This is a genomic window from Stenotrophomonas sp. YJH_SMC_91 (genome assembly GCF_059368495.1).
The window spans coordinates 1-57157 of the sequence record NZ_JCAFRT010000010.1 but is presented as its reverse complement, the minus strand read 5'-3'; the positions used below and the strand labels follow the sequence as shown (position 1 = coordinate 57157).

Annotated in this window: 48 protein-coding genes and 1 pseudogene (1 of these 49 cut by a window edge); 28 read left to right on the top strand and 21 right to left on the bottom strand. The window is 67.2% G+C overall.

The window, feature by feature from the left end:
* From bamA to AC5P5X_RS13150, 9 genes are all read left to right on the top strand, one after another.
* Window positions 1–2170 carry the 3' portion of an outer membrane protein assembly factor BamA gene (bamA, locus tag AC5P5X_RS13190; RefSeq protein ID WP_024956313.1) on the top strand. It extends 194 nt beyond the left edge of the window, so the window shows 2170 of its 2364 coding nt (coding positions 195–2364); its start codon lies off the left edge, out of view; its stop codon occupies window positions 2168–2170.
* Between the two features lie 440 nt (window positions 2171–2610).
* The gene (lpxD, locus tag AC5P5X_RS13185; protein WP_005408738.1) at window positions 2611–3633 is read left to right on the top strand and encodes a UDP-3-O-(3-hydroxymyristoyl)glucosamine N-acyltransferase; all 1023 of its coding nucleotides are present in this window, start codon (window positions 2611–2613) and stop codon (window positions 3631–3633) included.
* Window positions 3630–4088, top strand: a complete 459-nt coding sequence (gene fabZ / locus AC5P5X_RS13180; protein WP_005408737.1) for a 3-hydroxyacyl-ACP dehydratase FabZ — start codon at window positions 3630–3632, stop codon at window positions 4086–4088. Before lpxD ends, fabZ begins: the two co-directional genes overlap by 4 nt.
* Before the next feature lie 16 nt (window positions 4089–4104).
* Window positions 4105–4896 (top strand): acyl-ACP--UDP-N-acetylglucosamine O-acyltransferase, encoded by a 792-nt coding sequence (gene lpxA, locus AC5P5X_RS13175; protein ID WP_005412736.1) that lies wholly within the window; start codon window positions 4105–4107, stop codon window positions 4894–4896.
* Between the two features lie 53 nt (window positions 4897–4949).
* Window positions 4950–6152, top strand: coding sequence for a lipid-A-disaccharide synthase (lpxB, locus tag AC5P5X_RS13170; protein ID WP_043034888.1), 1203 nt, complete (start codon window positions 4950–4952; stop codon window positions 6150–6152).
* The gene (rnhB, locus tag AC5P5X_RS13165) at window positions 6149–6820 is read left to right on the top strand and encodes a ribonuclease HII (RefSeq protein WP_005412735.1); all 672 of its coding nucleotides are present in this window, start codon (window positions 6149–6151) and stop codon (window positions 6818–6820) included. Before lpxB ends, rnhB begins: the two co-directional genes overlap by 4 nt.
* A gap of 228 nt (window positions 6821–7048) precedes the next feature.
* Complete coding sequence (dnaE, locus tag AC5P5X_RS13160; protein WP_043034852.1) at window positions 7049–10639, top strand: DNA polymerase III subunit alpha; 3591 nt, start codon at window positions 7049–7051, stop codon at window positions 10637–10639.
* 56 nt (window positions 10640–10695) lie between these two features.
* Window positions 10696–11565, top strand: a complete 870-nt coding sequence (locus tag AC5P5X_RS13155; RefSeq protein ID WP_059033803.1) for a hypothetical protein — start codon at window positions 10696–10698, stop codon at window positions 11563–11565.
* A 113-nt stretch (window positions 11566–11678) separates the two neighbouring features.
* Window positions 11679–12638 carry an acetyl-CoA carboxylase carboxyltransferase subunit alpha gene (locus AC5P5X_RS13150; protein ID WP_099485258.1) on the top strand — a complete coding sequence of 320 codons (960 nt, stop codon included), beginning with the start codon at window positions 11679–11681 and terminating at the stop codon, window positions 12636–12638.
* Between the two features lie 154 nt (window positions 12639–12792).
* Here AC5P5X_RS13150 and AC5P5X_RS13145 read toward each other — a convergent pair whose 3' ends face one another.
* The gene (locus tag AC5P5X_RS13145) at window positions 12793–13248 is read right to left on the bottom strand and encodes a CopD family protein (RefSeq protein WP_043034848.1); all 456 of its coding nucleotides are present in this window, start codon (window positions 13246–13248) and stop codon (window positions 12793–12795) included.
* 150 nt (window positions 13249–13398) lie between these two features.
* On the opposite strand from AC5P5X_RS13145, the gene AC5P5X_RS13140 reads away from it, so the two are divergent.
* Window positions 13399–13989: a class I SAM-dependent DNA methyltransferase gene (locus AC5P5X_RS13140; protein WP_099485259.1), complete on the top strand. Its 591-nt coding sequence runs from the start codon at window positions 13399–13401 to the stop codon at window positions 13987–13989.
* Window positions 13990–14082: 93 nt separating this feature from the next.
* Window positions 14083–15390: a polyhydroxyalkanoate depolymerase gene (locus AC5P5X_RS13135; RefSeq protein ID WP_099485260.1), complete on the top strand. Its 1308-nt coding sequence runs from the start codon at window positions 14083–14085 to the stop codon at window positions 15388–15390.
* A gap of 109 nt (window positions 15391–15499) precedes the next feature.
* Here the strand turns inward: AC5P5X_RS13135 and AC5P5X_RS13130 are convergent, their stop codons facing one another.
* Window positions 15500–16489 (bottom strand): sensor domain-containing protein, encoded by a 990-nt coding sequence (locus AC5P5X_RS13130; protein WP_111189016.1) that lies wholly within the window; start codon window positions 16487–16489, stop codon window positions 15500–15502.
* A complete protein-coding gene (locus AC5P5X_RS13125; protein WP_005408726.1) occupies window positions 16486–16851 on the bottom strand; it encodes a PadR family transcriptional regulator in 366 nt (121 codons plus the stop codon). Before AC5P5X_RS13125 ends, AC5P5X_RS13130 begins: the two co-directional genes overlap by 4 nt.
* 136 nt (window positions 16852–16987) lie before the next feature.
* Here AC5P5X_RS13125 and AC5P5X_RS13120 point away from each other — a divergent pair, with 136 nt between their 5' ends.
* Complete coding sequence (locus tag AC5P5X_RS13120) at window positions 16988–17890, top strand: peptidylprolyl isomerase (protein WP_111117848.1); 903 nt, start codon at window positions 16988–16990, stop codon at window positions 17888–17890.
* A gap of 576 nt (window positions 17891–18466) precedes the next feature.
* Here AC5P5X_RS13120 and AC5P5X_RS13115 read toward each other — a convergent pair.
* Window positions 18467–19339, bottom strand: coding sequence for a DMT family transporter (locus tag AC5P5X_RS13115; protein ID WP_099490393.1), 873 nt, complete (start codon window positions 19337–19339; stop codon window positions 18467–18469).
* 115 nt (window positions 19340–19454) lie between these two features.
* Between AC5P5X_RS13115 and AC5P5X_RS13110 the strand changes: the two genes are divergently transcribed.
* A complete protein-coding gene (locus AC5P5X_RS13110; protein ID WP_005408722.1) occupies window positions 19455–20399 on the top strand; it encodes a LysR substrate-binding domain-containing protein in 945 nt (314 codons plus the stop codon).
* Between the two features lie 68 nt (window positions 20400–20467).
* Window positions 20468–20761, top strand: a complete 294-nt coding sequence (locus AC5P5X_RS13105; protein WP_005408721.1) for a hypothetical protein — start codon at window positions 20468–20470, stop codon at window positions 20759–20761.
* A gap of 31 nt (window positions 20762–20792) precedes the next feature.
* Here the strand turns inward: AC5P5X_RS13105 and AC5P5X_RS13100 are convergent, their stop codons facing one another.
* Both AC5P5X_RS13100 and AC5P5X_RS13095 read right to left on the bottom strand, forming a co-directional pair.
* A complete protein-coding gene (locus AC5P5X_RS13100; protein ID WP_005412726.1) occupies window positions 20793–21581 on the bottom strand; it encodes a DUF4349 domain-containing protein in 789 nt (262 codons plus the stop codon).
* A gap of 23 nt (window positions 21582–21604) precedes the next feature.
* Window positions 21605–21961, bottom strand: a complete 357-nt coding sequence (locus tag AC5P5X_RS13095) for a GFA family protein (RefSeq protein WP_012479600.1) — start codon at window positions 21959–21961, stop codon at window positions 21605–21607.
* Between the two features lie 112 nt (window positions 21962–22073).
* Here AC5P5X_RS13095 and AC5P5X_RS13090 point away from each other — a divergent pair, with 112 nt between their 5' ends.
* Together AC5P5X_RS13090 and AC5P5X_RS13085 are read left to right on the top strand one after the other, a co-directional pair.
* Window positions 22074–23882, top strand: coding sequence for a DUF885 domain-containing protein (locus AC5P5X_RS13090; RefSeq protein WP_005408718.1), 1809 nt, complete (start codon window positions 22074–22076; stop codon window positions 23880–23882).
* 145 nt (window positions 23883–24027) lie between these two features.
* Window positions 24028–25023 (top strand): polysaccharide lyase, encoded by a 996-nt coding sequence (locus tag AC5P5X_RS13085; protein ID WP_495215995.1) that lies wholly within the window; start codon window positions 24028–24030, stop codon window positions 25021–25023.
* A 9-nt stretch (window positions 25024–25032) separates the two neighbouring features.
* Here the strand turns inward: AC5P5X_RS13085 and agp are convergent, their stop codons facing one another.
* The 3 genes from agp to AC5P5X_RS13070 form a co-directional block, all read right to left on the bottom strand.
* Entirely contained in the window at window positions 25033–26256 is a 1224-nt protein-coding gene (gene agp, locus AC5P5X_RS13080) for a bifunctional glucose-1-phosphatase/inositol phosphatase (protein WP_111117849.1), read from the bottom strand.
* Between the two features lie 67 nt (window positions 26257–26323).
* The gene (gene smrA / locus AC5P5X_RS13075; protein ID WP_099485266.1) at window positions 26324–28156 is read right to left on the bottom strand and encodes a multidrug efflux ABC transporter SmrA; all 1833 of its coding nucleotides are present in this window, start codon (window positions 28154–28156) and stop codon (window positions 26324–26326) included.
* Between the two features lie 199 nt (window positions 28157–28355).
* Complete coding sequence (locus AC5P5X_RS13070; RefSeq protein ID WP_099485267.1) at window positions 28356–29915, bottom strand: serine hydrolase; 1560 nt, start codon at window positions 29913–29915, stop codon at window positions 28356–28358.
* Between the two features lie 110 nt (window positions 29916–30025).
* Between AC5P5X_RS13070 and AC5P5X_RS13065 the strand changes: the two genes are divergently transcribed.
* Genes AC5P5X_RS13065 through AC5P5X_RS13055 form a run of 3 tightly spaced genes read left to right on the top strand, consistent with a single transcriptional unit; the run spans window position 30026 to window position 32266 of the window.
* A complete protein-coding gene (locus tag AC5P5X_RS13065; RefSeq protein WP_099485268.1) occupies window positions 30026–30469 on the top strand; it encodes a VOC family protein in 444 nt (147 codons plus the stop codon).
* Window positions 30466–31284, top strand: a complete 819-nt coding sequence (locus tag AC5P5X_RS13060; RefSeq protein ID WP_099485269.1) for a DUF72 domain-containing protein — start codon at window positions 30466–30468, stop codon at window positions 31282–31284. The genes AC5P5X_RS13065 and AC5P5X_RS13060 overlap by 4 nt, the downstream gene beginning before the upstream one ends.
* 34 nt (window positions 31285–31318) lie before the next feature.
* A complete protein-coding gene (locus tag AC5P5X_RS13055) occupies window positions 31319–32266 on the top strand; it encodes a DMT family transporter (RefSeq protein WP_012479593.1) in 948 nt (315 codons plus the stop codon).
* Window positions 32267–32311: 45 nt separating this feature from the next.
* Here the strand turns inward: AC5P5X_RS13055 and AC5P5X_RS13050 are convergent, their stop codons facing one another.
* The 6 genes from AC5P5X_RS13050 to AC5P5X_RS13025 all read right to left on the bottom strand — a co-directional run bounded on the left by AC5P5X_RS13050 (window position 32312) and on the right by AC5P5X_RS13025 (window position 41970).
* Window positions 32312–33472, bottom strand: a complete 1161-nt coding sequence (locus tag AC5P5X_RS13050; RefSeq protein WP_024956273.1) for an AAA family ATPase — start codon at window positions 33470–33472, stop codon at window positions 32312–32314.
* Window positions 33473–33635: 163 nt separating this feature from the next.
* Window positions 33636–34706, bottom strand: a complete 1071-nt coding sequence (locus tag AC5P5X_RS13045; RefSeq protein ID WP_012479591.1) for a sensor domain-containing diguanylate cyclase — start codon at window positions 34704–34706, stop codon at window positions 33636–33638.
* Between the two features lie 144 nt (window positions 34707–34850).
* Window positions 34851–35573, bottom strand: coding sequence for a pseudouridine synthase (locus tag AC5P5X_RS13040; RefSeq protein ID WP_005408708.1), 723 nt, complete (start codon window positions 35571–35573; stop codon window positions 34851–34853).
* Window positions 35574–35607: 34 nt separating this feature from the next.
* Window positions 35608–37272, bottom strand: coding sequence for a sensor domain-containing diguanylate cyclase (locus AC5P5X_RS13035; RefSeq protein WP_111189829.1), 1665 nt, complete (start codon window positions 37270–37272; stop codon window positions 35608–35610).
* Window positions 37273–37381: 109 nt separating this feature from the next.
* The gene (locus AC5P5X_RS13030) at window positions 37382–39805 is read right to left on the bottom strand and encodes a putative bifunctional diguanylate cyclase/phosphodiesterase (protein WP_111189827.1); all 2424 of its coding nucleotides are present in this window, start codon (window positions 39803–39805) and stop codon (window positions 37382–37384) included.
* 218 nt (window positions 39806–40023) lie between these two features.
* Entirely contained in the window at window positions 40024–41970 is a 1947-nt protein-coding gene (locus tag AC5P5X_RS13025) for a DEAD/DEAH box helicase (RefSeq protein WP_024956275.1), read from the bottom strand.
* A gap of 267 nt (window positions 41971–42237) precedes the next feature.
* On the opposite strand from AC5P5X_RS13025, the gene AC5P5X_RS13020 reads away from it, so the two are divergent.
* A complete protein-coding gene (locus AC5P5X_RS13020; RefSeq protein WP_005408703.1) occupies window positions 42238–42459 on the top strand; it encodes an RNA-binding S4 domain-containing protein in 222 nt (73 codons plus the stop codon).
* A gap of 11 nt (window positions 42460–42470) precedes the next feature.
* Here the strand turns inward: AC5P5X_RS13020 and ubiM are convergent, their stop codons facing one another.
* The 4 genes from ubiM to AC5P5X_RS13000 all read right to left on the bottom strand — a co-directional run bounded on the left by ubiM (window position 42471) and on the right by AC5P5X_RS13000 (window position 45912).
* Window positions 42471–43649: a 5-demethoxyubiquinol-8 5-hydroxylase UbiM gene (gene ubiM / locus AC5P5X_RS13015; protein ID WP_043034836.1), complete on the bottom strand. Its 1179-nt coding sequence runs from the start codon at window positions 43647–43649 to the stop codon at window positions 42471–42473.
* Between the two features lie 79 nt (window positions 43650–43728).
* Window positions 43729–44118: an MAPEG family protein gene (locus tag AC5P5X_RS13010; protein ID WP_005412709.1), complete on the bottom strand. Its 390-nt coding sequence runs from the start codon at window positions 44116–44118 to the stop codon at window positions 43729–43731.
* A gap of 11 nt (window positions 44119–44129) precedes the next feature.
* On the bottom strand, window positions 44130–44690 hold the full coding sequence (locus AC5P5X_RS13005; protein WP_043034835.1) for a DUF4019 domain-containing protein: 561 nt from the start codon (window positions 44688–44690) through the stop codon (window positions 44130–44132).
* A gap of 58 nt (window positions 44691–44748) precedes the next feature.
* Window positions 44749–45912, bottom strand: a complete 1164-nt coding sequence (locus AC5P5X_RS13000) for a COG3904 family protein (protein WP_005408698.1) — start codon at window positions 45910–45912, stop codon at window positions 44749–44751.
* 581 nt (window positions 45913–46493) lie between these two features.
* Between AC5P5X_RS13000 and AC5P5X_RS12995 the strand changes: the two genes are divergently transcribed.
* From AC5P5X_RS12995 to AC5P5X_RS12985, 3 genes are all read left to right on the top strand, one after another.
* Window positions 46494–47972: a DNA-3-methyladenine glycosylase 2 gene (locus AC5P5X_RS12995; protein ID WP_111188914.1), complete on the top strand. Its 1479-nt coding sequence runs from the start codon at window positions 46494–46496 to the stop codon at window positions 47970–47972.
* Window positions 47969–48460, top strand: a complete 492-nt coding sequence (locus AC5P5X_RS12990; protein WP_010483106.1) for a methylated-DNA--[protein]-cysteine S-methyltransferase — start codon at window positions 47969–47971, stop codon at window positions 48458–48460. The genes AC5P5X_RS12995 and AC5P5X_RS12990 overlap by 4 nt, the downstream gene beginning before the upstream one ends.
* A 427-nt stretch (window positions 48461–48887) precedes the next feature.
* Window positions 48888–50138 (top strand): alkaline phosphatase family protein, encoded by a 1251-nt coding sequence (locus tag AC5P5X_RS12985; RefSeq protein WP_111188913.1) that lies wholly within the window; start codon window positions 48888–48890, stop codon window positions 50136–50138.
* A gap of 129 nt (window positions 50139–50267) precedes the next feature.
* On the opposite strand, the gene AC5P5X_RS12980 is transcribed toward AC5P5X_RS12985, so the two are convergent.
* Entirely contained in the window at window positions 50268–50447 is a 180-nt protein-coding gene (locus AC5P5X_RS12980; protein WP_010483110.1) for a 30S ribosomal protein THX, read from the bottom strand.
* A 110-nt stretch (window positions 50448–50557) separates the two neighbouring features.
* Window positions 50558–50971 (bottom strand): MerC domain-containing protein, encoded by a 414-nt coding sequence (locus tag AC5P5X_RS12975; protein WP_019338435.1) that lies wholly within the window; start codon window positions 50969–50971, stop codon window positions 50558–50560.
* Window positions 50972–51106: 135 nt separating this feature from the next.
* Between AC5P5X_RS12975 and AC5P5X_RS12970 the strand changes: the two genes are divergently transcribed.
* The 5 genes and pseudogenes from AC5P5X_RS12970 to AC5P5X_RS12950 all read left to right on the top strand — a co-directional run.
* Entirely contained in the window at window positions 51107–53311 is a 2205-nt protein-coding gene (locus AC5P5X_RS12970; RefSeq protein WP_111188912.1) for a TonB-dependent receptor, read from the top strand.
* A 200-nt stretch (window positions 53312–53511) separates the two neighbouring features.
* Entirely contained in the window at window positions 53512–54078 is a 567-nt protein-coding gene (locus tag AC5P5X_RS12965; RefSeq protein ID WP_019659167.1) for a TetR/AcrR family transcriptional regulator, read from the top strand.
* Window positions 54078–55751 carry an MFS transporter gene (locus AC5P5X_RS12960; RefSeq protein ID WP_033835536.1) on the top strand — a complete coding sequence of 558 codons (1674 nt, stop codon included), beginning with the start codon at window positions 54078–54080 and terminating at the stop codon, window positions 55749–55751. Before AC5P5X_RS12965 ends, AC5P5X_RS12960 begins: the two co-directional genes overlap by 1 nt.
* Before the next feature lie 10 nt (window positions 55752–55761).
* Window positions 55762–56916 (top strand): HlyD family secretion protein, encoded by a 1155-nt coding sequence (locus AC5P5X_RS12955; RefSeq protein ID WP_111188911.1) that lies wholly within the window; start codon window positions 55762–55764, stop codon window positions 56914–56916.
* Window positions 56917–57057: 141 nt separating this feature from the next.
* Window positions 57058–57157, top strand: a pseudogene (locus AC5P5X_RS12950) (IS481 family transposase); the annotation flags it as partial.

Here is a 57157-nt window from a genome sequence, read left to right as displayed (position 1 = left end):
CGGCGAGACCATCCGCGCGCTGTACAAGACCGGCTTCTTCGAAGACGTGCAGCTGGACCGCCAGGGCAGCATCCTGGTGGTGACCGTCAAGGAACGCCCGGCGATCAACAAGCTGACCGTGACCGGCAACAAGGACATCAAGTCCGAGCAGCTGCTCAAGGGCCTGTCCGACATCGGCCTGACCGAGGGTGGCACCTTCGACCGCCTGAGCCTGGACCGCGTGACCCAGGAACTGCGCCGCCAGTACAACGACCGCGGCAAGTACACCGTCGAGATCACCCCGACCGTGAGCCCGCTGGACCGCAACCGCGTGGACATCGCGATCGCCATCAAGGAAGGCAAGGCGGCCAAGATCCGCCACGTCAACCTGGTCGGCACCGAGAAGTTCGAGAGCAAGGACATCCTGGAGACCTGGGAGTCCAAGGAGCACAACTGGGCGTCGTGGTACCGCCGTGACGACCAGTACTCCAAGGAAAAGCTGTCCGGCGACCTGGAAAAGCTCAACTCGTGGTACCTGGACCGCGGCTACGTCGACTTCAGCATCGATTCCACCCAGGTTTCGATCAGCCCCGACAAGCGCGACATGTTCCTCACCGCGGGCGTGACCGAGGGTGCGCAGTACAAGATCTCCGAGATCAAGGTCAGCGGCGACACCATCCTTCCGCAGGAGGACGTCGAGCGCATGGTGATCCAGAAGCCGGGCGACACGTTCTCGCGTGCCCTGCTGGAATTCAGCTCGGACACCATCACCAACTCGCTGTCCAACATCGGCTACGCGTTCGCCAAGGTGAACCCGATCCCGACCACCAACCGTGCCGAACAGACGGTAGGGATCAACATGCAGGTCGTGCCCGGCCCGCGCGTGTCGGTGCGCCGCATCCTGTTCCGTGGCAACACCCGCACCTCCGACGAAGTGATGCGTCGCGAAATGCGCCAGTTCGAGAACAGCTGGTACTCGCAGGCCGCGATCGACCGCTCCAAGATCCGCCTGCAGCGCTTGGGCTACTTCGAGTCGGTGGACGTCGAGACCCCGGCCGTCAGCGGCAGCAACGACCAGGTCGACGTCGTCTACAACGTCAAGGAAACCACCTCCGGCAGCTTCGTGTTCGGCCTGGGCTATTCGCAGTCCTACGGCATGACCACCTCGGTGCAGCTGTCGCAGAACAACTTCCTCGGCGGCGGCAACCGCGTGTCGGTCGAAGCCTCGCGCAGCAGCTACCTGCAGCGCTACGGCTTCAGCTACACCAACCCGTACTTCACCGACGACGGCGTTTCGCTGGGCTACAACCTGTCCTGGCGTGAACTGGACTACTCCGACTTCAACACCGCGCAGTACAACAGCACCAATGGTTCTGCGCAGGTGGTATTCGGCGTGCCGCTGACCGAGACCGACACCGTCTCGCTGATGTTCGGCATCGACAGCAACCAGATCACGACCTACCGTGGCTCGACCCCGGCCTCGATCATCGATTACATCGATGCGGTCGGTTCGCGCACCTTCCATGCCTGGCGTACCGAGCTGGGCTGGGCGCGCGACTCGCGCAACGATTACTTCATGCCGACCCGCGGTACCTACCAGCGCGTCGGTCTGGAAACCACGCTGCCGGGCTCGACCATCGAGTACTACAAGCTGAACTACCAGATCAGCAAGTACTGGCCGATCATGCCGTCGCTGGTGATCAACACCCGCGCCGAAGTGGGCTACGGCGATGCCTACGGCAAGGACTACACCCGTACGATCACCGACGCCGACGGCAAAACCCGTACCGTCACCGCCAGCGGCCTGCCGTTCTTCGAGAACTTCTACGCCGGTGGTACCAACTCGGTACGTGGCTTCGAGGACAACACCCTCGGTCCGCGCGAAGTAACCCAGGGTTATCCGGAAGGCCAGCCGCTGGGTGGTTCGCTGAAGACCGTCGGTTCGGTCGAAGCCTACTTCCCGCGCCTGTTCGACAGCCCATCGGCCCGCGTGTCGGCCTTTGTCGACTTCGGTAACGTCTACAACGGCACCAAGAACTTCAAGGCCAACGAACTGCGCGTCTCCACCGGTGTGGCCCTGCTGTGGCGCGCCCCGGTCGGCCCGATCTCGATCAGCTACGCGTTCCCGCTGAAGAAGGAAGACGGCGACAAGATCGAACGCCTGCAATTTACCTTCGGCGGTCAGTTCTAAGAACTGACCACCGAAGGTGCGCCGCGGCTTGCTGCGCAAGCAGCGGGTCCCGACCTACCTCCTATCCCCCGCGCCATTGGCGCGCCCCCCTTAACAGAAGGGGGGCTCTCCACCAGACGGGGCGCGAAGCGCCGGGCATTGCCCGGCGTTTTCGTTTAGTCCGGATGCGGGAAGCGCGCACCCCGCTTTTGATTTTTTCTGTTTTTCCGTGGCTGGCACTCGCGCCAGGCCGTCGGAGGTCGGACGGGGTGGGGCTGCGGGGGTGTGAGCCGCATGGATGCGGCGACCAAGGCTACATGGACGTACTTGCGCCGCCCCCCGCAGTCCCGCCCCGTCCGACCCAGCCCATGACACTGGCTCTGCCGGCCGCGAGGGGCCCTGCCGTTGGCTGCATATGCCCCCCGCATGACCGCAATGGCGTCACACGTTAAACTCCCGCCGTGAATACTCCCACCTACACCGCCCAGCAACTCGCCGAGCAGTTCGGCCTGCAGGTCCATGGCGACCCCGCCACCGCCATCCACGGCGTGGCCACCCTCGCCCACGCCGGTCCTGGCCAGCTGACCTTCCTCGCCAATCCACGCTACCGCGCCCAGCTGGCCGACAGCCAGGCCTCGCTGGTCGTGCTGCGCGCCGACGACGCCGAAGCCGCCCCCGGCGCCGCGCTCGTGGCCAAGGACCCGTACACCACCTTCGCCAAGATCGCCGCGCTGTTCGACATCGCGCCCACGCGCCCACCGGGCATCCACCCCAGCGCCGTCATCGATCCCAGCGCCCAGGTCGCCGCCAGCGCCCACATCGGCCCCTTCGTCTCCATCGGCGCGCGCAGCGTGGTCGGCGAGAACTGCATCATCGGCACCGGCAGCGTGATCGGCGAAGACTGCAGCCTGGACAGCGGCTGCGAACTGATCGCCCGGGTCACCCTGGTCACCCGGGTCAAGCTCGGCAAGCGCGTGCGCGTGCACCCCGGTGCCGTGCTCGGTGCCGATGGCTTCGGCCTGGCGATGGACGCCGGCAAGTGGATCAAGGTGCCGCAGCTCGGCGGCGTGCGCATCGGCGACGATTGCGAAATCGGCGCCAACACCTGCGTCGACCGTGGTGCACTGGAAGACACCGTGCTGGACGAAGACGTGCGCCTGGACAACCTGGTACAGATCGCGCACAACGTGCAGATCGGCGCGCACTCGGCCATCGCCGGCTGCACCGGCATCGCCGGTAGCGCCAGGATCGGCCGCTACTGCCTGCTCGGTGGCCACGTCGGCGTGGTCGGCCACCTCGAGATCTGCGACAAGGTCGTGATCACCGGCAAGTCGGTGGTCCGCAATTCCATCCATGAGCCGGGCGAGTACTCGTCCGGCACCCCGTTGACCGACAACCGCACGTGGCGCAAGAACGCCGCGCGCTTCAAGCAGCTGGACGCATTGGCTCGCCGCGTCCTGGCTGCTGGCAAGGAGAAAGAATGAACGACACGCTGCAGCTTCCGATCGACGTCTGCCAGATCCAGGAACTGCTCCCGCACCGCTACCCGTTCCTGCTGGTGGACCGGGTGCTTGAGCTCGACATCGACGCCAAGCGCATCCTGGCGCAGAAGAACGTCAGCATCAACGAGCCGTTCTTCCAGGGTCACTTCCCGGGCCGCCCGATCATGCCCGGCGTGCTGATCATCGAAGCGCTGGCCCAGGCCGGTGGCGTGATGACCCAGCTGACGCTTGGCCGCGATGCGCAGTCCAAGCTGTTCTACATGGTCAAGGTGGAAAACGCCCGCTTCAACAAGCAGGTCGTGCCCGGCGACGTGCTGATGCTGGATGTGCAGATGAAGCGCCTGATCCGCAACATGGGCTGGTACTACGGCGAGGCCAAGGTCAACGGTGAAGTCGTTGCCTCGGCCGAGGTCATGTGCGCCGGTGCCAAGGGCTGATCCACGGGAGGCAGCAATGACTGACAACGCACCACGGATCCACCCGACTGCCGTCATCGATCCGGCCGCGCGCCTGGCCGACGACGTCCAGGTCGGCGCGTTCACCCTGATCGGTGCCGATGTGGAAATCGGCGCCGGCACAGTGGTCGGCCCCCATTGCAGCATCCACGGCCCGACCAGGATCGGCCGTGACAACCGCTTCATCGGTCACGCCGCGATCGGTGGCGAGCCGCAGGACAAGAAGTTTGCCGGCGAACGCACCGAACTGGTGATCGGCGACCGCAACGTGTTCCGCGAGTTCGTCACCCTGAACCGTGGCACCGGCGGCGGCGGCGGCATCACCACGATCGGCAACGACAACTGGATGCTGGCCTACACGCACGTGGCGCACGACTGCCATGTCGGCAACTTCTGCGTGTTCTCCAACAACACCACCCTGGCCGGCCACGTGACCGTGGGCGACTACGTGATCATCAGCGGCTTCGCCGGTGCCCACCAGTTCTGCCGCATCGGTGCGCACGCCTTCCTCGGCATGGGCGCGCTGACCAATGGCGACGTACCGCCGTTCACCATGGTCGGCACCGATTCGCTGGGCCGCCCGCGCGGCATCAACAGCGAAGGGCTGAAGCGTCGTGGCTTCGACGCCGAGCGCATCTCCGCCATCAAGCGCGCCTACCGCACCCTGTACGTGGCGGGCCTGCCGCTGGCCGAAGCCAAGGTGCAGCTGACCGAACAGGCACGCGACAGCGATGACGTGAAGGCCATGCTGGACTTCATCGAACACGCTGAGAGGCCCTTGCTGCGATGAGCAGCACGACCGGCCAGGCGCCGGCCGGCGCCGCCGTGATTCCGCTGGCCTCGATGGCCGGCAGCGTTCCCGCGCAGCGGGTGCTCAGCGAGCGCCCGTTGCGGATCGCTCTGGTGGCCGGTGAGGCCTCCGGTGATCTGCTGGGTGCGGGCCTGGTGCGCGAGCTGAAGGCACGCTTTCCGAATGCCGAATTCGCCGGCATCGGTGGCGATGCCATGCGCAGCGCCGGCTGCCTGACCTGGCACGATGCCAGCGAGCTGGCGGTGATGGGACTGACCGAAGTGCTGCGCCACCTGCCACGCCTGCTGAAACTGCGTTCCGCGTTCCGCCAGCGTGCACTGGAATGGCAGCCGGACGTGTTCATCGGCATCGACGCGCCCGACTTCAACCTGGGCATCGAACGCTGGCTGAAGCAGCGCGGCGTGCGCACCGTGCACTACGTCAGCCCCTCGGTCTGGGCCTGGCGCGAGAAGCGCGCCGAGAAGATCGGCAGCAGTGCCGACCTGGTGCTGTGCCTGTTCCCGATGGAACCCCCGATCTATGCCAGGCACGGCATCGACGCGCGCTTCGTTGGCCATCCGATGGCCGATGACATCCCCCTGCAGGGCAACCGCGAGGAAGCGCGCGCCGCGCTTGGCCTGCCGACCTCGGCCAAGGTGCTGGCAGTGCTGCCAGGCAGCCGCCTGGGCGAAATCTCGCGCCTCGGTGAACCGTTCTTCGAGGCCGCCTGGCAGGTCTCCGAGCGCATCCCCGGCCTGCACGTGGTAGTGCCTGCCGCCAACCCGGCCTGCAAGCGCCTGATCGAAGAACAGCTGTCACGCTCGGCGCTGCCGGTAGCCTTCTCGCATGTACTCGACGGTGAGGCGCGAAACGCGATGATCGCCGCCGATGTGGTGGTGCTGGCCTCGGGTACCGCGACGCTGGAGGCGATGCTGGTCAAGCGGCCGATGGTGGTCGGTTACCGCGTCAACGAGCTGACCTACCGCCTGGTCAAGGCGCTGGGCCTGATCAAGGTCGACCGCTTTGCCCTGCCCAACATCCTGGCGGGCCAGGACCTGGCACCGGAACTGATGCAGCACGACTGCACGCCGGACAAGCTGGCGGCGGCCATCCAGCAATGGTTCGACCACCCGCAGCGGGTGACCGACCTGCAGGACACCTATGCCCGCCTGCATCAACGACTGCGCCGCAATGCCTCGGCCCGCGCGGCCGACGCTGTGGGCGAGCTGTTGATGCGCGACCAGGCCCAGGCATGAGCCGCCGCCACGCCGCAGCGGCCAGCCTGGCCCTGTTCGACGGTGCTGCCGTGGTCGAGCCGGAGCGTCTGGTCGCCGGCGTCGACGAAGCCGGCCGCGGTCCGCTGGCCGGACCGGTCGCGGTGGCGGCGGTGGTGTTCGACCCGGCACGGCCACGCATCAACGGCCTGGACGATTCCAAGCAACTCACCGCAGCCCGCCGCGAGCAACTGCATGACCGCATCATCGAACGTGCCCTGGCCTGGCACGTGGTGCTGGTGGACGTGGACACCATCGACCGCCTGAACATCTACCAGGCCACCCTGCAGGGCATGCGTGACGTCGTTGCAGCGGTCGCCCACGTGGCCGGCTTCGCCCGCATCGACGGCAACGTGGTGCCCAAGGGCCTGGTACTGCCGGCGCAGGCACTGGTCGGCGGTGATGGCATCGACCGCGCGATCATGGCCGCCTCGATCCTGGCCAAGGTCTCGCGCGACCGCTACATGCAGGACGTGCATGCCCGCCACCCGCAATACGGCTTCGAGCAGCACAAGGGCTACGGCACCCCGGCCCATCTGGCCGCCCTGCGCGAGCACGGCCCCTGCATGGAGCACCGGCGCAGCTTCGCCCCGGTGCGCGAGTGCCTGGAAAACCCGGCAGCTGTGACCGCAGACATCGCAATCGCCTGAATCGCCTGAACGGTCGCTGCACCCGGCTGCGAAAGCAGGGTCAGGCGGGGCCCGCGGTTCGCCTGCGAACCGTGGGGAGCGATAGCGCGGATGCGATATCGCATGCCGTCAAGAGCTTGTCGCGCCCTCCAGCCCTCGCTACCCTGACCGGGCACTCCAGCGCTTCCCGACCCCGGCGACGATTCCCCCGTCAGCACCCGGGGCCCGCGCGCTCCAACCTGGTCCGGCATGTCCAACTCCCGCTTCGTACATCTCCACGTCCACACCGAGTTCTCGCTGGCGGACTCCACCATCCGTGTGCCGGCCAAGCCGGACCAGGCGGACCCGAAGAAGGCCAAGCAGGCCAACCTGCTGTCACGCTCGGTCGAACTCGGCCTGCCCGCGCTGGCGGTGACCGACCTCAACAACCTGTTCGCCCTGGTCAAGTTCTACAAGGCGGCCGAAGGCGTGGGCATCAAGCCTATCGCCGGCGCCGACGTGCTGATCGCCGAGGAAGGGCAGGATCCGTGGCGGATGACCCTGCTGTGCCGCGACCGCGAGGGCTACCTGAGCCTGTCGCGGCTGCTGACCCGCGCGTGGATGGAAGGCCATCGCCCCGAAGGCGGCGTGGCCATTCATCCGGACTGGCTGAAGGCCGGCAACGCCAACCTGTTCGCGCTGGCCGGCCGGCAGAGCCTGGCCGGGCGCCTGGCGCTGGACGGCAAGCATGAACTGGCCGAGCAGCAGCTGGCCGATTGGCAGCGCGTGTTCGGCGATGGCCTGCACCTGGAGCTGACCCGCACCGGCCGCGAGGGCGAGGAAACCTTCAACCAGTTCGCGCTGATGGCCGCCGGCCAGCGTGGCCTGCCGGTGGTGGCCAGCAATGATGTGCGCTTCCTGGCGCCCACCGATTTCAGCGCGCACGAAGCGCGCGTGTGCATTTCCACCGGCCGCGTACTGGACGACCCCAAGCGCCCGCGCGAGTACAGCGACCAGCAGTACCTGAAATCGGCCGAAGAGATGTGTGCGCTGTTCGCCGACATTCCCGATGCCATCGACAACACGCTGGCGCTGGCCGAGCGCTGCAACATCGAGATGCGGCTGGGCACCTACTTCCTGCCCAATTACCCGGTGCCCGACGACGAGACCCTGGACACCTGGATCCAGAAGATGTCGCGCGACGGCCTGGAAGAGCGCCTGGAGAAGAATCCGCTGGCGCCGGGCAAGACCCGCGAAGATTATTTCGAGCGCCTGGAGTTCGAGCTCAACACCATCATCAAGATGGGTTTCCCCGGCTACTTCCTGATCGTGGCCGACTTCATCCAGTGGGGCAAGAACCAGGGCATCCCGATCGGCCCTGGCCGTGGTTCGGGTGCCGGTTCGCTGGTGGCGTGGGCGCTGAAGATCACCGATCTGGACCCACTGCCGTACAACCTGCTGTTCGAGCGCTTCCTGAACCCGGAACGCGTGTCGATGCCCGACTTCGACATCGACTTCTGCATGGACCGCCGCGACGAGGTGATCGACTACGTCGCGCGCAAGTACGGGCGCGAGCGCGTCAGCCAGATCATCACCTACGGCACCATGGCCGCCAAGGCGGTGGTGCGCGACTCCGGCCGCGTGCTCGGCTTCCCGTACGGCCTGGTCGACGGTGTTTCCAAGCTGATCCCGAACATCCTCGGCATCCACCTGAAGGATGCACTGGGCAAGGGCAAGGAAGGCCCCAGCTCGGAAATGGCGTCGCCGGAACTGATCCAGCGCTACGAGACCGAGGACGATGTCCGCGACCTGATCGACCTGGCGCTGCAGCTGGAAGACCTGACCCGCAACGCCGGCAAGCACGCCGGTGGCGTGGTGATCGGGCCCGAACCGCTGAGCGAGTTCTGCCCGCTGTACGCCGAACACGACGAGAACGGTCTCGGCAAGAACCCGGTCACCCAGTTCGACAAGAACGACGTGGAAGAAGTGGGCCTGGTGAAGTTCGACTTCCTCGGCCTGCGCACGCTGACCATCATCGACTGGGCGGTGAAGGCGATCAACAAGCGCCATGAGCGCGCCGGCATTCCGCCGGTGGACATCGCCGCGATTCCGCTGGACGACACGCCCACCTACAAGGACATCTTCGCCAACGGCAATACGGGCGCAGTGTTCCAGTTCGAATCCTCGGGCATGCGCCGCCTGCTGAAGGACGCGCGCCCCGACCGTTTCGAAGACCTGATCGCGCTGGTGTCGCTGTACCGCCCCGGCCCGATGGACCTGATTCCCTCCTTCAATGCGCGTAAGCACGGCCAGGAAGAAATCATCTATCCCGATCCGCGCACCGAAGCGATCCTGAAAGACACTTACGGCATCATGGTGTACCAGGAGCAGGTGATGCAGATGGCGCAGATCGTCGGCGGCTACTCGCTGGGCGGCGCCGACCTGCTGCGCCGTGCGATGGGCAAGAAGGTGCCGGCCGAAATGGCCAAGCACCGCGAGATCTTCCGCGAAGGCGCGGCCAAGGACGGCGTGGACGAAGCCAAGGCCGACGCGATCTTCGACCTGATGGAGAAGTTCGCCGGCTACGGCTTCAACAAGTCGCACGCCGCCGCCTACGCGCTGGTCAGTTACCAGACCGCATGGCTGAAACGCCATTACCCGGCCGAGTTCATGGCGGCCACGCTGTCGTCCGATCTGGACAACACCGACAAGGTGGTCGGCTTCCTCGACGAGGTGCGCAACCTCGGCCTGACCGTGCTGCCGCCCAAGGTGAACCAGTCGGCCTTCATGTTCGAAGCGGTGACCCCGGACACCATCCAGTACGGCCTCGGTGCGATCAAGGGCGTCGGCCAGGGTGCCTGCGAGGCGGTAGTCGAGGAGCGACTGAAGGGCGGCCCGTTCAAGGACCTGCTCGACTTCTGCACCCGCGTCGGCTCGGCCAAGCTCAACCGGCGCACGCTGGAAGCGATGATCAACTGTGGTGCGTTGGACGAGCTCGGCCGCAACCGTGCCTCGCTGATGCTGCAGCTGCCGGAGGTGATCAAGGCTACCGACCAGATGGCCCGCGAGCGCGCTTCGGGACAGAACTCGCTGTTCGGTGGCCCGGACCCGAGCGCGACCACGATCCAGCTGGACCTGCCCGAAGCCGAAGAATGGCCGCTGCTGCAGCGCCTCAACGGCGAGCGCGACACGCTGGGCTTCTATCTCAGTGGCCACCCGTTCGATCCATGGCGCGACGATGTACGCGATCTGGTCGGCAACGACCTGGGTTCGGTGGAGAAGATCTGGAGCGCCAACAGCGGTGGCGGCGGCGGCGGCGAAAAGCGCTGGCGCCCGGAAGTACAGACCGTGCTGGCCGGCCAGGTGGTCGGTGTGCGTCGCAAGGGCGAGAGCCAGATCTTCATCCAGCTGGAAGATGGCCGCGGCCGCGTCGAGTGCAGCGCGTTCTCCGACGCGATGGCCGAGTTCGGGCACCTGATGACCAAGGACCGCATCCTGGTGGTCAAGGGCGGCTTGCGCGAGGACGAGTTCAACGGCGGCTACGCACTGCGCATCCGCCAGTGCTGGGACTTCGACGAAGTCTGCGCCAACTACGCCACGCGACTGTCGCTGCGCCTGGACCTGCGCCAGCAGCGTCCGGTCTGGGAGCGCATCGATGCGCTGCTCGACCGCCATCGCCCGGGGCGCACACCGCTGCGCCTGGACCTGCTGCTGAAGGGCCCGCACGGCGGCGTCGCCGGCATGCTCGATGTGTCCGGGCAGAGCGCGGTGCGCATCGATTCCAAGTTGATGGAGGCGCTGCGCGCCGACCCCGCCGTGCGCACGCTGAAAGTGCGCTACAGCCCACCGTGGGCCAGCTGAGGTCGGCTCCTCCGTATTCCTGTTTTTCCCGTTCCAGTCATCAAGGACGATTGCCAATGAAGACCCTGCTGTTCCCGTTCGCCGCCGCGCTGGCCCTGGCCGCCTGCTCGCCATCGAAGGTCGAGTTCCAGATCGACAACCCGACCGATGCGCCGCTGGCCCTGAGCATCGATGGCAAGGACCTGCCGGTGGCCGCACAGGGCTCGCGCCCGATCTCGCTCGCTGTCGGTGAGCACCGCCTGCACACCGACAAACTGGGCGACGTGCGCTTCATCGTCTACGTCGATGGCCGTGGCGGCCTGATCAACCCGACCCTGAGCGAGTACGTGATCGCCCGCGAGGTCTATGTCACCGACGAGAGCAAGCTGAAGAACTTCGGCGTCGGCAACAAGGGCATCGAACTTGGCGGGGTCGACTTCGAAGGCCCGTTCGAAAAGAGCCACGACCTGTTCATCGACAAAACCTGGACCTACGGCGTGCGCGAGCCCTTCCCGAAGGAAAAGGTGGTGGCCCACGTCGACGCCAGCGGTGGCCAGATCGTGGCCAAGGTGTTCACCGCGCCAGACTTCATCGCTTACGTGGAAGAAGGCATGGGCGAGCCCGGCGCGTTCAAGCGCGAGCAGCCGGCCGGCTACGTGGCCCCGGCGTTCAGCCTGGAACCGGCCCCGGCCAGCCTGCCGGCGCTGGTGCCGGCCTTCGAGGCCCACGCCGCGCCGCTGCGCGAGGTCTATGCGCGCTGGCTGAAGGCTACCACCGCCGATGAACAGAAGGCGCTGCGCAAGCAGGACTTCGCCGCGCAGATGGCCTTCACCTCGGCCACCGCCACGCTGGGCAGCGGGCTGGGCCGTGACGCCAACGAGGCCTACAACGACTTCGTTTCCCAGCGCAGCCAGCTGATGGGCCGCAGCGCCCTGGTGGTGCCCTGAGCTGACTGGCGCGCCCCGCCCGGCTGCGCTACCGTCGCCTTCCAGACGAAGGCGTACGGGTGGTTTGCGCGCATTCGGCTAGAATTCCCCTCTTCTTTACACGACGGCTTCCGATGAATCCGAACTACCTCGACTTCGAGCAACCCATCGCCGACCTGGAAGCCAAGATCCAGGAACTGCGCAACGCCAGTGCCGGGCCGGCGGTCAATGTCGAGGCGGAAGTGCACGCGCTGCAGGACAAGCTGCGCATGCGCACCGCGCAGATCTTCCGCAACCTGACCTCGTGGCAGGTGCTGCAGCTGGCACGTCATCCGTCGCGCCCTTACACCGCCGACTACCTCCGCGTCATGTTCGATGAGTTCCAGGAGCTGGCCGGCGACCGTGCCTTCGCCGACGACAAGGCGATCATGGGTGGCCTGGCCCGCATCAACGGCCGTGCAGTGATGGTGATCGGCCACCAGAAGGGCCGTGACACCAAGGAGAAGATCAAGCGCAACTTCGGCATGCCCAAGCCGGAGGGCTACCGCAAGGCCCTGCGCCTGATGAAGATGGCCGAGCGCTTCGGCCTGCCGGTGCTGACCCTGATCGACACCGCTGGCGCCTGGCCGGGCATCGACGCCGAATCGCGCGGCCAGTCCGAAGCGATCGCGCGCAACCTGATCGAGATGGCCGAACTGAAGGTGCCGATCATCTGCACCGTGATCGGCGAAGGCGGCTCCGGCGGCGCGCTGGCGCTGGGCGTGGGCGACCGCACCGTGATGCTGGAATACGCGGTGTACTCGACCATCACCCCGGAAGGCTGCGCCTCGATCCTGTGGAAGGACGCCGGCAAGGCCAAGGACGCGGCCGAACAGCTGGGCCTGACCGCCCCGCGCCTGAAGAGCCTGGGCCTGGTCGACAAGGTCGTGCGCGAGCCCACCGGCGGCGCCCACCGCAACCCGACGCAGATGGCCAAGCGCCTGAAGGCCGTGCTGCTGAACGAACTGGACGCGCTGGAAAAGCTGTCCACCGAGCAGCTGCTGGAACAGCGCTACGCGCGCCTGCGCAGCTACGGCACGTACGAAGCGGCCTGAGGTAGTGCCGGCCGCTGGCCGGCAGCATCCGGGTAATTGCACAAACGAAAGAGCCGGGCAGATGCCCGGCTCTTTCGTTTGTACCCTCACGGCATCCACGCATGGCGTGGATCTACCGGGCGTGTCCACGCGTGGCGTGGATCTACCGGTTGGGTCAGAACGGCTTGGCCAGCACCAGCCACACGATCGGAATGAACGCCAGCAGCGGAATCTCGTTGATCCAGCGCAGCGCGCGCGAGGACGGCAGCGCGCGGCCCTTGGTCACGCCCTTCAGCAGGCGACCGGTCCAGCCGAAATAGACCAGCAGCAGCACCACCAGGCCCAGCTTGGCGTGCAGCCAGCCGGCGCCACCGGGCGCGACCATGGTCGGGAAATCGGGGATCACCTTGTAGCCCAGCCACAGCACCAGGCCCAGCAGGAAGGCCAGGCCGAACATCGAATGACCGAAGCGGTACAGGCGCAGCCCCATCAGCTGCAGGCGCTCGGTCACGGCCGGCTGGCCAGCGGTCTCGGCCAGGTTCACCAGGATGCGCGGCAGGTAGAACACCGTGGCCATCCACGCCACCACGAACACGATGTGGAAGGTCTTGACCCAGTAGTAGCTCTGCATGCGCTCGCTCCGGCGGCTGGCGTAGATTGGCGGCCATTCTCGCATGCCGTGGCGAAGCCGCCGCAGGCACGTACGCCGCGGACACATCGACGCATGGCGCGTCGCAACACCGTACGATAGGCGCCGTTTTCCCCGATCGCGCACCGCCCCATGGACAAGACCTACGACGCCGCCTATTTCCAACGCTGGTACCGCCGTGCCGACATCGGCGGCAGCGCCCGCCTGGCGCGAAAGGTCGCCCTGGCCGTGGCCAGTGCCGAGTACTACCTGGAACGACCGATCCGCAGCGTGCTGGACATCGGCTGCGGCGAAGGCGCCTGGCGCGCACCGCTGCTGAAGCTGCGTCCGAAGGTCGAATACCTGGGCTTCGACAGCAGCGAGTACGCTGTTCGCCGCTACGGCAGGACCCGCAACCTGCACCTGGCCAGCTTCGGCGATTTCGCCTGGCTGCGGCCCTGCGCTCCGGTCGACCTGCTGGTCTGCTCGGACGTGATGCACTACGTGCCCGACCGCGAGCTGCGCGCCGGCCTGGCCGGACTGTCTGAACTGACCGGAGGGGTAGCCTTCCTGGAAACCTTCGCTGCCGAGGACGCGTTCGAGGGCGACCACGACGGCTTCCAGGACCGCCCGGCGCGCTGGTACCGCCGCACGCTGGGCCGGCATGGCCTGCAGCCGGTAGGGTCGCACTGCTGGCTGGGCCCCGCGCTGGCAGGCGATGCAGCCGCGCTGGAACGGATGTGAATCCGGATTCATTATTTTCAGCCAACTTAACCTGCGGGACACCCGGATGGGATATGCTGCGCGGCAACATATGACCATACATATTCGGTCGTCATGCTCTATCAACTGCACGAACTGACCCGCAACCTGCTCGCCCCCTGGGTGCACCAGGCCCAGGCCAACGCCAGATTCTTCGCCAACCCGGGCCACTGGTGGTCGCAGATGCCGGGTGCCGATCGCCTGGCCGCGGTCAACGAGTTGTTCCATCGCATCGGCAAGGATTACGAGAAGCCCGAATGGGGCATCAACGAAATCGATGTCGATGGCGAGCGCGTGCCGATCGTCGTGCACGAAGAAGTGAGCAAGCCGTTCTGCAAGCTGCTGCGCTTCAAGCGCCACAGCAATGAAGCCGACCAGCTGCACACGATGCTCAACCAGCCGTTCGTGCTGGTCGTTGCGCCGCTGTCAGGCCACCATGCCACGCTGCTGCGCGATACCGTGCGCACGCTGCTGCGCGACCACCGCGTGTACGTCACCGACTGGGTGGACGCGCGCATGGTGCCGGCCAGCGAAGGCGAATTCGGCCTGGACGACTACATCGCCTACATCCAGGAATTCATCCGCCACCTCGGCGTGGAGCGCCTGCACGTGGTGAGCGTGTGCCAGCCGACCGTACCGGTGCTGGCCGCGGTTTCGCTGATGGCCAGCCGTGGCGAACCGACGCCGCGTACGCTGGTGATGATGGGTGGCCCGATCGATGCGCGATGCAGCCCGACCGCAGTGAACAACCTGGCCACGCAGAACCCGCTGTCGTGGTTCGAGAACAACGTCATCCACACCGTGCCGGCCAGCTATCCCGGCGCCGGTCGCCGCGTGTACCCGGGCTTCCTGCAGCACGCCGGCTTCCTGTCGATGAACCCGAGCCGCCACTTCAGTTCGCACTGGGATTTCTACACCGACCTGGTCAAGGGCGACCTGGAAGACGCCGACGCGCACCGTCGTTTCTACGACGAGTACAACGCGGTGCTCGACATGCCGGCCAGGTACTACCTGGATACGATCCGCGTGGTGTTCCAGGACTTCCTGCTGCCGCGTGGTGAGTGGGTGGTCAACGGCGAGAAGGTCGATCCGTCGGCGATCCGCGATACCGCGCTGCTGAGCATCGAGGGCGAGCTGGACGATATCGCCGGCCTCGGCCAGACCGAAGCAGCACAGGCGCTGTGCACCGGCATCACTGCGGACCGCCGTGAGCATTTCATCGTCGAAGGTGCCGGCCACTACGGCATCTTCAGCGGCCGTCGCTGGCGCGAAGTGGTGTACCCGAAGGTGCGCGACTTCTTCGCCGCGCATGCCGAAGCACCGGCGGCGAAGGCCACGAAGAAGAAGAGCAACGTGACCCCGTTGCGGCGAAAGGCGGGCTGATTCCCGGCAGGGGTCGGATCCCTTTCCAGCGGAAAGGGCTCTGACCCCAGCATGATAGGATCCGGGGTCAGAGCCCTGTTCTGCGAACAGGGATCCGACCCCTGGCCTGTTACAGCCGCACCAGCAGGTTCTTGGCAATCAGCCCATGCAGCTTGCCGATGCCGCGTGCCAGATGCATCGTCAGCAGCAGCAGCAGCGCGCCCGCCGCAGCAACCGTGATCGCCACCAGCGGCGATGCAGCCATCGGCAGTACGTTCACGCCATCGACGTACACGCCCGGAATCTCGCCACTGAAGATCGCCGCGACCGGCGCCCAGATCAGGCTCAGCGACAGCGACAGCAGCGTCACCGCGAGGGTGAAGTAGATGACGCCCAGCGGCAGCATCAACACGAAGTACAGCAGGGTCAGCCAGGTGCGGCCATCGGTGAACATGTCGCCGATGCGCTGCAGCCAGGTGCGGCTGCGATCGGTGTAACGCGGACGGCGCGGCATGCGCTCGCCCAGCAGCGCTTCCACCAGCCGCCCTTCCAGCAGCGCCAGCCCGCGCACCGAGCCGAAGAACAGCACGGTCAGCGGAATGCCCACGATCAGGATCAGCAGGCCCAGCGACAGCGACAGGCCGGTCACCACCCAGGTGAAGAAGAAGACGCCGGTAGCCAGCGACAGCAGCATGTAGAACAGCGCACCGTAGGTGTGCGGATCGGTCACCACACCGAAGAAGCGCGCCAGCAGCGAGCGCTGCACCGGCGCCGGCGGCGGTGCGGCCGGCTCGACGCCACTGGCTTCCGCCGCCGCGCGCAGCACCGGCGCGGTATCTGCACGTGGCGTACGCAGCGCGCGGTTCACCGTCACTTCGGTCTCGCGATAGATCTCGGCCACTTCGTCCGGGGCGCCATAGCTGCCAGCGACGTCGGCGATCACCTCGGCCTCGCTGCGGCCGGGCTGCGCCGCCAGCTCCGAGCGCAGGTATTCCTCGGCGTCGTACAGCGCGTCCTGCACCATCGCCGGGTCGGCACCTTCCAGCGCCACACGCAGCTGCGCCAGGTACTGCGGGATGGTCGTGGGCAGGGCTCGGCCTGCCAGGCTCGGGTCGTTCATTGCGGTACCCCCTCCAACACGGAATCGACGGAATCGCGGGTGGCCTGCCAGGCGTGGCGCCACTGCGCCAGCACCTCGCGGCCACGTTCATTGATGCGGTAGTAGCGCCGCGGCGGACCGCTGCTGGACGGCTCCACGTGGCTTTCCAGCAGACCGGCAGCCTCCAGGTTGCGCAGCACCGGGTACAGCGCGCTCTGCTTGCCGCTCAGCACGCCCTCGCCCACCCGCTCCAGCTCCTTGGCAATGAGGTAGCCGTACAGCGGCTCCCCGGCCCGGGCCAGCACCGCCAGCAGGGCCAGCGACACCGTTCCGGCGCTGAGCTCCTTCTGGAACTTCTTCAGCTGGACATCGTCCTCGGACATGACCGGCCCTCCACTACGTTGAAGTCCACAGTAGTACGAAGTTCGGTATAGCGAATGTGTCGTTAGTCATCGTGCCGGTTGGCGTGGCCGGGCCGCTCGCGCAGAATCGAAGCCTCGTTCATGTTCCGGGGATCCCATGCCGCACCGTCGCCGTCTTGCCCTGACCGCCCTCGCCCTGGCCTGCCTGCTGCCCTCGCTGGCCAGCGCGGCAACGCCCTACCGCAGCCCGCAGCAGATCCTTGATGCCTCCGCGGCCAGCGACTGGCGTACCCCGGACCCGGCCAACCTGCTGTACATGGACCTGCCGGCTGGACGGGTGATCATCGAGCTGGCGCCGCAGTTCGCCCCGCGCCATGTCGCCAACATCCAGACCTTCGCCCATGAGCACTTCTGGGACGGCACCAGCATCTACCGCTCACAGGACAACTTCGTGGTGCAGTTCGGCGATGCCGACGCCGATGACGCGGCCAAGGCCAGGCCGTTCGGCAGTGCCGCGCGCAAGCTGCCGGCCGAATTCGAACGTGCCAGCGCGGGCCTGAAGGTAAGCGTGCTGCCCGACCGCGATGGCTGGGCCGCGCAGACCGGTTTCGTCGACGGCTTCCCGGTGGGCCAGGACCCGCAGGCCGGCAAGGCCTGGCTGGCGCACTGCTACGGCATGCTCGGCGCCGGCCGCAGCAACGAGGAAGACAGCAGCATCGGTGCCGAACTGTACGTGGTGACCGGCCAGTCGCCGCGCCAGCTGGACCGCAACATCACTGTGGTCGGCCGCGTGCTGAAGGGCATGGAACTGCTCAGCGCAACACCGCGCGGGCCCGCGCCGATGGGCTTCTACCAAGACCCGAAACTGCGCACGCCGATCGTGTCGATCCGCCGCGCCAGCGATGTGCCGGCAGCCGAGCGCACGCCGATCCAGGTACTGCGTACCGACTCGAAGACCTTCGCCGATACGGTGGAGGCGCGGCGCAACCGCGTGGATGATTTCTACAAGCGTCCGGCCGGGCATATCGATCTGTGCAATATTCCGGTGCCGGTGCGCTGATGGTTTCCTGCGCGTGACGCGTGCTGAAGGTGCTTCACTGTTCATGGGCGTCACTTTTCTTTTCGCGCGAAAAGAAAAGTAACCAAAAGAAACGCGCCGCCAGGTCGCGAGCCGCCGTGCTTCGCACGTCGGTCCCCTGCGCTTCTCGGTGAATCAGGGGACGGTGCCGAACTCGCTGCGCTCAGACATCGGCACCTCTTCGCCCCTGATTCCCCTGCGATGCTCGGCTCACTCAAGGCGGACCCAAGGTCAAGAGCCACAGCTGCACGACGATGCATGGTAGTGCCGGGCCGGGCCCGGCGAGCGAAGCGACCGCTTCTGCCTTTGATCTTGGATCCGCCTTGAGCGAGCCGAGCACCGCAGGTCCGGCGAGGGCGAAGAGGCGCGGGTGTCTGAGCGCAGCGAGTTCCCGCGCCGTCCCTCGACGGGCCGAGGAGCGCAGGGCACCGGTGCGCAGCACCGGCTCGCGGCCGGCGGAACGTTTCTTTTGGTTACTTTTCTTTGCGTACAAAGAAAAGTAACGCCCATGAACAGTGAAGCACCTTCAGCACGCGCAACGCGCAAAACGCCAATTCCTCAGCCCTTCTGGCTCACCGCCACGCTACCCAGAATCAACACACCCGCAATCAACATCTGCACCGTCACCGCCTCCCCCAGGAACAACCACGCAAACGCCGCGCCGAACAGCGGAATCAGGTAGGTCACCGTCGACGCCCGTGACGGGCCGATACGGCCGATCAGGCGGTAGAACATCAGGAACGCCAGCCCGGTGCAGGCCACGCCCAGTGCGACGGCCGCGCCCCAGGCCTTCAGCGGAATCGCCGCCTGCGGCCAGTGGCTCACCGCCATCGGCAGCATCCACAGCGAGGCACACGACAGCGTTGCCGCCGCCGCTGCCGCCGACGGCAGGCCGGTCATGTGCCGCTTCACCAGGTTCACGCCCAGGCCGTACAGCAGCGAAGCCGCCGCACCGGCCAGCACCGCGGTGCCGATACTCAGGCCGGAAACCTTGGCGGTGGCCAGCACCACTACGCCAGCGAAGCCAACCAGCAAGGCACCGGCGCGGCGCATGCCGATCTTCTCGCCGAAGAACAGGAAGGCGATCAGCGCGGCGAACAGCACGGTCATCGCATTGCAGATCGCGCCGATCGCCGCCGGCGCCTGTTCCGCTGCATAGGCGAACAACACGAACGGCAACGCCGAGTTGATCAGGCCGATCGGCGCCAGCCACAGCCAGCGCCGCGGCGGGAACTGCGCGCGGGCGCGCCACAGGAACGGCAGCAGCACCAGCGCACCCAGCACCAGCCGCACCTCGACCAGCGCGAACGGGCCGAACGACGGCACCGCCACCCGCATGAACAGGAACGAGCAGCCCCAGATGGCGCCCAACAGGGTCAATTCCAGCGGCGTGCGCCAATCGCGCTCGGCCGCCTGTGGGACCGCATTCATGCCTTGCCTCCGTACATCGTCAATTCCTCGCCAAGGGGAATAGGATCAGGCGCAGACGCCCGCCGCACAAGCGCGTAGTATCGCTGCCAGCCACAAATATGGTTTGAGGCTCGACATGCTGCTACGCCCTTCCCTGCTACCCGCACTGGCCGTGTTCGCGGTCGCCGCGCGCCACCAGAACTTCGCCCAGGCCGCGCAGGAGCTGCACCTGACCGCCAGCGCGGTCAGCCACCACGTGCGCCGCCTGGAAGAGGTGCTCGAGGTGCGCCTGTTCCTGCGCCACGCGCGTGGCGTGCGCCTGACTGCCGAGGGCCGGCAACTGGCCGACGCCGCCAGCGCCGCCTTCACCGATGTCGCGGCCGTCGCCCATCACCTGCAGCCGGATGCCGACAGCGTGCCGCTGCGGATCACCACGCTGCGCTCGCTGTCCTACTGCTGGCTGCTGCCACGGCTGCCGCGCTTCACCCAGGCCTACCCGCACATCCGCATCGAACTGCATACCGGCAGCGGGCTGGATCGCTATGACGACAACGGCCCGGAAGTGGGCATCCGCTACGGCCTGGGCCAATGGCCCGGCCTGCGTGCGCAGCACCTGATGGATGACTACCTGTTCCCGGTCGCCTCACCGGCACTGGCCGGCGTCGAAACGCTGGTCGATCCGGCGCGCATCGCCGACCTGCCGCTGCTCACCGACCTGTCGCCGCAGGGCTGGCGCGACTGGTTCCGCCACGCCGGCGTGCGCACGCCGTCGCCGCTGCCGCCCATGCACACCTTCGCCGACAGCACCGATGCGATGCGTGCAGCGGTGTATGGCATGGGCGCGGTGCTGGCGCGAACCCACATCGCCCAGCCCTATCTGCAGCGCTACGAGGTGGTGCGCCTGCCCGGCCCGGCACTGAAGGCGCGCTATGCGTATCACGTAGTGCATGCCGAAGGACAACCGCCCAGCCCGGCCGCACGCCTGTTCATCGACTGGCTGCTGGAGCAGGCGCAGGACGAACGCACACCGATTCCCGCATTGCCGGACAGCCTGCTCGGACGCCCGGCCACACGCGCCTGACTGCACCCTCACCCGTTCTTTGCCCGGCGCTGGCTAGGCTGCAGGCAACTCCACAACGTACCTACGCCATGGCCATGCTGCGACTGCGCATCACCGGAACTGAAGACGACGCCCGTGCCATCAGCGACCTGCTGCTCGGCCTGGAGGGCATCGAGCATGTCGAGGAAACCGACGATCTGATGCCGCACATGGACGACGACGATTCCAGCTCGGCCGGGCTGTCCGACGACATCGGCCCGGGCATCCATGAGCTGGAAGTGGAAGTCGGCAATGAAAGCACCGCGCAGAAGGTGCGCGACGCAGTGCAGGAACTGGCGCTGGAGCTGGATGTGTTCGTCGAGTACGAGACCGACGAGGGCTGATGCCGGCGGGCTGCCGGCATCAGCCCCCATCTCAGAGGTTGGGCGGCAGCTTGCGACGGCGGCGGCGCCACCATGCCCGCACACCCCAGGCCGCGATCAAGGCCAGCACCGCCACCGGCAGCAGCGCGGCAACGGCTCGGATCAGGAACGCAACGCTGGTGCTGAGGATGCTGCCCGACTCGCTCAGCGCCTCGCCGATCTCGCTGCGGCTGCGCTGGCCGGACGTGGTATCGAAATGGATCGTCACCAGCTGGGTATCGATGCGCCGGCGCTGCTGCGCGGCATCCTTGCTGGCCTGCTCGACACCCGCCTCGATCTCGGACAGCCGCGTGGTGATCGCCATCAGGTCCTCGATCTTCAGGTCCTTGCGGTCCTGGTAGGCCAGCAGCCGCGCGTGTTCCTTCTCCAGCCGCGCCTTGGTCAGCGCGGTGTCGGCCACGGCCTGCGCGAGGTCCTCGGCACGCGTGTTGCGCGACTGCAGCGTGCCGCCCTCACCGGCCAACGCGATCAACGGCTCGGTGCCCTTCGGTGCAATCCGCACCTTGACCTCGCCGCTGGGCTGCTCGCCGCTGCGCTGGTCTACCTGCAGCACCGCGCAGTCACCGAACTTCGCGCTCTGGCAGGCCTGTGCCACCTGCTGGATGCGCGGTGCGATCTGCGCCGCTTCCAGTTGCACCTGCACGTCGTGTTCGTAGGCGAGGAATGCGCCTTCCGGTGAAGCGATGGCAGCCTCGGCCGCCGTGGCGCCCGCATCCGCCGCCATGTCGCCCTGCTTGGCGCAGGCGCCCAGCGCCAGCAGCAGCACCGGCATTGCTGCCATGCACGTCCACGCGCGCACCGGCCTCACAGTGCGGCCCCGTCGTAGGAGGTCACCGCCAGCGTGGCCAGATCCACTGCAGGCACGCAGCGCACGTTCACCGCCACCATCGGCATACCGCTGCGTGGATCCACCGCCTCGCTGTAGGGGGCAATGCCGCATTCGCGGCAATGGTGATGGTCGATGTGGGCCTTGTTGAAGTGGTAGGTGGCCACGTCCGCCGGATCGGTGCTCAGCTGGAACGCTTCGCGCGGGGCGAACCACAGCAGGCTGCCACGGCGGCGGCACATCGAGCAGTTGCAGTCGATGACGTCGCTGATCGGCGCCCCGGCCTGTACGGTGAATGCGATCCTGCCGCAATGGCAGCTTCCCTGGTATTCCATGTTCTGCGCTCCTTTGGAGGGTCCTTGTCTGCGCCCATGGTAATCCTATGGCACGGGGACAAAGCAGCCACGCGGCCCTATGCTCAGGGTTTGACCCTGTACAGGAACGCCGATGCGCCCGCATCTTCTTGCCCTCGCCCTGGTCGCCGCGCTGGCCGGTTGCCAGCCGGCCGACGCCCCGACCAACGCTTCCACCCCGGCCACCAGCCAGCAGGCCGGTGACGCGGCGGTCGATGCCGCCTTCGCCGACCTGTCCAAGCGCGCCCTGGACACCTGGATGCAGCTGTCGCCGGTCAGCGCTACCCAGATCGGTGACCACCGCTACGACAGCGAGCTGGACGACCTCAGTGCCGCCGGCCAGCAGAAGACCCTGGCCGCCTACAAGGCGCTGCTGGGCGAGCTGGACAAGATCGAGGTGGCCAAGCTGGGCCGCGAGAACCAGGTGGACGCAGCGATCCTGCGCAACCAGCTGCAGTCGGAAATATGGAACGCCGAAGTGCTGCAGTCCGGCAAGTGGGACCCGCAGCTGTACAACGGCATCGCCGGCAGCGCGATCTACGGCCTGATGGCGCGCGAGTTCGCGCCGCTCCCGGAGCGCCTGAAGTCGGCCACCGCGCGCATGGAAAAGCTGCCGGCGATCTTCGCCCAGGCCCGCGAGAACCTGGATCCGGCGCGCGTGCCGAAGATCCATGCCGAGACGGTGGCCAAGCAGAACAAGGGCATCCTCAGCATCGTCGATACCTTCATCACCCCCCACATCGGTGAACTGCCGCAGGCCGACCAGCAGCGTCTGCAGGCCGCCATCGACGGCCTGAAGAAGGCGGTGGACGAGCAGCAGACCTGGCTGGACAAGACCCTGGTGCCGAATGCCAAGGGCGACTTCCGCATCGGTGCGGAAAAGTACGACCAGAAGCTGAAGTTCGCGCTGAGCTCCTCGCTGTCGCGCCAGGAGATCGGTGAGCGTGCACGCGCCGAACTCAAGCGCGTGCGCGAAGACATGTACGGCATCGCGCAGACCGTGCTGAAGGACAAGCCGGGTGCGCCGGAGATGCCGGCCCAGCCGACCGACGAGCAGCAGCAGAAGGCCATTGAAGCTGCGCTGGAGCTGGCCTACGCCGACAAGCCGGCACGCGACAAGGTCGTCGACGATGCCAAGGCCGCACTGGAGCAGTCCACCGCGTTCGTGCGCGAGCACGATCTGATGACGCTGCCCGACGCGCCGGTGGACATCATCCTGATGCCGGAATTCCAGCGTGGCGTGGCCGTGGCCTACTGTGATTCACCGGGTCCGCTGGACAAGAACCTGAAGACCTTCTACGCCGTGTCGCCGATTCCGGACGACTGGAACGACAAGCAGGTCGACTCGTTCCTGCGTGAGTACAACTCGCGCATGATCCACCTGCTGAGCATCCACGAAGGCACCCCGGGCCACTACCTGGAAGGCTGGCATTCGGCCAAGTTCCCCTCCACCCTGCGTGCGGTGCTGCGTTCAGGCCTGTTCGCCGAAGGCTGGGCGGTCTACACCGAGCGCATGATGCAGGAGCAGGGCTACCTCAACAACGACCCGCTGTTCCACCTGGTGCAGCTGAAGTTCTACCTGCGCACGATCTCCAACGCGATCCTCGACCAGGGCGTGCACGTGGACAACTGGGATCGCGAGAAGGCAATGCACCTGATGACCCACGACGCGTTCCAGCAGGAAAGCGAAGCGGCGGGCAAGTGGGTGCGTGCACAGCTGACCTCGGCACAGCTACCGACCTACTTCGTCGGTGCGCAGGAACACTTCGACACCCGCAAGGCGGTGCAGGAGAAGCTGGGCGACAAGTTCAACCTGAAGGCGTACCACGACCAGGTACTGTCCTACGGCGCACCGCCGGTGCGTTTCGCACGCCAGCTGATGCTGGACCAGCCGATCGAGTGATCGGGGTGGTGTGAGTTGAAGCGGAGCGGCCCGGGGAAACCCGGGCCGATCTGTTTGTGGGGGATCGCCAGACCATCTCCGCATCACATGCCGGCAACATGGCCAGGCGCATCGTTCGCCGGATTCCCCCTTCCGCCGGTTTCCAATGTCTCTCCCCTTGCGCCTCGCCCTGCTGCCCACGCTGCTGGCCAGTGCGGGTGCCTTCGCCGCCTGCCCCGCGCCGCCGCCCGGCCAGCTGGACATCCGCGCGCTTGGCTACTACACCGACAAAGTCGGCTCGATCATCGACCCGGTACTGAACCAGCAGAACAAGGACGCCACTGCACCGCTGGACCGCTATGCCGCCGACGTGGCGCGCATGAGCGATGACTACCTGCGCAACGGTGACCCGGCAGCGGCACAGTGCACGCTGAGCTGGTTGGGTGCGTGGGCCGACGACGGCGCCATGCTCGGGCAGATGATCCGGGTCAACAACGATCAGTCGTTCTACATGCGGCAGTGGATGCTCGATGCGGTAGCAATGGCCTACCTGAAAGTGCATGACCAGGCCAACCCGCAGCAGCGTGCGCGTATCGATCCGTGGCTGCAGAAGCTGGCACGGGCCAATCTGGCGTACTGGGACAATCCGAAACGGCGCCGCAACAACCACTACCACTGGGGCGGGCTGGGCGTGCTGGCCACCGGACTGGCCACCGACGACGACGCCCTGTGGCAGGCCGGCCACGCCGCGTTCCAGAAGGGCATCGATGACATCCAGGACGATGGCAGCCTGCCGCTGGAGATGGCCCGCGGGCAACGGGCCCTGCACTATCACGACTACGCATTGGCGCCACTGGTGATGATGGCCGAGCTGGCGCGGCTGCGCGGCCAGGACTGGTATGCCAGCAAGGACCATGCAATTGACCGCCTTGCCCGCCGCGTCATCGAAGGCAGCAAGGACCCTGCATGGTTCAACCAGCACACCGGCGTTGCCCAGTTGCCCCTGCAGGCCAGCGGCTGGGTCGAGTTCTACCGCCTGCGCTCACCTGACGGCGGCGTGTTCGACGCCGCGCATGCACGCGGCCCGTTCCACTCGCCACGGCTGGGCGGCGACCTTACGCTGATGGCCACGCAGGGCATCGTGCGCACGCCGCTGCGTTAGCAGCGCGCCTCAGCGGGCTTTCGGATGCAGCAGGCGCTGGAACTCGGCGACGGTGCACCCCTGAGCCGCGCACCCCGGCACACGCAGCACGACGCGGCCCGGCGGCTGCGCGTTGGCCAGCGGCAGCGCATCGCGCAGCTGCGCGGTGGTCGGGTAGACGTAGGCCAGGCGGATCCGTTCCACCCCGCTGTGGCGATCACGCCAGCGTTCGAACTGCAGCAGGCCACCGATCGGTGTCTTCTCGTACTGCCCCGGCAGGCTGTAGTCGCTGATTCCCAACGCCGCCAGCACCGAGCCGATGTTGGAATCGTGACCGACCAGCAGGGTCACCTTCGGCGACGCCGGGTCGTCGAACAACGCATTCACTCTTGTCAGCAGCGGAGCGGCCACATCCCGCGCCACCTCGGGCGTTCCGAACAGGATGTCCTGGTAGCGGTTGCGGATCTGCGCCAACGCCTGCCACTGCGCCTCGGTGGTCAACCGGCCCCAGCCTTCGCGGGGGATGCCACTGCCCTGGTAGTGCTCCATCAACAAGGCATCGACCAGCCCGCTGGCCAGCGCCAGTGATCCGGATGCGCGAGGCTCCTTGCCCGGTTCCGTACTGAAGGTGGTATCGGCCAGCGCCAGATGGCAGTCGCTGTGCCCCTTGCATGCCGCCGACTGCGGATAGCGGGTGATCTCTTCCACCACGGACAGAGCCGGTGCCAGGTCCGCTGCGGCCAGCGCTCGCTGCATTGACTCCAGCGCGCGCGTGCGGAATGCCGCGTCGTCGCGGCGGATCACCGGATCGAACAACGGATCCATCGAGCCCAACGGCATGCGCTGTTCGACCGAAACATGGCAGCCCGGGAAAGCACCGGCAACGAAGAACTGCGCGGTGGCCTGGGTGCGCTGCAGGCTGTTGGCGTACGCGTGGAAGTCATCCTCCTGCGGGCAACCCGACACCGGCAACAGCTGTGCCTGGCGCAGCCACTCGGCGATGTAGCGGCCCATGTAGACCTCCAGCACGCCTCCCTTGGTAGTCAGCTCGCCCGGTGCCACCTCCCAGCGCGGCCAGGTCTCGGGCGTCGCGTTGGCGAGCGCGCCGGAGGCTACCACCGGCGCGCGCAGGTTGTGACGGCTGAGCAGGACGACCTGCTCGAGCTGGTCGCCGTCCATGGGTGCCGGCGCAGCCGTGGCAACCGTGGCAACCAGGCTGAGTGCCAGCAACAGGGAGCGCAGGGGGCGGATCATGCAGGTCTCCGGAAACACGCTGGGGTCAGAGCCCTTTCCTGCGGAAAGGGATCCGCCCCCGAAGCGATCATTGATCGGCAGCAACAAATCCACCGGTCTGTCGCGCCCACAACCGTGCGTACAGGCCACCGGTCGCAATCAGTTCGGCGTGGGTGCCGGTCTCCACGATGCGTCCCTGGTCCATCACCACCAACCGGTCCATGCGCGCGATGGTCGACAGCCGGTGCGCGATCGCGATCACCGTCTTGCCGCCCATCAGCTCATCCAGGCTGTCCTGGATCGCCGCTTCCACTTCCGAGTCCAGTGCCGAGGTTGCTTCGTCCAGCACCAGGATCGGGGCGTCCTTCAGCAGCACGCGGGCAATGGCGATGCGTTGGCGCTGGCCGCCGGACAGCTTCACGCCGCGCTCGCCGACATGTGCGTCGTAGCCACGACGCCCCTGCCCGTCCACCAGCGTATCGATGAAGGCTTCGGCACGTGCCTTGGCCACCGCAGCGCGCAGCTGCTCATCGGTCGCGTCTGGACGGCCGTACAGCAGGTTGTCGCGGATCGAGCGATGCAGCAGCGAGGTGTCCTGGGTGACCACACCGATCTGCTGGCGCAGGCTTTCCTGGGTGACGTAGGCAATGTCCTGGCCGTCGATCAGGATGCGGCCGCTTTCCAGGTCGTACAGGCGCAGCAGCACATTGACCAGGGTCGACTTGCCGGCACCCGAAGGACCGACCAGGCCGATCTTCTCGCCCGGCTTCACCACCAGGTCCAGGCCTGCGATCACGCCACCCTTCTTGCCGTAGTGGAAGTGGATGTCCTGGAAATGCACGCCGCCACGGGTCACCTGCAACGGCACTGCATCCTCGCGGTCCTGCACGGTCAGCGGCTGGGCGATGGTGGTGATGCCATCCTGCACCGTGCCGATGTCCTCGAAGATGCCGTTGATGGTCCACATGATCCAGCCGGACATGTTGTGGATGCGGATCACCAGGCCGGTCGCCAGCGTGATCGCACCGACGGTGATGTGGCCGCCATTCCACAGCCAAAGCGCCAGCCCACAGGTACCGGCGATCAGGAAACCGTTGACGATGGCGATGGTCAGGTCCATGCCGGTGGTCACCCGGGTCTGCGCGCGGTGCTTGACCGCCAGTTCCTGGATCGACTCGGCCACGTAGGCCTGCTCGCGCCCGCCATGGGCGAACAGCTTCAGCGTGGGAATGTTGGTGTAGCCATCGACGATGCGGCCCATCGCCTTGGAACGCGCTTCGGACGCAATCCAGGCCCGTTCCTTCGCGCGCGGCACGAAGTAGACCATGATCACCGCATAGGCCAGCAGCCACAGGATCAGCGGCACCATCAGCCGCCAGTCGGCCTGCGCGAACAGGTACAGCGCGGTGCCGGTATAGACCACGATGTACCAGAGCGAATCGACCATCTGCACCGCCGACTCGCGCAGCGAGGTACCGGTCTGCATCACCCGGTTGGCGACGCTGCCGGCGAAGTCGTTCTGGAAGAAGCTCAGGCTCTGCCGCACCACATAGTTGTGCATCAACCAGCGCGAGCGGTTGCTCAGGCCGGGCACGATGGCCTGGTTGACCAGCAGGTTGTGCAGGCCGACCAGGATCGGACGCGCGATGACCGTGATGAACAGCATCCAGCCCAGGTCGTTGGCATGGCGCTTGAAGAAGTCGGCACCGGGCTGCTCGGCGACCATGTCGACGATGCGGCCCAGGTAATCGAACATCGCCACTTCCACCAGCGCCAGCAGCAGGCCGGCGATGAGCGTGGCCAGCAGCACCGGCCACACCGGGCGCAGGTAGTGCAGGTAGAACGGCAGCACCTTGCGCGGAGGCATCCGCCCGTCCACGGGCGGGAACACCGGAATCAGGGATTCAAACCAACGGAACATCGCATTCCCTCGCCATCTTTAGCTGGCGGAGTATCCCATGCCGCATGTGTACGCCGGCCGACGATCGCTGCGGCTGCGGTCGTGCCGGCCGCTGGCCGGCACCCTTGCGACGCATCCGGGGATCATGAGGTTGCCGGCCAGCGGCCGACACTACCCATCGGATTCGTCAAACGTCAGCGCCGGGCCACGCCCGGCGGCGTCATTTCACTGGGGTGAACAGCAGGTCCTGGAAATCGAAACTGAAATCGGTCAGGTCGGAAATCGGCTGCATGCGCACCTCGCGCACCTTGCCGTCCGGGTCCAGGCTGAAGTTCACGAACGCGTCGGCGTTGAGCGAACGGTCGTCCCAGCGCACGATGAAGGTGTCGTGCTGCCAGTGCTCCAGGCGTCCGCTCAGCTGCGCGGTCCTGGCAAAGCGCAGGCGCAGTCCCTTGCCCCCGGCACTGACCTGCATGTCGCCATACCAGCGGTCGCGGAACATGCCTGTGTAGCCGGCCAGCGCCAGCGACGGCCTGCTGCCCTTGTCGCGCGCGCTCTGGTGCTTGGCCCACGCCTCGTCGGCCTTGTCCTGTCCCTTGGCCACGGCCTTGGCATAGGCGTCCACCCAGTCATGCTTTTCACCGCCCAGGTAGGCATCGAGCACACTCAGGGTGATCGCATTGAACGCCGCGCCCACTTCCTGATTGGTCAGCACCACCACGCCCAGTTTCTCGCCCGGTACCAGGGTCAGCCGCGAAACCATGCCCGGCCAGCCACCGGTGTGCCAGACCAGCTTCTGCCCGCGGTAGTCGCTCAGGCTCCAGCCTTCGCCATAGCCGGCGAAGTTGGCCCGCGCCGGTGCCAGCTCCGGCACGCTCGGCGCCGGGATCGACTGCGGCGTGATCATCCGCCACATCTGCTGCTGGCTCTTCTCGGAGAACAACGGCGTGCCGTCGGCCAGTTTGCCTTCGGCCAGCTGCACCTGCATCCAGCGCGCCATGTCGTGCGCGCTGGAATAGATGCCGCCGGCGCCGGCATTGTTCGACCAGGTCAGCGGCGCGACGGTGCGCAGGTCCTTGAAATCGTACTTGGCGTGGCCGACCGCGGCCTTGTCGCCCGGCTTCAGGTGATCGGCGTTGTAGCGCGTACCGGCCATGCCCACCTTGTCGAAGATGCGGGTCTGCAGGAACTGCTGGTAACTCATGCCGGAAACATGCTCGATCACCTGCTGGGCGACCGCGTACAGGATGTTGTCGTACGCATAGCCCTCGCGGAATCCACCCTTCAGCGGCACCTTGCCCAGCCGCTCCACCACTTCGGCATTGCTGTAGGAGGTGGTCGGCCAGAACAACAGGTCACCGGCGCCCAGGCTTAGTCCGCTGCGATGCGACAGCAGGTCGCGGATCGTCATCTGGCCGGTCACGAACGGATCGGACATGCGGAACGACGGCAGGTGGTCGATCACCTTGTCGTCCATCTTCAGCTTGCCGTCCTCGGCCAGCAGGTTCAGCGAGGTAGCGGTGAACGCCTTGGTGTTGGACGCAATGGCAAACAGCGTATCGGCCTGCACCGGTTCCGGCTTGCCCTGCTCGCGCACGCCCCAGCCGCGCTCCAGCACCACCTCGCCATCCTTGACCACCGCCACCGCAATACCGGGCACGTCGAACTGCGCGCGCACGCGCTCGACGGTTGCATCCAGCTCCTGCAGCTGCGCCGGGGTGGCAGCGCTCGCCATGGTCGTGCACGCCAGCAGCACGGCTCCTCCAATCCAGGGTTTCATCCAGCACGATCTCCGAACAGGGGTGGCGGCCATGTGCAGGCCGTCACCGGGGTTTCGCGGGATGGTAACGTTCTGCGTTGCACCCTGCCCTGTGCCATAGGAGGGGTGTCATGGGCGAGAACGGCCAACCGAGCAGCGGCTCCACCATCATTCCGTGCCTGCGCTACCGCGATGCGCAGGCTGCCATCGACTGGCTGCAGCGCGCCTTCGGCTTCCATGCCCAGGCCGTCTACGCCGATGGCGATACGGTGTTCCATGCGCAGCTGACCTTCGGCACCGGCATGATCATGCTGGGCTCGGCCAGCAACCAGAGCGCGTGGAGCGAGCATGCGGCGATGCCTGATGAGGTCGGCGGCCGCCAGACGCAGAGTGCCTGCGTGATCGTCACCGATGCCGGCGCGCACTACGCCCGGGCCAAGGCCGCCGGTGCCCGAATCGTCATCGACATCGCCGACCAGGACTACGGCGGCCGTGGCTATGCCTGCGCCGACCCGGAAGGCTACCTGTGGTGGTTCGGCAGCTACGACCCGTGGCGCGCGGACCACGGCCAGTGACCGCCGGAGCGATCCGCTGCGGCATCGGTGGCTGGGTGTTTCCCGAATGGCGCGGCGGCGTTTTCTACCCCGTGGGCCTGCCGCAGCGTGAAGAACTGGCCCATGCCAGCCGTGCCCTGCGTTGCATCGAAATCAACGGCACCTTCTACCGCACGCCCACCGCCGCGCAGTGCGCGCAGTGGGCCGCGCAGACGCCGGAAGGCTTCAGGTTCTCGATGAAGGCGCCACGCTACCTGGTGCAGCGCCGCGACCTGTCCAGCACGGTCGAGGCGGCCGCGCCCTTCCTGCAGGCGGCGACTGCGCTCGGTGACCGGCTGGGCCCGCTGCTGTGGCAGTTCGATCCACGGCATCCGGCCGACGCCGAAGCACTGGAACGGCTGATGGCACAGCTGCCGAAGCATCTGGAAGGGGTGCCGCTGCAGCATGCGCTGGAGGTCCGCAACGCCGAGGCACATGGCCCGGCACTGGTCGACGCCGCCCGCCGCCACGGCGTGGCGCTGGTGATCGAGGACAGCGACGAGGCGCCATTGCACGGCGATGTCAGTGCCGGCTTCGTCTATGCGCGGATCAAGCGCAGCCAGGCCCGCTTGAACGAGGGTCTGCCGGCGCCCGTGCAGCAGCGCTGGGCCGAACGCGCACACCGCTGGTCACGCGGCGAACCGGTGGATGACCTGCCCTGCCTGGCCGCGCCAGCTCCGGAAACCCCGCGCGAGGTCTACCTGCTGTGCATCGGCGCGGGCAAGGCACGCAACCCGGCGGCGGCGATGGCCCTGCAGCGGCGGGTTGACCAGGGCAGCGATCCCACACGCGGGTAGCGCTGCGACGTTCGCCTTGCCTCACAATAGGCGGATGAGCACACCCGACACCCGCAAAGCGCTGTGGCAGATCCACTTCTGTGTCCTGCTGTGGGGCGTCACCGCCATCCTCGGCAAGCTGATCACCCTGCCCGCATTGCCGCTGGTGTGGTGGCGCATGCTGCTGGTGACGGCGATGCTGGCGCTGCTGCCACGGGTGTGGCGCGGGCTGCGCACCCTGCCCCTGCGGCTGGTGGCCGGCTACGCCGGCATCGGTGCACTGGTTGCCCTGCACTGGCTGACGTTCTACGGTGCGGTGAAGCTGGCCAACGCGTCGGTGGCCGCCACGTGCATCGCGCTGGCGCCGGTGTTCACCTCGATCATCGAACCGTGGGTGGCCAAGCGGCCGTTCCAGCTGCGTGAACTGGCCTTCGGCCTGGCAGTACTGCCGGGCGTGGCGCTGGTGGTGGGTGGCGTGCCCGATGGCATGCGCCTGGGTGTACTGATCGGCGCGATCTCGGCGTTGCTGGTAGCGGTGTTCGGCTCGCTCAACAAGCGCATGGTCAGCCACGCCGATCCGCTCACGGTCACCGCCCTGGAGCTGGGGGCCGGCACCCTCACCCTGACCCTGCTGGCACCGCTGATGCCCTACCTGCTGCCAGCACTGGCCAGCCCGCTGTGGGTGGTCCCGAATCTGCACGACGGCATCCTGCTGCTGGTGCTGGCCGGGTTCTGCACGCTGCTGCCGTTCGCCCTGGCCCTGGTCGCGCTGCGCCACCTGAGCGCCTATACGGTTCAACTGGTGACCAACCTGGAGCCGGTCTATGCGGTGGTGCTGGCGGTGGTGCTGCTGCGCGAGCAGCACGAGGTCACGCCGTGGTTCTACCTGGGCGTGGCCATCATTGTCGGCGCGGTGTTCCTGCATCCGCTGCTGAACCGCCGCAAGCCGGTGCAGCACCCGGAAATCCTTGGCACGGCCGAAGCACGCAACATCGCCGATTGAGTGCATCCCCGCATGGCGTGGATCTACCGGATCCGGATCGATGTCTCAACGCTGCGGCCAATGCCAGGCCGGCGCATCCAGCAGGCCCTGCCCGCTCAGCAGCGTGCGGCCCTGCTCCTTGTGCAGATGCAGCGAGTGGCAGCCCGGCGCCTGCTCCAACGCCGCGATCAGCCGGCTGGCGTGTGACACCACCCACACCTGGCTGCGCGCACTGGCGGCGATGATCAGCCGCGCCAGCGCCGGCAGCAGGTCCGGATGCAGGCTGGTCTCCGGCTCGTTCAGCACCAGCAGCGGCGGTGGCCGCGGCGTGTGCAGTGCCGCGGCCAGCAGCAGGAATCGCAGGGTACCGTCAGACAATTCGGCCATCGACAACGGCCGCAGCAGCCCGGGCTGGTGGAATCGCAGGGCCAGTCGACCGTCCAGCTCTTCGAAGCCGACCGTGGCGCCGGGGAAGGCATCATCGACACTGCGTGCCAACGCAACCGGATCTCCGATCTCGAGAATGGTCACCCAGGCCGCCGCCAGATCCCGCCCGTCGTGATGCAGCACCGGCGTGCGCGTTGCCATCGCCGGTTGTCGCGCCGGGGCATCGGCGTCGCTGCGGAAATGATCGTAGAAGCGCCAGCGACGGATGTACTCACGCAGGGCGATGGTTTCCGGCATGCGCTGCGGATCGCCGACCTGGGTGAACAGGCTGTCGAACAGCGACAACCGGTCATCCACGAGATCCCAGCCGTGCGCATGGCGTTGGCGCACCATTGCCCCACGGCGATCGACCAGCAGGTTGGCGCTGCGCAGGAACGGCCCGGCCCAGATCGCCTCCGCCTTGATCTGCGGATCCAGCGCAAACGCGGAACGGCTGGGTGGCGGGTAGCCCAGGTCGATGGCATAGCCGAACTCGTCGGTGGTGAATCCCAGCTTCAGCCCCACTGACGCCTGCCGGGGCCCGCCCTGCAGCGGGATCTCGCCGGCCGCGACCCGGCGATCGATGGATTCGGGGCCGGCCCACAGCGCCGAACCAAGTCCCCCTTCGCGGGCCAGCACCGCCGCGACGCCGCCCTGGGCGGTTTCCGCCAGCAGGCGCAGCGCGCGGTACAGGCTGGATTTGCCACTGCCGTTGTCACCGGTGACCACGTTCAACGGCTGCAGCGGCAGTACCAGCCCGTGCAGCGAGCGATAGTGAGCGATGGCCAGGGTCTGCAGCATGGCTGGTGTCCGTGGAAACAGGGACGTCATGCTGGCCGGTTCTGATCGCAGGAGCTGCGACGCCAAGTGAAACGGGAAGAGCATCCACGCATGGCGTGGATCTACTGGAGCGGCATCGAATCATCCACGCGTCGCATGCGTTCAGCGCGCGAACCGCCGTGTTTCAGCCCGCCAGCTCCACCCGGTTGCGACCGTTGCCCTTGGCCCGGTACAGCGCCTTGTCGGCGCGCGCCAGCATCTCATCCACGCTTTCACCGGGCTGGTGCTGGGCCACACCAATGCTGATCGTGACCGGGAATCCCAGCGGCAGATCCGCCACGGCCAGGCGCAGGAACTCGCATTGCAGTTCGGCCGTGCGCAGATCAGTGCCCGGCATCACCGCCACGAACTCCTCCCCGCCATAGCGCGCGGCCATGCCACGGCCGGCAAAATGCGAACGCAGCAGCACGCCCAGCTCAGCCAGTACCCGGTCGCCGGTGGCGTGGCCCTGGAAGTCATTGATGTGCTTGAAATGATCGATGTCCAGCAGGGCCACGCAGGCTACTCCCGGTTGCCCATCGATCTCCGCCACCGCCTCTTCCAGTGCCGCTGCCATCGCGCGGCGGTTGGGCAGGCCGGTCAGCGCATCGGTGCGGCTCTGTTCGGCCAGGTCGGCATTCTGCGCCAGCAGCACGTCCTGGTACTCCGACAGCAGGCGCTCGTAGTCATCGCGTTCCAGCATGTGCTTCTGGATGTCGAGCGCGAAACGACGCAGCTCCATCACCAGCATCACCTGCCGTGACAGCGCGGCCAGCGCCTCGGCCTTGTCGCTGGGCAGGTGCTGCGGCTGTGCATCGAACACGCACAGCGTACCCAGCGGCAGGCCATCGGAACTGATCAGCGGCGCACCGGCGTAGAAGCGGATGTGCGGGTCGCCGGTCACCACCGGGTTGTCGTGGAAGCGGATGTCCTGCAACGCATCCTCGACCACCATGATTTGGTGCGGCTGCAGGATGGCGTGGCCACACATCGATTCGCTGCGCAGGTTTTCCGCCGCGTCGATGCCCTGGATCGACTTGAACCATTGCCGTTCGACGTCAATCAGGGTCACCGCTGCCATCGAGGTACCGCAGACCGCCTTGGCGATCGCCACCAGGTCGTCGAATGACTTCTCGCGCTGCGAATCAAGGATCCGGTAGCGGTACAGCGCCTGGAGCCGAAGGGCTTCGTTGGCAGGCTTGTCGGGCTTGATCATGCAGCGTCACGTTCCGGCAGGTCACTGCAAAGTCTAGCTGATGCCGGCGCGTAAACCGCACGACGGGTAGTGCCGGCCGCTGGCCGGCATCCCGCACTCATTCGATGCCTGGAGCAGCCGGCCAGCGGCCGGCACTACCGCGCGTTACCAGTCCAGCTGCTTCGGCAGCAGGCCCTGCAGTTCCTGCTCGGTCAGGTTGCGCCACTGGCCCGGCTTCAGCGCGCCGATCTTGATGTTGTCGATGCGCACGCGGCGCAGCTGGGTCACGCGATAGCCGAATTCGGCGGCCATCAGGCGGATCTGCCGGTTCAGGCCCTGCTGCAGGGTGATACGGAAGCCGAACTTGGCGATGCGCGAGGTCTTGCACGGCAGCGTCATCTGGTCGTGGATGCGCACGCCGCGCGCCATGCCGCGCAGGAACTCATCGGTGACCGGCTTGTTCACCGCCACCAGGTATTCCTTCTGGTGGCCATTTTCGGCGCGCAGGATCTGGTTGACGATGTCGCCGTTGCTGGTCATCAGGATCAACCCCTCGGATTCCTTGTCCAGGCGGCCGATCGGGAAGATGCGCTGTTCGTGGCCGACGAAGTCGACGATGTTGCCCTTGACCGAAGTTTCGGTCGTGCAGGTGACGCCTACCGGCTTGTTCAATGCGATGTAGACGTGGCGGCGGGCGCCGGGCTTGCGTGCCACGCGGGCGCGCAGCGGCTGGCCGTCGACCAGCACCTGGTCTTCCTCGCCCACCACCGCGCCGGTACCGGCCGGATGGCCGTTGACGGTAACGCGGCGCGCGGCGATCAGGCGATCGGCCTCGCGGCGGGAGCAGAAGCCGGTGTCGGCGATATGTTTGTTGAGTCGGGTGGTCATCGGCCCATTATCCGGCATCGCCGCCCGCTGCGCTTCATGCCAGGGCGGGCGGATCGAGCTCCTCACCGTCGAAGACCCGGTTGCGGCCCGCCCGCTTTGCCACGTACATGGCATGGTCGGCGCGCCGCAGCAGCCCGGCCAGATCGTCCTCGCCCGGTCGCCACTGCGCCAGGCCGATGCTGGCGGTCACCTCCAGCCCCGGCACCTGCAGGGCCTGGCCAGCCTCGGTGATGCGCTGGCGCAGGCGGTCCAGCCGCGCCGACGCCGCCTCGCGCGGCATGCCGGGCATCAGCAGCAGGAACTCTTCGCCGCCCATCCGCACCACTTCGTCCTGGCTGCGCACCGCCGCGCGCAGGGCACGCGCCACCGCCACCAGCACCTGGTCGCCCACTGCGTGGCCGTGGCGGTCGTTGATGTCCTTGAACAGGTCGATGTCGAGGAAGCCGATCACCAGCGGGCCGCGCTCACGGTCCACCCGTTCCAGATGGCGGGCCAGCTGCTGCAGTCCGGCGCGACGGTTGGGAAGCCCGGTCAGGCCATCGGTCTCGGCCAGCTGGCGAAGTTCATCACGCTGCTGGCGCAGCCGGCCCAGCCGCTGGTTCAACGCATACGCGGCCATCATCAACAGCCAGGTCACCGCCAGCTGCAGCGCCTCCACCCGGTATTCCAGCAGCCACGCCGCACCACAGGCATCGGCGATGATCAGTACCAGCATCGGTGCCAGCGCGGCCAGACCCGCCTGTGCCCAACGGTCGCCGCGCCAGCGTGCCCAGACGCCGACCATCAGTGCCAGGCCACATCCGGACAGATAGGACACCTGCAAGCCCTTCGCGACCCAGGCCAGATGCTCCCAGCGCAGCCACGGCACCAGCACGGCCAGCGCCATCAGGGTCCACAACACCGCCAGTTGGGCCGGGCGCGATCGAGGCAGCACGCGGTCGCCTCCGTTCAGCCGCCACAGCGCCGGCAGCACCAGTGCCTGGGTCGCAGCGGTCAGCGCCAGCATCCACCAGGCGCCGTGCTCGCCCACCGGCAGCCAGGGTTCCGGATAGCCGCTCAGCCCGCCGAGGATGGCCTGCCACAGCACCATCACGGTGGTGCCGGCGATGTAGACCAGGAAACTGCGGTCCCGGGTGGTCAGGAAGGCCATCAACGCCGACAGCGCCAGCGCGATCGCCACCGCGATGCAGGCCGCGCGCACCAGCAGGCGGGCGGTGTCGTTCTGCTGCACCGGGCTGGGCGCGCCCAGCCGCAGGGTCGGTACCCAACGTGCCTTCAGCGGTGTCTGCCAGGAGACCAGGAACGGCTCATGGCTGCCGGCCGGCGGCACGGCCACCAGGCCGATGCCAGCCCGGAAACGTGAATCGCGGGTGCGCGCATCGTGCATGTTGCCGCAGATCTCGCGGTCGCCATGCTGGACGCGCACTTCACCGGCAAAGACGTTGAACACGTCCAGCGCCTGCGGTTGGCCTGACCAGCCCTGCGGCGGAGCCGGTACCAGCACCTGCTGGCGGGCGCCGGACAGCATCTCCGGCGTGCATGCGCGGTGGGGCGTCGGCTCGTCGGTAGCGCCGCCGACCAGGAGATAATCATGGCCCGGCACGGCCTCTGCAGCCTGAAGCGGCCACGGCAACGCCAACCACACCATCAGGACGGCCAGCACCGCTCCTGTTCCATACCGCCACTGCCTGCCGCCCACGCCACGTCCTGTTCCTGCTTACGTCCGCGCCCACTGCGCGCCGCCCCTGGCGCGCATTATCGCAGCCGGGCACGCCACGCATGTGTAGACCAAAGTCGGCGCCCGCGGTTCAGCCAGCCGCCGGCGGCCCCTTCACCGCGACCAGCCGTACCGGGCGCAGATCGACCAGGGTCAGCCGCTCCAGCGGCTGCGGCCGTTCGATGGCATAGCCCTGCAGCCCCTGCACGCCAAGCCGGGTCAGCGCACCGGCAACCTCGGCGGTCTCCACCCACTCGGCCACCACTTCCATCTGCAGCTCGCGCCCGAGCTCGCTGATCGCGCGCACCGTGGCGTGGCTGACCGGGTCGGTATCCATGTCGCGCACGAAGGCGCCGTCGATCTTCAGGATGTCCGCCGGCAACTGGCGCAGGTAGCCGAAGGAAGACAGGCCGGAGCCGAAGTCATCCAGCGCCATCCGGCACCCCCGTGCCTTCACCGCATCGATGAAGGCGCGGGCCTGGCTGAGGTTGCTGATCGCCGCGGTCTCGGTGATCTCGAAGCACAACTTGGAGGCCAGCGCGCGGTTGCGCTCGAGCAGGTCGCAGACGAAGGCGAGGAATCCCGGCTCGGCGATCGACTGCGCGGACACGTTGACGTTGCACAGGCCCAGCTGGCGCACGTGCGCCGGGCACACCTGCAGGTGGCGGAACAGCAGCCCGAGCACGTGCCGGTCCAGCGCCACTGCCATGCCATAGCGCTCCACCGCCGGCATGAACTGGCCGGGCAGATGCAGACTGCCATCGGTACCACGCATGCGCACCAGCACCTCGTAGTGCAGGTAGGACGGATCGCCCACGCGGGCGATGCGCTGCGCATACAGCAGCATGCGATTCTCGGCCATCGCCAGGCTGACGCCCTGCAGGCGCTCGGCCTCCTGCCGCCGCTCCTCCAGCGCCATGCGGTTCTCATTGAAGCAGTGCACGCGGTTGCGCCCGGCCTGCTTGGCGGCATAGCAGGCGCTGTCGGCGGCACTCATCAGCCAGTTCACATCGGGGGCGTCGGCGCTGACTTCAACCACGCCGATGCTGCAGCTCAGCTGCGGGCTGCCCTCGCTGATCGGGAACGTGGCCTGGCCCAGATTGCGGATCACCCGTTGCAGCACCCGCTTGGCCTCGTCCTGCCCGGCATGAGCGAGGAACACAGCGAACTCGTCGGCGCCCAGGCGGCCGACCCAGTCACCGTCACGTACCGCGGCCACCAGGTAGTCGGCGAAACTGCGCAGCATCTGGTCACCGGCGGCGTGGCCGAAGCTGTCGTTGACCAGCTTGAAGTGGTCCAGGTTGATGTAGCACAGCGCATGCGTACCGCCGTCGCTGCGCACCTGCAGCAGCGAACGTTCCAGCAGCCGCTCGATCTCGCGCCGGTTGATCAGGCCAGTCAGTGGATCGTGGCTGGCATGGTGTTCGATCTCGCGTGCCAGGGCATGGTTCTGGCTGACATCCTCGATGATCGCAAACACCGACAGGCCGCCTCCTGCGCTGCGCACACCGGTACCACTCCAGCGCCCCCACACCAGGCTGCCATCGCGGCGGCAGAAGCGCAGCTCACTCGGCCGCAGCTGCCGATCCCAGTCAATGCGGCCGACACCATCGATGACCAGTTCGCCTTCCATCAACAGATCGCCGAGCGACATCTGCAGCAGCACGTCGCGTCGGTAGTCGAGGATGTCGGCCATCGCCTGGTTGGCTTCGATCACCTTGCCGTCGGTGTCGAGCTTGAGCATGCCGACATTGGCCTGGTAGAAGGCCGCACGGAAGCGGCTTTCATGCTCGGTCAGGTCCTTGCCGACGCGGCGCGCGAGGGCCACCGCCATCAGGCTGATCGCCAGCACCGACAACCCGCCCACCACAAGCGTGGCGATCCGTACCATCGTGGCCATGCGCAGCAACGCTTGCGAAAATGCCTGCGCCTGCACCTGCAGCCGCCGGTCCAGATCACGCAGTTGTTGCAGGTACCGATCGCGGTCCGCCGCTGGCAGCACGCCCTGGGCGTGCCCCGACTGCAGCTCGGCAACCAGCCGCTGCACGGCCAACAGATCATCGTCGGTCTGTCGCCACAGCGTGGTTGCTTCCCGGAATGCACCGATGTCGCGTGCATAGCGGAACGAGAACACCAGGCGTGGGATATCGGCGCGCGCGTTGCCACCCTGCAGGAAGCCCTGCCTGGCCTTTTCCTCGTCCGGTACCGCCTGTTCCAGCGCCAGCCGGGCCTGCAGATCGCCCAATGGAATCCGCAGCGCCTGGCGCGCGTCGTCCAGGTCCTGGGCATGGCCACGCGCCAGGTAGCGGCTCAGCGCAGCGGTTGCATCCTGCTGCCCTCGTGACCAGTACCCCTGGCCGGCAATCCAGGCCGTCGAGGCTGCCTGCAGTTCCTGGATCAACGCGGACAACGCGACCAACCCGATCGCCATGCCCGTCAACAACGCAAAGCGCAATCCCAGCCCACGGGTCATCGGCACCCGCCGGCTCTGCTGGTCCGTGCCACTTCTACCCATCCCGGATCCCCCCGAATGTGCTGCGGTGACAACCTGCCTTGGAACCGGCCCAGCCTATGACCGGCAATGTGTGGGCCATGCGAAAAAGGGGACGGAGGGGATTAAGTCGTTTTCGGCATAAGCGCATGGCCTGCCATTTACGACTTAATCCCCTCCGTCCCCTTTTCCTGGACGCCAGCCCGGGGGCTGGCGTTGTTATGGACGGCTGCGGGTGCGGCTTAGAAGCTGCGCGGGCCGCGCGGCTTGAAGCCGTCACGACGCGGCGGCCGGCTGTCGCGGTCACCGCCGCGGTCGCCACCGTGGCCACCCGGACCACCCGGGCCACCACGACGCGGACCACCCGGGCCGCCCGGGCCACGCTTGTCGAAGCGCGGCTTGAACGGACGCGGGGCCGGGTTGGTGTCTTCACCCGGAGCCAGCGCACGCATCTGCAGCTGCTGGCCGGACACCCACACCTTCTGCAGGTGCGACAGCACGTCCGGCGGCATCTGTGCCGGCAGGTCCAGCAGCGAGAAGTCGTCGTGGATGTCGATGCGGCCGATGAAGCGGCTTTCCAGGCCCGCTTCGTTGGCGATGGCGCCGACGATGTTGGCCGGCTTCACGCCATGCTGGTGGCCCACCGAAATGCGGTAGGTCTCCATGCCCTGCTCCGGTGCACCACGCGGCGGAACCTCACGGCGCGGACGCTGCTCGAAACCACCTTCGGCGTCGTCGCGACGCGGGCCACGCTCGAAGCGCGGACCACGCTCGTTGCGGTCGAAGCGATCGCCACGTTCCGGACGGTCGCCACGGTCGAAACGCTCGCGCGGGGCGCGCTCTTCACGCGGGGCACGCACCGGCGGCTGCAGCAGGAACGGGGTGTCACCCTGCAGCATCTTGGCCAGCGCGGCGGCGATCTCGATGGCCGGCACGTTCTGCTCGTTCTCGAAGCGCTCCAGCAGCTGGCGGTAGAAGTCCAGGCCGCCGGCACCGAGGGTTTCGCTGATGCGCGAGGTGAACTTGTTGATGCGGGTGTCGTTGACCGCTTCCACGCTCGGCAGCTGCATCTCTTCGATCGGCTGGCGGGTGGCGCGCTCGATCTGGCGCAGCATGCCCTTCTCGCGCGGGGTGGCGAACAGGATCGCCTCGCCGCTGCGGCCGGCACGACCGGTACGGCCGATACGGTGCACGTAGCTTTCGGTGTCATACGGAATGTCGTAGTTCAGCACGTGGCTGATGCGCTCCACGTCCAGGCCGCGCGCAGCCACGTCGGTGGCAACCAGGATGTCCAGCTTGCCTTCCTTCAGCATGGCGATGGTGCGCTCACGCTGGGCCTGCTGCATGTCGCCGTTGATGGCGGCAGCGGCCAGGCCACGGGCCTGCAGCTTGCTGGCCAGTTCTTCGGTGCCGGCCTTGGTGCGCGCGAAGATGATCATCGCGTCGAACGGCTCGACTTCCAGGATGCGGGTCAGCGCATCCAGCTTGTGCATGCCGCTCACCCACCAGTAACGCTGGCGGATGTTGGCCGAGGTGGTGGTCTTGGCCGCGATGGTCACTTCCACCGGGTCCTGCAGGTAGGTCTGCGCGATGCGGCGGATCTGCGGCGGCATGGTGGCCGAGAACAGGGCCACCTGGCGCTGCTCCGGCAGCTTCTTCAGCACCGCTTCGACGTCGTCGATGAAGCCCATGCGCAGCATTTCATCGGCTTCGTCCAGCACCAGGGTCTTCAGCTCGGACAGGTCCAGGGTGCTGCGGTCGAGGTGGTCGATCACGCGACCGGGGGTACCGACCACGATATGCACGCCACGGCGCAGCGCCGACAGCTGCTGCCCGTAAGGCTGGCCGCCGTACACCGGCAGCACGCGGAAGCCCGGGATCTTCGACGAGTAGGACTGGAACGCCTCGGCGACCTGGATGGCCAGTTCGCGGGTCGGCGCCAGGATCAGGGCCTGCGGCTTGATCTGCTGCAGGTCGATGTTGGACAGTACCGGCAGCGCGAACGCGGCGGTCTTGCCGGTACCGGTCTGGGCCTGGCCCAGCACGTCGCGGCCTTCCAGCATCGCCGGGATGGTGGCGGCCTGGATCGGCGACGGGGTTTCGTAGCCGATGGCGGTGACCGCCTGCATCACGGGCTCGGACAGGCCGAGCTGCGCGAACTGCAGCGGCGCTTGGGAATCTTGGGACATGGGGAACTCCGAAGGCACTGCCGTCTTCCTGGCAGTGCGATAAAAAAGGGATGGTCCGCGCTTTGGGCGCCCTTCTTATCGCGTGCCCTGGCGCTGCTCGGTCGGAGGAGATTTCACTCGCTCAGAGCGGGATGATACCGCATTGATCCTGAACGAGGCGTACAGCTTTCCGTGCGCGTGCCGTCATGCCCCGTGCTGGCGCACAATACGCGCCCTCTTCCCGGCCCGGCCGCTGGCCTGCGCCCCTCTTCCCAGGAACCCCGCTCCATGCAGATTCTCGAATTCGACCTCGACGGTGACTACGTCGAACTCAAGCAGCTGCTCAAGCTGGCCGACCTGGTCACCAGCGGCGGCGAAGCCAAGATGGTCATCAGCGAAGGCCTGGTGCGGGTCGACGGCGAAGTCGAACTGCGCAAGGCCTGCAAGATCCGCGCAGGCCAGGTGGTCGAGTTCGCCGACAGCCAGATCCGGGTGCTGGCCGCCGGCTGATGTGAGGCTGTTCAGGCTACGCGCTGGGTCAGGTGCGAGGCAATCAGCTGCCTGAACGGTGCCACGCCCTGCGCCAGGCGCAGGCCGGCCGCCCGCAGCAGTCGCGCCGGGCGGCGATCGTCGGTGTACAGGCTGGCGATCGCATTGGTGGCCTCGTACAGCGGCCGCGACGCCAGCCGGTGACCCCGCTGGTAGCTGGCCAGCATGCCGGCGGCGGCAATGTCGGCACCGCGACGCTGCTGCGCGACGATGCCCTGCGCCAGCCGCTGTGCGCTGGCCAGGCCCAGGTTGAAGCCATGCGCGGTGACCGGGTGCATGCCGACGGCGGCATCGCCGATCAGCGCCGAACGCTCGCCAACAAAACGGTGCGCGTACACACCTACCAGCGGATACGCCTGCGGCGTGGCCACCGGCTGCATCCGACCCAGCCGATGTTCGAAGCAAGCACTGATGGCCTCGCCGAAGGCCACCTCGTCCATCGCCAGCAGCGCGTCGATCTGCCGCGGCGGCAGCGTGATCACCGCCGAGGCCTGGCCCTCGTTGAGCGGCAGCAGCGCCATCGTGCGGCCGTAGCCGAACCATTCCCAGGCAGTGTGGCGATGGTCGCGCTCGACCTGCATGCGGCACACCAGCATCGACTTGCCGAAGTCGCGCATCTGCGCACCGATGCCGAGCATGCGGCGGGTGGCGGAGAAGCGGCTGTCAGCGGCCACCAGCAGCCGCGCATGCAGTTGGCTGCCGTCATCGAGTTTGACAACGTGGCCCTGCGCATCGGCTTGCACGCCCTGCACCTTGCGCCCGTCGAACAGTTCCACGCCGTCCTGGCCCTGCACCGCATCCCATGCGGCACGGCGGATCAGATGGTTGGGTACCAGCCAGCCCAGCGGCTGGCCGTCGACCTGACTGCTGGCGAAGGTCAGCGCGAACGGCGAGCCGCCGTTCATCACCTTGGCATCGCGCAGTTCAGCGACTTCGGCCTGCGGCAGGCGCTGCCACAGACCCAATTGCTCCATGCTCTGCCGCGAGGCATGGGTCAACGCGATCTCCCTGCCATCGAAGGCGGCCTCGGCCAGGGCCTGGCGCGGTTGCACTTCGACCAGCCCGACCTGCAGCCCGCTGCCGGCCAGCGCGCGCGCGAAGCACAGACCTGCCGGTCCGGCGCCGACCACCACCACGTCCATCCTGCGCATGCGCGCCTCCTGCCGTTGATTCAGTCCGCGCCAGCATAGCGCCGCGCACCTGAGCGGCCTTGATCTGGATCAGGCCGACTTACAGAAGTGCGAACACCAGCGCCAGGATCGACAGCAGCGACACCAGCCACACCAGGCTGCGCACGTAGGGCACGCCTGCGGCGTACAGGGGCAGATAGACCACACGCGCCCAGAAGTAGGCCTGCGCCGCCAGTGCAGTGGTGTCGTTGCCGCGACCGGCCACGACCACCGCGATGGCGGCGGCGGCGAAGAACGGGAACGTCTCCAGGAAATTGGCCTGCGCACGCTGCAGGCGCCCGGCCAGTGGGCTGACCGGCTTTGCGTCGCCATCGCGTGCCGAGGCATTCCACTTCATCCCGCGCTCGCGGGTGACCACGGTGGAGGTGGCGAAGATGTAAACGAAGCCGAGCAGGACCGACCAGGCCAGCATCGTCAATTCAGTTGCCATCATTCATCTCCTCAGGGTGCCGACGCACGCAGGCTGTAACCGGCCAGACGCCACACCTGGTCCTCGTCGAAACGGAACGAGACCAGCTCGCGCACCGGCTGCGCGCTGTTGGCGAAACGGGTCGGGAAACTGACGTTGATGTACAGCCCTTCCGGCACTGCGGCACCTGCGCTGTACTTGACCCGGGTGATGGTGGGCTGGCCACGCCCAGCCAGCGCACCCAGGCGCGTGCGCTCGGTGGTCAGCTGGCTGACGAATGCGGCCTTCGGTACTGCACGGCGCGCGACGGCGGAGGCGCCATCCCACAGTTCGCCGGCGCGGTTGGCATCGACCAGCTGTGCGGCTTTCAGTGCAGCAGCGCCCATCTCGGCATCCTGTTTCTGCACCTGGGCCTGCTGTGCAGCGGTCAACGCCGGAGCACCGGCGGTGGCTGGCTTCGCAGCCGCTGGCGAGGCCGGGGCCGGGCGTGCCGGAGCCGGTGCAGGCGTGGCCGGCGCAGGCGTGGCCGGCGCAGGTGCCTGCGCCAATGCGGTCAGGGGCAGCAGGGACAGCAGCAGGAGCACGCGCTTCATGGACACCGCCGGTTTTCTGGAGAGAACCGCAGTCTACGCCAGCGCGGTGACTATGCCGTCAGCGTGCCGGGGCGTTGCCCTCCACCGCTGCCGCATCAGCCTGCGCGGCGGGCGCGGCGGTGTTCACTGGCGCCTGTTCGGCCACCGGCGGCGGCTCCGACGGTGCCGGTGGCAGCGTTGCCACATCGATCTCCGACAGTGGGCTTTCTTCCGGGCACACCGCATCCGGGAAACCGAAGCGCTGCTTCAGTGCCTGGCCGCAGCTGTTGATCGATTCCATGTCGGCGCCTTCGCGCTTGCACTGCTGGTCGAAGGCAATCAGGAACGCGTCCTTGCGTTGCACGAAGTCGTCACCACAGGCCCGCATCTGCTTGATCCGTTCCAGATCGTCCTGCACCGCGTTGGTGCCGTCCAGGCCGTACTGGCGCAGCTCATCCTGCGTAAGCAGGCGCAGGCTGCGGTTGGGCACGGTCATCATCAGGTCGGCCACACCCACCGCCACGCCGTTGCGCTGCAGGTAGTCCTTCACGTTGTCGTAGACCTCGTGCAGCTCGCGGTTGAGTTCCGCGCGCGAGGTGGCCTTGGAGCTGATCCGCATCATGCGGTGGATGCCGACCTTGCCCGACAGCAGGCGGTTGTCACCGGCAGCCAGCACGAACACGCAGGCACTGTGGCAGATCGAGCCCTCGCGCACCCAGATCGTCCAGCCCGATTCACCGATGCTGTCGCCGGCGACAATCGCCGATTCCACCTGGCCGCCGCTGGAATCCAAGTCGAGGATGCGCTTGTGGATCTTCTGCTCGTCAGCGACCACGGCCAGTCGCCACATCATCTCGGCGAAGCCCGGATTGATCTTGCCGGCGTAACGCACACGCATCAGGCCGCGCTCGGCGCACGGCGCCAGTGCCTGGGTGATCTGTTCGCGCTGCAGGCCCTCCAGCTCGACGCCATCGCCCGCCTCACCGGCGTACTCGGTACTGCAGCTGACCCAGGCGCGGCCATTCTCCAACTGCGCCTGCGGCCACGGCCGATCCGCCCGGCTGCGCGGCGGCGCCGGCGGTGGTGGTGCATCGGCGGCATTGATCGACACCATGTTCTCACCATCGCTGGCCGGCGCCCGCGCGGCCTTGTCGGCGGCGGTGACATTGCCCGGATTCTCCAGCTGGCTGCAGCCCGCCAGGGCAAGGCACAACAGGGGCAACCAGCGGAGTTTGGCGGACATCGGGCAACCGGTCTTCACGTGAGCAAGAGCCACAGTCTACCCGTCCGGGGCACGCATTCAGCGCGTGGCACTGAACCCCTTCTGACCCTTGGGAAAAGCGTGTCGACCAAGGTCGACACCCACCAACAGCAGCGCAGAACGCCCGCAAGACATGTCGCAGGAACCTCTCGAAGGCGGGGTGGGTCCGGTTGCAGGGGCGTGAGCGCCATGGGCCCGAGGCATGCCTCGGGCGGGTTGGGCAGGACGCCCAACCCCGGTCTTGCCGTGTGCGCAGGACAGCGCACACGAGCAAGCGGCGACCGAGCTACATGGGTGAGGGCGCTTTGCTTGCGAAGCACTGCTTCGCAAGCGCCCGAACGCACAGCCGCCAGCGGCTGGGCCGGGCCCCGGAGGGGTACTTGCAGCGTCCCCTGCAACCGGACCCACCCCGCCCTGCCGCAGGAAACCAGCTTCTGCTGTTGCCGTTGCCGGCCAGCGGCCGGCACTACCACGGGGGCAGGGCGCAGCCCGGCCTGACGCCCTTCAGCATCCATGTCCGAATGTGGCGAGTATCGCCGTCGCCAGAGGCCTAGACTGGCGCCATGGACACCGCCCTCGCCCTCGACACCGCCGCCTGCGACCGCGCCCGTCTGGCCCGCGACGCACGCTTCGACGGCGTGTTCTTCACCGCCGTGCGCAGCACCGGCATCTACTGCCGCCCGGTGTGCCCGGCACCGCCACCGAAGCCGCGCAACATCACCTACTACCCGACCGCCGCTGCGGCCGCCGCCGCCGGCTACCGCCCGTGCCTGCGCTGTCGTCCCGAACTGGCGCCGCAGGCACAGCAGGCATTGGCCGGGGAGACCGTGCAGCGTGCCCTCGCCCTGATCCATGGCGGTTTCCTGCAGGAGCAGCCCGTTGCCGACCTCGCGCAGAAGATCGGCCTCAGCGCGCGCCAGCTGCAGCGCCTGTTCGTTGAACACCTGGGCGCGACGCCGGGGCAGATCCACGCCACCCATCGCCTGCTGCTGGCCAAGCAGCTGCTGACCGAGACCACGCTGCCGGTGACCGATGTTGCGCTGGCCGCCGGCTACAACAGCCTGCGCCGCTTCAATACCGCCTTCCTGCAGGGCTGCGGCATGGCACCGACGGCACTGCGTCGCCAGCATCAGCCGCCGGCCGCCGATGACGGCTGCCTGGTACTGCGCCTGGTGTACCGTCCACCGCTGGATTTCCCGCGCATGCTGGCCTTCCTGCGCAAGCGCAGCCTGCCCGGCATCGAACTGATCGGCGAAGACAGCTACCAGCGCGTGCTCGGCACACCCGAGCGCCCCACCCTGCTGCGCGTCACCGCCGACCCGAAACGCCCGGAGCTGCGCCTGCAGCTGGGCGCGGTCGATCCGCGCCTGATCCCCGACATCGTGCGCCGCGTGCGTCGCGTGTTCGATCTGGATGCCGACCTGCAGCAGGTGCATGCCGCGCTGGGCGAGGAACCGCTGCTGGCGCGAGGCATCGCCGAACGTCCCGGTCTGCGCGTGCCCGGTGGCTGGGATGGCTTCGAGGTGGGCGTACGCGCCGTGCTCGGACAGCAGGTCAGCGTGGCCGCAGCCACCACCTTCGCGCGGCGCCTGGTCGATGCCTATGGCGCACACCTGCCGGGCATGCCATCGGAATTCGATCGCCAGTTCCCCGCGCCCGAGGTACTGGCTGAGGCGCCGCTGGAATCGATCGGCCTGCCGCGCACCCGCGCCGCCACCGTGCGTGCGCTGGCCGCTGCCTGCGCCAGCGGCCAGCTCGACTTCGGGCCCGGTCAGGCATTGGAGGAATTCGTTGCGCGCTGCGTGGCACTGCCCGGCATCGGCCCGTGGACCGCGCAGTACATCGCGCTGCGCGGACTTGGCCAGCCCGATGCCTTCCCCGCCGGTGACCTGGTGCTGCAGCAGGTCCTCGGCCACGCCCAAGGCCAGCGCCTGAGCGAGCGTGCGACCGAAGCCCGCTCGCAACCGTGGCGCCCGTGGCGCGCCTATGCCGTGCTGCATCTGTGGCACCTGTCCGGCACCTTCGTTGGAGAACCGACATGACCCTGTTGTTCGATCGTTTCGACAGCCCGATCGGCGTGTTGACCATCGCCGGTGACGAGCGTGGCCTGTCGCATGTGCTGTTCCCGGAAAACCGCCATCCGGCACGCGGCCGCGAAGACTGGCACTACGCCCCGGATGCACTGCCGGAAGCACGCGATCAGCTGCTGCAGTTCCTTCACGGCGAGCGCAACAGCTTCGACCTCGTGCTGGCACCACGTGGCACGCCGTTCCAGCTGCGTGTATGGCAGGCGCTGGCGTTGATTCCGTTCGGCCAGACCTGGAGCTACCTGCAGCTGGCGCAGCACCTCGGCCAGCCCAGTGCGACCCGTGCGGTCGGCGCTGCCAACGGCCGCAACCCGCTGCCGATCATCCTGCCCTGCCATCGCGTGATCGGCAGCAACGGTGCACTGACCGGTTTCGGCGGCGGACTGCAAACCAAGGCCGCGCTGTTGCGGCTGGAACAACGCCAGGCACCGCTGTTCGCCTGAGAGGGCTGGCCGGGCTGCGCCCGGCACCCGCAGAGGCTAGAGCAACAGCAACAGCAACAGCGGGCTTCCTGGGGGGAGGCAGGGTGGGTCCGGTTGCAGGGGACGCTGCAAGTACGTCCCTGTAAGCTCGGTCGCGCCATCCATGGCGCTCACGCCCCTGCAACCGGACCCACCCAGCCTTCGACAGGTTCCGGCGATCTGTCCGGACGTCATTCTGCGCAACTGTTGGTAGGTGTCGACCTTGGTCGACACGGTAGATCCACGCCATGCGTGGATGGAAGCATCAGGAATTATGTCTGGAGAAAGGCCCCCTTCCTGTTGAAGGGGGCGCGCCGACAGGCGCGGGGATAAGGAAAAATGCGCGGACACGGCGCGCGATAGTGCGCCGTGTCTTGGGCGCGTCATTACCTCGCACTATGATGGACGGATGACTTCCGTACGCCTGACCTGCGCGCTGGCGCTGCTGCTGCCATTGGCCGCCTGCACCACCGCGCCCGCCCCTTCCGCCTCTGTTCCCACCACTGTTGCAACGGCTGCACCGCCGAAGCTGCTGCTGATCTCGATCGACGGCCTGCGCGCCGATGCGCTGGATCGCGGCCTGACACCGAATCTGCAGCGACTGATCGACGGCGGGGTACGCGCGCGCTGGATGACGCCTTCGTACCCGTCGTTGACCTTCCCCAACCACTACACCATCGTCACCGGCCTGCGCCCGGACCACCACGGCATCGTCAACAACAGCATGGACGATGCAACCCTGGGCCGTTTCGAACTGAGCAACCGCGACGCGGTCACTACCAGCGGCTGGTGGGGTGGCGAACCGATCTGGGTCGGCGCCGAGAACGTCGGCGTGCGCACCGCCACCACCTCGTGGCCGGGCAGCGAGTCGGAAATCCGTGGCGTGCGCCCCAGCCAGTGGCGCGTCTACGATGGCAAGGAACCACTGGAGCAGCGCGCCGGCATCGTGCTCGACTGGCTGGCGCAGACCGATGCCGATGCACCGCGCCTGACCACGCTGTACATGGAACACGTGGACAAGGCAGGCCACAACTACGGCCCCGAGTCGAAACAGTACGCCGACGCCATCGTGCGCGCCGACCAGATCGTCGGCCAGGTGATCGATGGACTGCAACAGCGCGGCCTGGTCGCGACCACCAACATCATCGTCGTCTCTGACCACGGCATGGCCAGTGTCGCCGACGGCCACGTGATCGCCACCGAATCAATGGCCGATCCGGCCATCGCGCGCAATGTCAGCCAGGGCCAGTCGGTAGGTTTTGCGCCGGTCGCGGGCCGCGAAGCGGAAGCGGAACGCGCCCTGCTCGGCCGCCATACGCACTACGAGTGCTGGAAGAAGGAGAACCTGCCGGCGCGCTGGCACTACGGCACGCATCCGCGGGTTCCGGCCATCGTCTGTGCCATGGATGAAGGCTGGGACGCCCTTCACCAGGAGAAGATCGCCAAGCGCGCCAGGCAGGATCGAGGCTCGCATGGCTACGACAACGCCCTGCCCTCCATGCGCGCGGTGTTCGTGGCCAGCGGTCCGTCGTTCCGCCAGGGCCTGGTGATCGATGGCTTCGACAATGTCGACGTCTACCCGCTGCTGGCGCACCTGCTGCAGGTGCCGGCCGCGCCGAACGACGGCAATCCGGAAACGCTGAAGAACACCCTGCGCTGATCCGGTTGTAGAGCCAGCCCACGCTCGGCTGCATTGCGCCAGCCGAGCATGGGCTCGGCTCTACAAAAACGTGCATAAAAAAACGCGGCGCCAGGCGCCGCGTTTTTCGTTGAACCGGTCTGGGCCGGATCAGGCCTTGGCGACGGTCTTCTTCGCCACAGCCTTCTTCGCCGGAGCCTTGGCCACGGTCTTCTTGGCAACCGGAGCGGCGGCGCCTACGGCGACCTTGCTCGCGGTGTGCGAACGGGCGTTGCCGTAGCTGGCGTTGTAGCGCTTGCCCTTGGCGGTCTTGCGGTCACCCTTACCCATGTCTTCAACTCCTCAAATGTGAAATCTGGTTACCCCGTACTGACACGGGTTCGGCGGGGCCGCCTTGCTGGGCGCCCCCGCGCACGATCGAAAATCCTACCATGGAGCGCCTAGTGCGCGCAGCTGGCGTCGTGCACGTGACCGTGGTTGAGGCGCAGGTTGACCAGATGGGCCACACCCACCAGCAGGCCGCCGACGGTCATCACCACCGCGTGTGGCACCGCATTGTGGTGCAACGGGTCGTACAGCACGCCGGCCCACAACGCCACCAGGCCGGGAATCAGGAAGCCCAGCGCACGCAGCGCACCGTGGCGACGGTAGCCCCAGACCAGGCTGAACAGCCCCAGCAGGGTCACGAACACCACCAGCGCCTGTTCCACGCCGTCGCTCAGCCAGAACGACAGGCCCAACGAGGGCGCTGCGGCCAGCAGCACCGGAATCACCGCGCAATGCACCGCGCACAGCATCGAACCAGTGGCGCCGAAACGGTCGAGCAGGTGGCGCAGGCGTGAGGACAGGGACATGACTTCCAGCAGGGTCGGCGAATCGTTATGGAATAATATAACATCCCTTCCCGACCCGCACGGTTTCCCTCCCCCTGTCCCGCTGACGGGATGCGTGCGCCCAGCGATTGATACAGTGTAACAAAGGACCCACCGATGCCCGCCCGTACCCCGCGGTTGAAGCCGCATTCCCTCGCCCTGGCCCTGACCGCCCTGCTTCCGACCGTTGCCTTCGCCGCCAGCGAAGACGATTCCCATCGTGACCGCCACCTGACTGAACTGTCGTCGGTGCAGGTCACCGCGTCGCCGCTGCAGGGCGACGCAGAATCGCTGGCACGCCCGGTGGAGGTTCTGGCCGGTGAACGCCTGGACGAGCAGAAGGCCGGCACCCTCGGCGATACCGTGGCCAAGCTGCCCGGTGTACAGAGCACCTTCTTCGGTCCCGGCGTCGGCCGCCCGATCATCCGCGGCCAGGAAGGCCCGCGCGTGGCCGTGCTGTCCAACGGCATGGGCAACATGGATGCATCCACCGTCAGCGCCGACCATGCCACCAGCATCGAGCCGTTCCTGGCCGACCAGATCGAAGTGCTGAAGGGTCCGGCCACGCTGCTGTTCGGCAGCGGCGCCATCGGTGGTGCGGTCAATGTGGTCGATGGCCGCATCGCGCGCGAACTGCCGGAGCGCCCTCTGAGCGGCCGCGCAGAACTGCGCGGCAATTCGGTGAACAACGAACGCAGCGGCATGTTCCGCCTCGATGGCGTCAGCGGCAATGTCGTGCTGCACGTGGATGGGCTGGTCCGCAATGGCGACGACTACCGCATCCCCGGTTATGCAGTGATCGACAGCCTTGAAGATCATCATGACCACGATCACGACCATGACGCGGCCGAGGGTGAAGAGCCGCGTCGCGGCCGCCTGGACAACAGCTCGATCCGCACCCGCGCCGGTGGCGTCGGCGCAACGTGGCTGGGCGACGGCGGCTACTTCGGCGCATCGGCCAGCACCTACCGCACCAACTACGGCATTCCCAATGGCGCGCACGTGCACGCCGATGGTGACGATCATGGCCATGACCACGGTCACGACCATGGCGACGAAGAGGAAGGCGGCGACGAGCACGACGTGCGCATCGACATGGTGCAGAACCGCTTCGAGACCAAGGCCGGCATCTACAACCCGGTCTCGTTCCTGAAGAACATCAACGCACGCGTGGCCTACACCGACTACGAACACGTGGAGCTGGAAGCCGGTACGCCGTCGACCCGCTTCACCAACCGCGGCATCGAAGCGCGCCTGGAAGCGGTGCAGCAGCAGATCGGCGGCTGGGACGGCGCCTTCGGCCTGCAGTTCGGCAACAGTGATTTCGGTGCCAAGGGCGAAGAGGCGTTCGTTCCGGATACCGGCACGAAGAACATCGGCCTGTTCGTGCTGCAGGAAAAGCAGTTCGGCCCGTTCAAGCTGGAACTGGGCGGCCGCCACGACCAGGTCAAGCTGGACCCGACCGGTGACTACCGCCGCCGCACCTTCGGTGCCACCAACCTGTCTGCCGCTGGTATCTGGAAGCTCAACGATGCCGTTGACCTGCGCATCGGCGTGGACAGCTCCGAGCGTGCACCGACCAACGAAGAGCTGTATGCCGCCGGCGCGCACATCGCCACTCGTTCGCTGGAAATCGGCGACGCCAACCTGAAGACCGAGCGCGGCCAGCGCGTGGAACTGGGTATCCACACCCACAGCGAGCGCCTGGACTTCTCCGCGTCGGTCTACCAGACCAGGTTCAAGGACTTCATCTACCTGGCCGACACCGGCATCACCGAGGGCCTGCCGGTGCGCACCTGGACGCAGCAGGATGCGGTGTTCCGCGGTGCCGAGGCCGAAGCGCTGGTGCACCTGTTCGAGGGCGGCGCCGGTGACTGGGATCTGCGCCTGTTCGGCGACTACGTGAAGGCCAAGCTGGATGGCAGCGGCAGCCGCAACCTGGACATCGCCGTGCCGCACGGCGACCACAACCACAACTACACGGTGGAGCTGGCCAACACCGGTTACCTGCCGCGCATCGCACCGGCCCGCGTCGGCGCCGACCTGCGCTGGTCGAAGGACGGCTGGCGCGCTTCGGTCGGTGCGGTCCGCTACAGCCGCCAGAAGGACGTCGCCCAGAACGAAGCCCCGAGCGACGGCTACACCCTGGTCGACGCGCACCTGGCCTACCGCTGGGATCGCAACGCCAGCAACAGCTACGAGGTGTTCCTGGATGGCAGCAACCTGACCAACCGTGAAGTGCGCCCGCATACCTCGCTGCTGCGCGACTACTCGCCGCTGCCAGGCCGTGGTGTCGCATTCGGCATCCGCGCGTTCTTCTGATCGCGCACGGCGGGGTCGCAGCCCTTCTCGAAGGAAAGGGCTCTGACCCCCACGCCATTCCACGGGGGCCTTCGGGCCCCCGTTTTCATTTCGACCCAAGCCATCACACATTCGTCACAAAGATGTGCGTACCACAACAAGCGGACAATCCCGTCACCCAATGTCTCGCCAATCGGACATTTTTGTCCGAAAATAATTCCATGACTGCCCAACGTGCCGATGCCGCCGCCCGCCGTGCCCTCATCCTCGACGCCGCCGATCATGTGTTCGGCCAACACGGTGTCACCGCCCCGCTGGACCTAGTGGTCGAACGCGCCCAGGTAGGCCGCGCCACCCTGTACCGCAACTTCCCCGACCGCACCGCGCTGATCCAGGCGCTGCTGCAGCGCACGGTCGACCGCATCCGGCGCCAGGTCGAGCAGCTCGGCGACCGCGACGACGCCCTGTTCGAGGTGTTCGAGGGCATGGCCCAGCGCATCATTGATTCGCCGGCATTGGCCGATTACTGGCGTGCGGTCGATTCGGACGTGCCGTCCATGCGCGCCGCGCGCGAGACCGTGCGCGACCTGCTGGAGGAACCGATCGCGCGCGCCAAGGCCGCCGGGCTGTGCCGTGCCGACCTGGAAAAGACGGATATTTCACTGATCTCGGGCATGCTGGGTGCGGCCCTGCGCGGCAAGACCCGCGACGAGCGCGCCCAGTTGGCCGGGCGCGCCCTGCAGCTGCTGCGTGGGGGTCTCCAGGGAGCTGCCAGCGAGGCCCGTTGATGGTCCAGCCGTATCTGAAGCCGGTTCCGGATTGGGAGGAGCACGAAAAGCCGACCATGCCCGGTTCGGCATCGATGCCCTGGCACCCGCCGTATCGGCGCGCGGCCTATGCGCTGGTATCACTGCTGGTGGCGATCACCGGCGGCCTCGGCAATGCGCTGGTTACCGCCAACCTGCCGTTCCTGCAAGGCCAGCTGGCACTGACCCCGACCCAGGGCAGCTGGCTGGTGGCGGCCTATGCCATGGTGAATGTCACCGCCAACCTGTTGGCCTTCAAGTTCCGCCAGCAGTACGGCATCCGCCTGTTCGCCGAGATCGGGCTGGGCCTGTACGCAGCGCTGGCGGTACTGCACCTGTTCGTCGGCAGCTTCGAGACCACGATGCTGACCCGCGCCGCCAGCGGCTTCGCGGGTGCGGCCTGTTCGACACTGGGCACGCTGTACATGCTGCAGGCGCTGCCGCGCCGCTTTACCGGCAACCTGCTGGTGGTCGGCGTCGGCCTTTCGCAGCTGGCGGTGCCGATCGCCTGGATCGTTTCGCCAGGCCTGGTCGATACCGGCCAGTGGCACCAGCTGTATTCCTTCGAAGCCGGGCTGGCACTGTGCGCGTTCGCGGCAGTGGTGGTGCTGAAGCTGCCGCCCGGCATCCAGGTGAAGGCCTTCGAACCGCTGGACTTCCTCACCTTTGCCCTGCTTGCACCGGCCGTCGCGCTGCTGGTGATCGTGCTGGCGCAGGGCTACACCCGCTGGTGGCTCAACACGCCGTGGCTGGGCTGGGCCCTGGTCGCCTCGATCGTGCTGTCCACCACCGCCTTCGTCATCGAGCACTACCGGCGCAATCCGCTGCTGCAGACACGCTGGCTGGCCAGCCTGCCCGTACTGCATTTCATCGTCGGCGCCTTCCTGATCCGCTTCCTGACCACCGAGCAGTCCTACGGCGTGGTCAACCTGATGCGCACGCTCGGCATGGGCCCTGATCAGTTGCGGCCGCTGTTCGTGGTGATTCTTGCCGGCGTGATCACCGGTATCGCCGGCACTGCACTGACTTTCGGGCCCAAACGGCTGATCCCGCAGCTGCTGATGGCGATCCTGCTGCTGGGCGCTGCCGCGTTCTTCGACCAGCACCGCACCAGCATGGATCGGCCGCACGACTTCTACGCCAGCCAGTTCCTGGCCTCGGTCGGTGCCGGCATGTTCATGGGCCCGTTGATCATGCTCGGCATTTCCGCCGCGCTGAAACAGGGCGTGGACCACATGATCACCTTCCTGGTGACGCTGTCGATCACGCAGACGCTGGGCGGCCTGGCCGGCTCGGCCGTGCTGGGGACCTTCCAGCTGCATCGCGAGCAGCTGTATTCCAGCGCGCTGACCAGCCAGCTCGACCCGGCCGATCCGGTGGTGGCACAGCGCCTGCGCATCCAACAGCAGCTGTACAGCGCCCAGATCACCGATCCGGTGCTGCGCAGCGCGCAGGGCAGCGCGCAGTTGGCGCAGACGACGCGCCGTGAAGCCAACGTACGCGGCTTCAATGATGTGTTCACACTGAGCGGTTGGTTGGCCATCGGCTTCCTGTGCTGGTTGCTGCTGCTGTCGCTGCGCACCGCCGTGCTCAAGCAATGGCGTAAGCGCCACCCCACTTCCCCCGCTGTGGCCACGCCGGCCGCGCCCCGCTGAGTTCTCGACCATGCCTCCCGTCCCGCCCCGACCCGACGACGCCGACAACGTGACCCCACCGCCGCCGACCGACGCGGCGCCTGCCCCCACGCCGGTAGAACCCGCTGTCGCGCCGAAGTACCTCAAGCCCAGCGCGCGCAGCGTGGTGGTGATGGTGGTGGTGGCCCTGCTGGGCATTGCGCTGATCCTGCGCGCCTGGCACCTGTGGCCGTTCACCAGCAGCGTGATGGTGACCGACAACGCCTACGTGCGCGGCCAGATCACGGTGATGGCGCCGCAGGTGAACGGCTACGTGACCGAAGTGCTGGTGAAGGATTTCCAGCATGTGACGCAGGGCGAGCCGCTGCTGCGCATCGATGACCGCATCTACGCGCAGCGTGTCGCCCAGGCGCAGGCGACGCTGGACAGCGCACGCGCGGCCCTGGCCAACTCAGACCAGTCCCAGGCGCAGAACCGTGCGCAGATTGCCTCCGCCCGCGCCACGTTGTCGGCCGGGCAGGCGGAGCTGCAACGCTCACGCAACGAGACCAAGCGCTACGAGGAACTGGCCGCGCAGCAGCTGGTATCGATCAACGATCGCGACAAGTTCCGCACCGCGCAGGCTTCGGCGCAGGCCAGCGTGCAGCAGTCGCAGGCGCAGATCCGCATCGCCGAGGAGACCCTGGTATCGACCCAGGTAGCGCGCAAGAGCCTGGAGGCCCAGGTGGAGAGCGCGCAGGCGCAGCTGGAACTGGCGCGCATCGATCTGGCCAACACGGTGATCCACGCGCCGCGCGACGGCCAGATCAGCGAAGCCAGCGTACGCGTGGGCCAGTACGTTGCCGCCGGTTCGCAGCTGCTGTTCCTGGTACCTGACACGCTGTGGGTGGTGGCCAACTACAAGGAAGGCCAGACCTGGGGGATGGCGATCGGCCAGCCGGCCACGTTCTCGGTGGACGCGTTCCAGGGGCAGGTGCTGCGGGGCCGCGTGCAGGAGATCGCGCCGGCTACCGGGTCGGAATTCAGCGTGCTGCGCCCGGACAACGCCAGCGGCAATTTCACCAAGGTGGTGCAGCGGCTGCCGGTGCGGATATCGATCAACAGGGATCAGAAGCTGGCCGCGCAGCTGCGCCCCGGCATGTCGGTGATCGTGCGGGTGGATACGGCAAGCAAGCCCATGGACTAGGGCGCGACCCTGCAGGACTCGGCTGGGTAGAGACGGCTGGGTAGAGTCGACTGTTAGTTGTGATCTCTCTGTACGTTGTTCATCCGGGACATCTTTGGAGAATGGTGGTTACCACACCTCTCCAGACCCCAAAGAGCCCGGATGAACCACCATAAAAATGCCCGTTTGACCGTCCATAGTCGAGCACTTCTTATTCGCCGCATCCTCCACGAGGGCCTGCGCCCAGAGGAAGCAGCCCAAG

Bases quoted from the DNA above. Each gene is read 5' to 3' on its own strand.
- AC5P5X_RS13010 (WP_005412709.1), bottom strand. From the start codon at position 44,118: ATGGCAACTGAATTGACGATGCTGGCCTGGTCGGTCCTGCTCGGCTTC.
- AC5P5X_RS13070 (WP_099485267.1), bottom strand. From the start codon at position 29,915: ATGAAACCCTGGATTGGAGGAGCCGTGCTGCTGGCGTGCACGACCATG.
- dnaE (WP_043034852.1), top strand. From the start codon at position 7,049: ATGTCCAACTCCCGCTTCGTACATCTCCACGTCCACACCGAGTTCTCG.
- AC5P5X_RS13115 (WP_099490393.1), bottom strand. From the start codon at position 19,339: ATGAATGCGGTCCCACAGGCGGCCGAGCGCGATTGGCGCACGCCGCTG.
- AC5P5X_RS13050 (WP_024956273.1), bottom strand. From the start codon at position 33,472: ATGCTGCAGACCCTGGCCATCGCTCACTATCGCTCGCTGCACGGGCTG.
- AC5P5X_RS12980 (WP_010483110.1), bottom strand. From the start codon at position 50,447: ATGGGTAAGGGTGACCGCAAGACCGCCAAGGGCAAGCGCTACAACGCC.
- AC5P5X_RS13140 (WP_099485259.1), top strand. From the start codon at position 13,399: ATGGACAAGACCTACGACGCCGCCTATTTCCAACGCTGGTACCGCCGT.
- AC5P5X_RS13150 (WP_099485258.1), top strand. From the start codon at position 11,679: ATGAATCCGAACTACCTCGACTTCGAGCAACCCATCGCCGACCTGGAA.
- AC5P5X_RS13155 (WP_059033803.1), top strand. From the start codon at position 10,696: ATGAAGACCCTGCTGTTCCCGTTCGCCGCCGCGCTGGCCCTGGCCGCC.
- AC5P5X_RS13055 (WP_012479593.1), top strand. From the start codon at position 31,319: ATGAGCACACCCGACACCCGCAAAGCGCTGTGGCAGATCCACTTCTGT.
- AC5P5X_RS13125 (WP_005408726.1), bottom strand. From the start codon at position 16,851: ATGTCCGAGGACGATGTCCAGCTGAAGAAGTTCCAGAAGGAGCTCAGC.
- AC5P5X_RS12955 (WP_111188911.1), top strand. From the start codon at position 55,762: ATGCCTCCCGTCCCGCCCCGACCCGACGACGCCGACAACGTGACCCCA.
- AC5P5X_RS13065 (WP_099485268.1), top strand. From the start codon at position 30,026: ATGGGCGAGAACGGCCAACCGAGCAGCGGCTCCACCATCATTCCGTGC.
- AC5P5X_RS13020 (WP_005408703.1), top strand. From the start codon at position 42,238: ATGCAGATTCTCGAATTCGACCTCGACGGTGACTACGTCGAACTCAAG.
- ubiM (WP_043034836.1), bottom strand. From the start codon at position 43,649: ATGCGCAGGATGGACGTGGTGGTGGTCGGCGCCGGACCGGCAGGTCTG.
- AC5P5X_RS13095 (WP_012479600.1), bottom strand. From the start codon at position 21,961: ATGGAATACCAGGGAAGCTGCCATTGCGGCAGGATCGCATTCACCGTA.
- AC5P5X_RS13030 (WP_111189827.1), bottom strand. From the start codon at position 39,805: ATGGGTAGAAGTGGCACGGACCAGCAGAGCCGGCGGGTGCCGATGACC.
- AC5P5X_RS12975 (WP_019338435.1), bottom strand. From the start codon at position 50,971: ATGTCCCTGTCCTCACGCCTGCGCCACCTGCTCGACCGTTTCGGCGCC.
- smrA (WP_099485266.1), bottom strand. From the start codon at position 28,156: ATGTTCCGTTGGTTTGAATCCCTGATTCCGGTGTTCCCGCCCGTGGAC.
- AC5P5X_RS13045 (WP_012479591.1), bottom strand. From the start codon at position 34,706: ATGATCAAGCCCGACAAGCCTGCCAACGAAGCCCTTCGGCTCCAGGCG.
- AC5P5X_RS12965 (WP_019659167.1), top strand. From the start codon at position 53,512: ATGACTGCCCAACGTGCCGATGCCGCCGCCCGCCGTGCCCTCATCCTC.
- fabZ (WP_005408737.1), top strand. From the start codon at position 3,630: ATGAACGACACGCTGCAGCTTCCGATCGACGTCTGCCAGATCCAGGAA.
- AC5P5X_RS13085 (WP_495215995.1), top strand. From the start codon at position 24,028: ATGTCTCTCCCCTTGCGCCTCGCCCTGCTGCCCACGCTGCTGGCCAGT.
- AC5P5X_RS13145 (WP_043034848.1), bottom strand. From the start codon at position 13,248: ATGCAGAGCTACTACTGGGTCAAGACCTTCCACATCGTGTTCGTGGTG.
- AC5P5X_RS13090 (WP_005408718.1), top strand. From the start codon at position 22,074: ATGCGCCCGCATCTTCTTGCCCTCGCCCTGGTCGCCGCGCTGGCCGGT.
- AC5P5X_RS13000 (WP_005408698.1), bottom strand. From the start codon at position 45,912: ATGTCCGCCAAACTCCGCTGGTTGCCCCTGTTGTGCCTTGCCCTGGCG.
- AC5P5X_RS12985 (WP_111188913.1), top strand. From the start codon at position 48,888: ATGACTTCCGTACGCCTGACCTGCGCGCTGGCGCTGCTGCTGCCATTG.
- lpxA (WP_005412736.1), top strand. From the start codon at position 4,105: ATGACTGACAACGCACCACGGATCCACCCGACTGCCGTCATCGATCCG.
- lpxB (WP_043034888.1), top strand. From the start codon at position 4,950: ATGGCCGGCAGCGTTCCCGCGCAGCGGGTGCTCAGCGAGCGCCCGTTG.
- AC5P5X_RS13120 (WP_111117848.1), top strand. From the start codon at position 16,988: ATGCCGCACCGTCGCCGTCTTGCCCTGACCGCCCTCGCCCTGGCCTGC.
- AC5P5X_RS12995 (WP_111188914.1), top strand. From the start codon at position 46,494: ATGGACACCGCCCTCGCCCTCGACACCGCCGCCTGCGACCGCGCCCGT.
- AC5P5X_RS13110 (WP_005408722.1), top strand. From the start codon at position 19,455: ATGCTGCTACGCCCTTCCCTGCTACCCGCACTGGCCGTGTTCGCGGTC.
- AC5P5X_RS12970 (WP_111188912.1), top strand. From the start codon at position 51,107: ATGCCCGCCCGTACCCCGCGGTTGAAGCCGCATTCCCTCGCCCTGGCC.
- AC5P5X_RS12960 (WP_033835536.1), top strand. From the start codon at position 54,078: ATGGTCCAGCCGTATCTGAAGCCGGTTCCGGATTGGGAGGAGCACGAA.
- AC5P5X_RS12990 (WP_010483106.1), top strand. From the start codon at position 47,969: ATGACCCTGTTGTTCGATCGTTTCGACAGCCCGATCGGCGTGTTGACC.
- AC5P5X_RS13100 (WP_005412726.1), bottom strand. From the start codon at position 21,581: ATGGCAGCAATGCCGGTGCTGCTGCTGGCGCTGGGCGCCTGCGCCAAG.
- AC5P5X_RS13130 (WP_111189016.1), bottom strand. From the start codon at position 16,489: ATGAACGACCCGAGCCTGGCAGGCCGAGCCCTGCCCACGACCATCCCG.
- agp (WP_111117849.1), bottom strand. From the start codon at position 26,256: ATGATCCGCCCCCTGCGCTCCCTGTTGCTGGCACTCAGCCTGGTTGCC.
- AC5P5X_RS13135 (WP_099485260.1), top strand. From the start codon at position 14,083: ATGCTCTATCAACTGCACGAACTGACCCGCAACCTGCTCGCCCCCTGG.
- AC5P5X_RS13040 (WP_005408708.1), bottom strand. From the start codon at position 35,573: ATGACCACCCGACTCAACAAACATATCGCCGACACCGGCTTCTGCTCC.
- AC5P5X_RS13025 (WP_024956275.1), bottom strand. From the start codon at position 41,970: ATGTCCCAAGATTCCCAAGCGCCGCTGCAGTTCGCGCAGCTCGGCCTG.
- AC5P5X_RS13105 (WP_005408721.1), top strand. From the start codon at position 20,468: ATGGCCATGCTGCGACTGCGCATCACCGGAACTGAAGACGACGCCCGT.
- AC5P5X_RS13005 (WP_043034835.1), bottom strand. From the start codon at position 44,690: ATGAAGCGCGTGCTCCTGCTGCTGTCCCTGCTGCCCCTGACCGCATTG.
- rnhB (WP_005412735.1), top strand. From the start codon at position 6,149: ATGAGCCGCCGCCACGCCGCAGCGGCCAGCCTGGCCCTGTTCGACGGT.